This is a genomic window from Lacinutrix mariniflava (assembly GCF_001418015.1).
In the GTDB taxonomy this organism is placed as follows: domain Bacteria; phylum Bacteroidota; class Bacteroidia; order Flavobacteriales; family Flavobacteriaceae; genus Lacinutrix; species Lacinutrix mariniflava.
In genome coordinates, this window is sequence record NZ_LIQG01000025.1 from 1 (window position 1) to 49,045 (window position 49,045).

General features: G+C 33.3%; 37 protein-coding genes. 3 read left to right on the forward strand and 34 right to left on the reverse strand.

All coding sequences use genetic code 11. The features are described from left to right. On the reverse strand, positions 1-4,147 hold a 4,147-nt coding region (locus ASC44_RS06925), incomplete at its 3' end, for a choice-of-anchor L domain-containing protein (protein ID WP_055446887.1). Positions 4,148-4,463: 316 nt separating this feature from the next. On the opposite strand from ASC44_RS06925, the gene ASC44_RS06930 reads away from it, so the two are divergent. Next, positions 4,464-4,838 (forward strand): DUF1304 domain-containing protein, encoded by a 375-nt coding sequence (locus ASC44_RS06930; protein ID WP_055446888.1) that lies wholly within the window; start codon positions 4,464-4,466, stop codon positions 4,836-4,838. A 122-nt stretch (positions 4,839-4,960) separates the two neighbouring features. After that, a complete protein-coding gene (locus ASC44_RS06935; RefSeq protein ID WP_055446889.1) occupies positions 4,961-5,773 on the forward strand; it encodes a mechanosensitive ion channel family protein in 813 nt (270 codons plus the stop codon). Here ASC44_RS06935 and tsaB read toward each other — a convergent pair whose 3' ends face one another. The 33 genes from tsaB to ASC44_RS07100 form a co-directional block, all read right to left on the reverse strand. Then, the gene (gene tsaB / locus ASC44_RS06940) at positions 5,774-6,451 is read right to left on the reverse strand and encodes a tRNA (adenosine(37)-N6)-threonylcarbamoyltransferase complex dimerization subunit type 1 TsaB (RefSeq protein WP_152973291.1); all 678 of its coding nucleotides are present in this window, start codon (positions 6,449-6,451) and stop codon (positions 5,774-5,776) included. It lies immediately after the preceding gene. A 108-nt stretch (positions 6,452-6,559) separates the two neighbouring features. Continuing rightward, positions 6,560-7,894 carry a TolC family protein gene (locus ASC44_RS06945; protein ID WP_055446891.1) on the reverse strand — a complete coding sequence of 445 codons (1,335 nt, stop codon included), beginning with the start codon at positions 7,892-7,894 and terminating at the stop codon, positions 6,560-6,562. Continuing rightward, positions 7,884-8,999 carry an efflux RND transporter periplasmic adaptor subunit gene (locus ASC44_RS06950; RefSeq protein WP_055435907.1) on the reverse strand — a complete coding sequence of 372 codons (1,116 nt, stop codon included), beginning with the start codon at positions 8,997-8,999 and terminating at the stop codon, positions 7,884-7,886. The genes ASC44_RS06945 and ASC44_RS06950 overlap by 11 nt, the downstream gene beginning before the upstream one ends. Positions 9,000-9,068: 69 nt before the next feature. Continuing rightward, positions 9,069-10,310 (reverse strand): ABC transporter permease, encoded by a 1,242-nt coding sequence (locus ASC44_RS06955; protein WP_055446892.1) that lies wholly within the window; start codon positions 10,308-10,310, stop codon positions 9,069-9,071. Positions 10,311-10,368: 58 nt separating this feature from the next. Then, a complete protein-coding gene (locus tag ASC44_RS06960) occupies positions 10,369-11,598 on the reverse strand; it encodes an ABC transporter permease (RefSeq protein WP_055446893.1) in 1,230 nt (409 codons plus the stop codon). Beyond that, complete coding sequence (locus tag ASC44_RS06965) at positions 11,591-12,292, reverse strand: ABC transporter ATP-binding protein (protein WP_055435910.1); 702 nt, start codon at positions 12,290-12,292, stop codon at positions 11,591-11,593. The genes ASC44_RS06960 and ASC44_RS06965 overlap by 8 nt, the downstream gene beginning before the upstream one ends. A gap of 146 nt (positions 12,293-12,438) precedes the next feature. After that, positions 12,439-12,663, reverse strand: coding sequence for a hypothetical protein (locus tag ASC44_RS06970; RefSeq protein ID WP_055446894.1), 225 nt, complete (start codon positions 12,661-12,663; stop codon positions 12,439-12,441). Between the two features lie 68 nt (positions 12,664-12,731). Further along, positions 12,732-13,280 (reverse strand): DUF420 domain-containing protein, encoded by a 549-nt coding sequence (locus ASC44_RS06975; protein ID WP_055446895.1) that lies wholly within the window; start codon positions 13,278-13,280, stop codon positions 12,732-12,734. 52 nt (positions 13,281-13,332) lie between these two features. Continuing rightward, positions 13,333-14,076 carry an SCO family protein gene (locus tag ASC44_RS06980; RefSeq protein WP_055446896.1) on the reverse strand — a complete coding sequence of 248 codons (744 nt, stop codon included), beginning with the start codon at positions 14,074-14,076 and terminating at the stop codon, positions 13,333-13,335. Continuing rightward, on the reverse strand, positions 14,063-14,797 hold the full coding sequence (locus ASC44_RS06985; RefSeq protein WP_055446897.1) for a hypothetical protein: 735 nt from the start codon (positions 14,795-14,797) through the stop codon (positions 14,063-14,065). Before ASC44_RS06985 ends, ASC44_RS06980 begins: the two co-directional genes overlap by 14 nt. Positions 14,798-14,882: 85 nt before the next feature. Beyond that, entirely contained in the window at positions 14,883-15,263 is a 381-nt protein-coding gene (locus tag ASC44_RS06990; protein ID WP_055446898.1) for a cytochrome C oxidase subunit IV family protein, read from the reverse strand. A gap of 52 nt (positions 15,264-15,315) precedes the next feature. Beyond that, positions 15,316-16,314: a cytochrome c oxidase subunit 3 gene (locus ASC44_RS06995; protein WP_055446899.1), complete on the reverse strand. Its 999-nt coding sequence runs from the start codon at positions 16,312-16,314 to the stop codon at positions 15,316-15,318. 140 nt (positions 16,315-16,454) lie between these two features. Next, complete coding sequence (locus tag ASC44_RS07000) at positions 16,455-17,036, reverse strand: cytochrome c oxidase subunit 3 (protein WP_055446900.1); 582 nt, start codon at positions 17,034-17,036, stop codon at positions 16,455-16,457. 2 nt (positions 17,037-17,038) lie between these two features. Continuing rightward, positions 17,039-17,929, reverse strand: coding sequence for a heme o synthase (cyoE, locus tag ASC44_RS07005; protein ID WP_275044202.1), 891 nt, complete (start codon positions 17,927-17,929; stop codon positions 17,039-17,041). Between the two features lie 640 nt (positions 17,930-18,569). Further along, positions 18,570-20,678 (reverse strand): hypothetical protein, encoded by a 2,109-nt coding sequence (locus ASC44_RS07010; protein ID WP_055446901.1) that lies wholly within the window; start codon positions 20,676-20,678, stop codon positions 18,570-18,572. A 140-nt stretch (positions 20,679-20,818) separates the two neighbouring features. Then, positions 20,819-21,616 carry an energy transducer TonB gene (locus tag ASC44_RS07015; protein WP_055446902.1) on the reverse strand — a complete coding sequence of 266 codons (798 nt, stop codon included), beginning with the start codon at positions 21,614-21,616 and terminating at the stop codon, positions 20,819-20,821. Positions 21,617-21,731: 115 nt separating this feature from the next. Next, on the reverse strand, positions 21,732-22,457 hold the full coding sequence (locus ASC44_RS07020; protein WP_055446903.1) for an energy transducer TonB: 726 nt from the start codon (positions 22,455-22,457) through the stop codon (positions 21,732-21,734). A 42-nt stretch (positions 22,458-22,499) separates the two neighbouring features. Beyond that, entirely contained in the window at positions 22,500-22,892 is a 393-nt protein-coding gene (locus tag ASC44_RS07025; RefSeq protein ID WP_055446904.1) for a VanZ family protein, read from the reverse strand. After that, positions 22,885-23,265: a glycine cleavage system protein GcvH gene (gcvH, locus tag ASC44_RS07030; protein WP_055446905.1), complete on the reverse strand. Its 381-nt coding sequence runs from the start codon at positions 23,263-23,265 to the stop codon at positions 22,885-22,887. Before gcvH ends, ASC44_RS07025 begins: the two co-directional genes overlap by 8 nt. Before the next feature lie 74 nt (positions 23,266-23,339). Beyond that, positions 23,340-30,584 (reverse strand): T9SS outer membrane translocon Sov/SprA, encoded by a 7,245-nt coding sequence (gene sov / locus ASC44_RS07035; RefSeq protein ID WP_055446906.1) that lies wholly within the window; start codon positions 30,582-30,584, stop codon positions 23,340-23,342. Positions 30,585-30,590: 6 nt separating this feature from the next. Further along, on the reverse strand, positions 30,591-31,172 hold the full coding sequence (gene ruvA / locus ASC44_RS07040) for a Holliday junction branch migration protein RuvA (RefSeq protein ID WP_055446907.1): 582 nt from the start codon (positions 31,170-31,172) through the stop codon (positions 30,591-30,593). 52 nt (positions 31,173-31,224) lie between these two features. Then, positions 31,225-33,522, reverse strand: a complete 2,298-nt coding sequence (locus ASC44_RS07045) for an NADP-dependent malic enzyme (protein ID WP_055446908.1) — start codon at positions 33,520-33,522, stop codon at positions 31,225-31,227. A gap of 245 nt (positions 33,523-33,767) precedes the next feature. Next, positions 33,768-34,670: a hypothetical protein gene (locus tag ASC44_RS07050; RefSeq protein WP_055446909.1), complete on the reverse strand. Its 903-nt coding sequence runs from the start codon at positions 34,668-34,670 to the stop codon at positions 33,768-33,770. A 70-nt stretch (positions 34,671-34,740) separates the two neighbouring features. Further along, entirely contained in the window at positions 34,741-35,667 is a 927-nt protein-coding gene (queG, locus tag ASC44_RS07055) for a tRNA epoxyqueuosine(34) reductase QueG (RefSeq protein ID WP_055446910.1), read from the reverse strand. 32 nt (positions 35,668-35,699) lie between these two features. Continuing rightward, a complete protein-coding gene (gene ruvB, locus ASC44_RS07060) occupies positions 35,700-36,722 on the reverse strand; it encodes a Holliday junction branch migration DNA helicase RuvB (RefSeq protein ID WP_055446911.1) in 1,023 nt (340 codons plus the stop codon). A 193-nt stretch (positions 36,723-36,915) separates the two neighbouring features. Beyond that, positions 36,916-38,703 carry a cytochrome c oxidase subunit I gene (locus ASC44_RS07065; protein WP_055446912.1) on the reverse strand — a complete coding sequence of 596 codons (1,788 nt, stop codon included), beginning with the start codon at positions 38,701-38,703 and terminating at the stop codon, positions 36,916-36,918. 26 nt (positions 38,704-38,729) lie between these two features. After that, positions 38,730-39,806, reverse strand: coding sequence for a cytochrome c oxidase subunit II (locus ASC44_RS07070; RefSeq protein ID WP_055446913.1), 1,077 nt, complete (start codon positions 39,804-39,806; stop codon positions 38,730-38,732). Positions 39,807-39,837: 31 nt separating this feature from the next. Continuing rightward, on the reverse strand, positions 39,838-41,229 hold the full coding sequence (locus ASC44_RS07075; RefSeq protein ID WP_055446914.1) for a hypothetical protein: 1,392 nt from the start codon (positions 41,227-41,229) through the stop codon (positions 39,838-39,840). A gap of 21 nt (positions 41,230-41,250) precedes the next feature. Further along, positions 41,251-41,808, reverse strand: coding sequence for a c-type cytochrome (locus ASC44_RS07080; RefSeq protein WP_055446915.1), 558 nt, complete (start codon positions 41,806-41,808; stop codon positions 41,251-41,253). Positions 41,809-41,817: 9 nt separating this feature from the next. Further along, a complete protein-coding gene (locus ASC44_RS07085; protein WP_055446916.1) occupies positions 41,818-42,348 on the reverse strand; it encodes a DUF3341 domain-containing protein in 531 nt (176 codons plus the stop codon). A gap of 3 nt (positions 42,349-42,351) precedes the next feature. Beyond that, the gene (gene nrfD / locus ASC44_RS07090) at positions 42,352-43,821 is read right to left on the reverse strand and encodes an NrfD/PsrC family molybdoenzyme membrane anchor subunit (protein ID WP_055446917.1); all 1,470 of its coding nucleotides are present in this window, start codon (positions 43,819-43,821) and stop codon (positions 42,352-42,354) included. A gap of 33 nt (positions 43,822-43,854) precedes the next feature. Continuing rightward, positions 43,855-46,956, reverse strand: coding sequence for a TAT-variant-translocated molybdopterin oxidoreductase (locus ASC44_RS07095; protein WP_055446918.1), 3,102 nt, complete (start codon positions 46,954-46,956; stop codon positions 43,855-43,857). 87 nt (positions 46,957-47,043) lie between these two features. Continuing rightward, positions 47,044-48,339, reverse strand: a complete 1,296-nt coding sequence (locus ASC44_RS07100) for a c-type cytochrome (RefSeq protein WP_055446921.1) — start codon at positions 48,337-48,339, stop codon at positions 47,044-47,046. Between the two features lie 212 nt (positions 48,340-48,551). On the opposite strand from ASC44_RS07100, the gene ASC44_RS07105 reads away from it, so the two are divergent. Further along, positions 48,552-48,947: an SPOR domain-containing protein gene (locus ASC44_RS07105; protein WP_055446919.1), complete on the forward strand. Its 396-nt coding sequence runs from the start codon at positions 48,552-48,554 to the stop codon at positions 48,945-48,947. Positions 48,948-49,045: the final 98 nt, after the last annotated feature.

Sequence of the window (49,045 nt, forward strand, 5' to 3'; positions counted from 1 at the left end):
CTACAGTTGTGTTTACATAAGCGTTTGGCGTTGCTATTGCATTGATTGGCGCTTCGGCATTAGCCTCTGACGTGTAATATGTAATAGTATATAATGTAGAATCTAAATCGTTAGTTGCATCTGCATCTAATAAGTTTAGGATCTCTGGTTCTTTTGTTGGTAGATTAAAACTTGCAAAACCGTCTGCATTGTCATCACAAACTTCTAGCGGTGTTAATACTGCCGCTGTTGTTATTTGTGGTGTTGGGTTGACAGTAAGTATTAAGTCTACAAATGTTGCACAATCTGTTGCTATTGTAGAACTTTCTACACGTATATAAATGGTTTGTGTGTTTACTACAATGTTGTTGTACGGACTTGCTAAAGCGTTGACATTGTTATCTGCATCCGCCATAGTTTCATGGTAAGTTACAGTAAGTCCTGGTGCACCTCCAGTGATTTCTGCTTCGGTATCCGATAGCATGAACTCTCCAAAGCCATCACTGTCTGGATCGCAATACTCTAAATCGGCCGGTGTGAAAGCCACTGGTGCTTGTTCTACTACTAAATCTAACGAAGTTGTATCGTAACAACCTGTGTTTGTGTCTTGCACACCTACATAAATAGTTTGCATGTTTGGTACAACGTTAGTATATGGACTCACTAATGGGTTTACTTGTCCATCAGCATCGGCTTGCGTAAAGTAATACGTTACAGCGTATGCTGGATTACCACCTGAAATTTCGTTGTTTTTTAGGGTTAAATCTATTTCTGTTATTCCATCTGGTGTACCATCGTCACAGACTTCTAATGGCGTAGGGTCGATTATGGTTGGTAATGGGTTTGCCGTAACAACCAAAGTACTAGATGCTGGACATATTCCATTTGTAAGGTAATCTACTGTATAGTCTGCTCCTGGCGTTCCACCAGAAATAGTACCTGTAGCAGAATCTAAAGTCGCTCCATCTGTTGGTGTAATATTAAAACTATAAGTTCCTCCAGGTGTTTCAACTGTATTTATAATTGCACCATCACAAGTTGGTGTATAAGTAAATAGAGCATCGTCTGTTGGGTTTACAATTAAATCAACTGTAGTAGATGAAGGACAGTCTCCTCCAAATGAGTATTCAACAATGTATAATGCTGAAGAAGTACCACCAGTTACTGTTCCCGTTACTGGATCTATACTCGCTCCATCTGTTGGTAGTGGATTAAAAGCATAAGTTCCTCCTGGAGTTGTTTCTGTTACTACAGTTCCACCGTCACAACTTGCCGTCATAGTAAATGTAGCATCAAGAGTTTCATCAACCATTACTGTAAATGAGCTTGTTGATGGACAAGTACCATTTGTTGTATACTCTACGGTGTAACTTGTTAATGAAGTTCCTCCAGTAATTGTTCCTATTGCAGCATCTATTGTTGCTCCATCTGTTGGCATTGGATTTAACACATAAGTACCTCCTGAAAGAACTACCGTATCTACTATTGCACCATCACAAGTAGGTTGCATAGTGAAAGTAGAGTTATCGAAAGCATTAACAGTAATAGTAAAACTAGTTTCACCAAAACAAGTTGGATTCAAATTATCGTCTACTCTAACGTAAATCGTTTGCGTAGGAGTATCTGTATTAGAATAAGTTGCTGGATTAGTTATTGGGTTTGTAGATGTCTCTACATCTGTTTGTAGAGTATAAAAACTAACTGTATAATCAGTTGGATCTTGACCATCTAGAATTTCTGTTTCTAAAGCTGTTAAATCGAAAACCTCAACGCCATCATTTGTTGGGTCATCACAAATTTCAACATTTATAGGTTGAGTAGCAATTGCTAATGGATTAACAACTAAATTAAATACCGCTGTCGCAGAAGCTATATAACATACTGGATCTTCTATACTTTCAATTCTTACAAATATAGGCTGAGGACTTCCAGTATTTAAATATGGACTTGTTAAAGCATTTGTACCTGCATCTGCATTTGCAAAATCTGTATAATAAGTTACATTAAAATCTGTTGCTGCTTGGGTTCCTAGAATCTCTCCATCCTTACTTGTTAAGTTAAAAGATTCTACTCCATCATTAGAAACATCATCACAAACCTCTATATCTGTTGCAGCATTTAAAACTATATTTAGGTATAACAATTGAAACTCTTCAGTTGCATAACATGTTCCAGACTCCACATCGTCTACTCTTATATAAATAGCTTCTCCATCTGTTCCTGTGTAAGTAGATGGGTTCGTAATTGGGTTTACATCTGCATCTGCATCTGCTTGAGAATTGTGAAAAGTAACAACAATAGTAGCAGGATCTTGCGTACCAACTGCAGTAGTTTCATTTTCGGTTAAATCGAAAATAACAGGTCCTCCACTATCACATTCGGTAATATCATCAACTGCCTCGACAGTAGGACCAGGAATAAATTCTATAAAAATAGAATCTGAAGTTTGACAAGTAGCAGAAAAAACAATATCTACAGAATACGTTCCTTCTACTAATGCATCTAAAGTAGAACCAGTTTCTCCTGAAATTACGGCACCATCTAAATACCAAGTATGAGTTGCGGTTGGCAATCCTGTATCTAAAGTTATTGATGTCCCTTGACATTCTGCAGTACCTGCTGTAATAGTTAAATCATCTCCTAAATCTCCACCTAAATCAAATGTCCCTGCTCCTAAAAATACAGCTGAATTATATGACGTATCTCTAGCATCTGCAACAACTAATTTAATAGTATAAGAATTATTAGGCGTAACATTTGAAAAGGCAGTCATTGCTACAGTATAACCACGATAATCTATTGGACTATTTGCAAGAGGCTGTCCACCTGCGCCATAGTACGAATCGAAATAAGTAATGTTTTCTGAAGAACATCCTCCATCAAATGCATTATCTCTTACTGTAAATACAGAAACAACATCTGTAGTACCAGGAACTAATGCTAAATTATTAGTAACACCTGTAACATTATCTGTTAATAAAAAAGCAAAAGCATCAGAAAAAGAACATTGAAAATTTCCGTATTCCTCTGAAGCAAATAAGAAATCAAAACTTATACTATTTGCTATAGGCACAAAATCGAATTCAATAAATGATGCATTTCTAGAACCACCTGCTGGTAAATCGTCACCAGCAATATTATCCAAATCTGTATTAATAGCAGCTTCTAAATCGGCATCGCCAGGCCATCCTGGTCCTCCGCTACTTTGAATACCTGACTCAGGACCTTCCGCTTCCATTGCATTTCCAGAATTTAAAACAATTCCTGCTTCGAAAGCAAAAGCTCCAGTAATTGCTGAAAAATAACCAATACCGTTTACGTCTCCAAAATTAGTACCTGTACTCCAATTAATGTTTGAGACTGCCGCACATGGGCTATCTATTAACACATCCTCTACCAATTCTGGCACAGTGTAAGTTGTTTGGTCTACTTGAATATAAGGCGATAAAACTTCAATCGTAATTGTTACAGATTCTGAACATCCCGTAGGATTTGCATCAGTAACGGTAAATGTAGTTGTAAACGTTCCAATATTATTAAATTGATGGTTAACCGACTCTCCATCAACAGCAGCAGTTCCATCTCCATAATTCCATGTATAAACAGCACCTGTTCCGTCGTCTGAAAATGTAGCACTACCAGTAAAATCTATAGAATCTCCTACAGGTATTTGAATTATTCCTCCTCCATTTGCTACTGGATTTGTAGTATCTATTGTTGGTGTTATTGTTTGGCAAGATTGTAAACAACTAATATCTGCTGCCCATCCTGTAGTATTACCACCTGCATCACTAACAAACTCTAAAGTAATACAACCTGTTGCACTAGTTGTTGCAGCTGATATAGTGCCAGGATTATTAGCAGCACCAGCTCCTGAATAAACACCTAAAACTGCACCTGTAGTATCATCTCCATCATAAATTGTAAGCTCATCGAAGCCTATTTGAGTTCCAAAAGTAGTAAAAGCTAGTTGGATAAACTGATCTGGGCCATCTGGACAGATTGTTAACACAAGACTCTCATTATCTGCATAGGTACCATCAACGCCTCCAGAATCATATAAGGTACCCGAACATTGATTAAAAGTCCCATTCTGCATTAACACATCTTGTGCGAAAAGAACAGAGGAACAAAAAAATAAAACTACTATTAGCGTAAATTGCTTCATTATGGATGGTTTTTGTTTTATATTTAGGTTATGTACAATATTACTAATAAATACTGAATTTATATAGCCTCTAGGTTGTCAAACAACCATGAAATTGTACTTTTATCTATATACTGCATTTAAATACAGTTTGATTGTTATATTTATATAACAATCATTATCGTATTATTCCTACCTATTATAAAAACAAAATAACTGCTACTTATAAAAAAGACAGTAATTTAGCTTTACATAGAATAAATGCGTTTTGTACTAAACAGTTCTCAAAACACAAATCTAGAGCGTTAAAACCACTAATAAATAAATAAACAAACTAATGATTTCAACCATTATCACCACTTTTAGTATTATTGTAATTGTACTACATTTCTACTTTTTAATATTAGAAATGTTTTTATGGACACGTCCAAGAACAAGAAAAGCCTTTGGAATTAAAGATGAAGCTTTCGCTGAAGAAACAAAAGTACTGGCTGCTAACCAAGGTTTATATAATGGCTTTCTGGCAGCAGGTTTACTATTTTTCTCATTTATAGAAAAGAACGTATTTGTGGTACAGTTTTTCTTAATATGTGTAATAATTGCGGGTATTTATGGCGCTTACTCTACAAAAAAAATAAAATTATTTATAGTACAAGCAGGACCGGCAATTATATGTTTAATATTCATTAGAATATTACTTGGTACGATATAATTCGGTTTACCGATAAAATTAGACGTTAGTAGATTAAGTTAAAAATAACATAGGTTTAAGCAAATCTCCTTATAAAATTTCTAATTTTGCATTAATAAATTTTAACAAATTAAATTTAAAGAATGGAATTACAAAAGTGGATTGACAAAGGCTATGAATTAATGCTAGAATATACACCTAAAATATTGCTAGCAATAGTAATATGGATAATTGGTGCTTTTATTATTAAATACCTCAGAAAAGGAGTTAGCAAAACAATGGAAAAGGCTAATTACGATGCAAGTCTAAAAAAATTCCTTCTTAATTTAATTGGATGGGTTTTAAAAATAGTATTAATAATTATTGTCTTAGGAACATTAGGTATTCAAACGGCATCGTTTGCAGCAATAATTGCAGCTGCTGGTTTAGCTATTGGACTAGCATTACAAGGTTCTTTAGGTAATTTTGCTGGAGGTGTTTTACTAATGATTTTTAAACCTATAAAAATAGGAGATTTAATCGAAGCGCAAGGAGAAGTAGGTGTTGTTAAAGAAATCGAAATCTTCACAACTAAACTTACCGGCTTATCTAATCGTGAAATTATTATTCCTAATGGAGCATTATCCAATGGTAATATTATTAATTTCACTACTGAAGGCACTCGAAGAGTAGACCTTGTTTTTGGTGTAGGTTACGAGTCTGACATTAAGCAAACAAAAGCGGTTTTACTTAACGTAATAGCAAATCATCCAAAAGTATTAAAAGATCCAGCACCTACAGTAAACGTTCTAGAATTAGCAGATAGTTCTATAAACTTTGCTGTGAGACCTTGGTGTAAAGCTGAAGACTACTGGGCAGTTTATTTTGAAGTAACAGAACAAACTAAAGAAGCTCTAGATACTGCAGGAATAGAAATACCTTATCCACATCAAGTAGAGATCCATAAAGAAGGATAATTATTTTTTAGGTTTAGGCTTTAAAGCCACAAAATCTTTTAGATAATAAGGTTCAAAATAAGCGACATCTTCGGTGTCGCTTTTTTTATGCTTTAAAAAAGCCAAAGCGCTCATCTGGTCTGCAGATGGTAATTTATCTTCTATAAAAATGGCATTTTCATGATTTAAAAGTGCTTTTGTTTTTTCTACTCCATTTCCAACAAAATACACTTTGCCTTTAGATAATTCTTTAGCAAAAGAAGTTTCGTCTAAAATTTGGGCTTCAATCTTTCTTATTTCTATAAATTCTGAAGAAAAAATAGCTGAGTACACTTCCATACGTCTAGCATCTAACATTGGCACAATTACACCACTTTCTGGTTTAACTTGATGCGCTAAAGCTTCTAGAGTAGAGATTGAAATTAACGGAATATCTAAAGCATAACACAAGCCTTTTGCTGCCGAAACACCAATACGCAATCCTGTATAAGACCCAGGTCCTTTACTAACTGCTATTGCATCTAATTGCGAGCGCTCGATTTTTGCTTCGCGAAGCGTTTCATCTATAAAAACATGTAACCTTTCTGCGTGAGAATAGTTATTGCTGTAATCTTCTTTTAAAAGCAAAGTCTCACCATTCTTAGATAGTGAGACTGAACAATTTGTTGTTGACGTTTCTATACTTAATATGTACATCAATTTATTTTTTTAGAATTCATAAAACCTAAAGTAAATTAGTGCTTTTACTTTAGGTTTAATTTACTCTTTATAATTTATATAAAACAGTTTGCTAATATATCTTATATTTTACTGTGTTATTGGTTTTCCAAGATAGAAATCTAAAACTTTTGTTTTGAAAACAAAATCATATTTAGCATTAATTAATGACGCTTCAGCATTTACAAGTCTTAATCTTGACTGCTCTAAATCGAATGCATTCATAACTCCAATATTGTAACGTTCTTCAGAATTACTAAAGGCTAACTCTTGAGATTCTAAAGACACTTTTGCAGCTTCATAAGCTCTTAATGCAGACTTTGCATCTGTAAAAGCACGCTGTACATTTGCTTCTAAAGTTAATTTAGCTTGCTCTAAACCTAACAATGCATTCTGTTCCTGAATTTGTGATTTTGCAACTGCAGTTTTATTCTGGTACCCAGAAAATATTGGAACATTAACACTCAATCTAAAACTATGTGCTTTTTGATCGTTAAGCTGTTGAAAGAACCTATCTTCTGTATCTGTTAAATTAGTAAAGAAAACATTAGATCCAAAACTATAGCCTGCAGAAACAGTTGGGTAAAATCCGCTTTTAGATATTTCTGTACTTATTTTTGAGTTTTCAATATTTTTTTCAGCTACTTTAATTTCACTTCTATTCTCAATAGCGTAATCTAATATTGGAGTAACATCATCGTACATTAACTCTGCCGATGGATCAACCACATCAATAACTTCTACATCGAAACCAGCAAAATCTACTTGTAACAATTGAGATAATGATAATAATGATAATTCGTAATTGTTCTCTGCAACTGTAACACTTTGCACGTCTCTACTTAATGTTGCTTGTGCATCATAAATATTAGCTTTTGGCTGTACACCAGCATCAACTAATTCTTGAACTTGGTTAAGTTGTTTTTTTGAAAATTCGTATTGCGCTTTTGCAGACTCTAAATTCTCTTTGTTAAATAAAATATTTAAATATGAATTTACCACATTAAGAGAAATATCATCCTTAATACGCTGCAACTCTAGTTTGTTAGTTTCTAAACTTAACTGAGACTGCTTGTAAATATTAGTTAACCTAAAACCATTAAAAATAGTTTGGTTTGCACCAACATTAAAATTAGTACTATTAGATGTTCTATCTGCAAATTGACCTGGAAACAATTCTGTATTACCTACCGATACACTGTGTCCGGCACTACCACTTACAGAAGGCAAAAAAGAACCTTTAGAAGCAATAATATCTTGCTCGTTTAACAATAATGTATTTTGAGCCTGTACAATAGAAATGTTATTTTCTAAAGCGTGTTTTACACTTTCTTCTAATGTCCATACTTTATCTTGAGCATAAGCCGAAAAGCCTACACATACAAAACACGCACTTGTTAAAATACTTTTTATATTAATCTTCATCATCGTTATCTTCTTTAGAGGCTTTGTTCCACACCTTGATTTTATCACCTTCTTTAACACCATCCGTAATTTCTACATTAATACCATCAGAAAGACCTAATTCAACATTTACTTTTTCAAATTTACCTTCACCTTTTTCTATTTCAACAAAAGGCTTTTCTGTAATTCTATTAAATTGAAGTAAAGACTCTTTAATAACCATAATGCTATCTCTCGATTCCATTTCAATTTCTGCATTAGCACTATAACCAGCTCTAATTTTTGTTGAAGACTCTACTTCTACATCTGCTTTAATTGTAAACTGTACTGCTCCGTTCTCTTCGTTACCTTTAGGCGCAACAAAAGTAAGTTTTGCAGGAAATTCTTTTTCCCCAATAGCACCTAATACAACTTTAATATCTTTTCCTTCTTCAAGTTTACCAACTTCTGCTTCGTCTACTTTACCTTCAAAAATCATTTTGCTCATATCTGCAATTGTAGCAATTGTAGTACCTGCATTAAAGTTATTACTTTCTATTACCTGATCTCCTTCACGTACAGGGATTTCTAAAATAGTACCAGGAATTAATGCAACAATATTTGTATTTGCAGAGCCTCCTCCAGAAAGTGAACCTCTTTTAATAATTTGGTAATTATTTTGAGCTTGACGTAACGTTTCGTTAGATTGGTTTAAAGCTAACTCACTGTTTTCAAAATCTTGTCTTGAAATTACTCCTTTATCGAACAACGATTTATTTCTATCGTAAATAGTTTTAGAGTTATTGTAAGCCAATTTTGCAGACGATATTTGTCCATTTGCACCAACTAAACTTTGTTCGTTTGGTACTACTCTAATCTTAGCGATTACATCTCCTTTTTTAACAATATCTCCTTCTTCTACTAGAATTTTATCTATAATTCCAGCAATTTGAGGCTTAAGTTCAATTTCTTCTTCTGGATTTAACTTACCAGTAGCTACAATTTTAGTATTAATTGAATCGTAAAAAGGCTCTGCTGTTTTAAAATCTTCTACAGATTTAGAGTTAGAATCTTTAAAGTACTTTAACACGAATACGAGTGCAATAAGCAATCCTAATCCTACTATAATTTTTAATGCTTTTTTCATTATTTATTAATTTAATTTCTCGGTTGATTTTAAAGCTATAAGCTCTATTTTATTATTTTGATTGGTTTATTATTCTTCTCTTAAAGCATCAATTGGCTTTATACTCGTTGCTTTAAATGCAGGTATTAATCCTATTAATGTTCCTAAAACTATTAAAATTATTAGTGCAACAAAAACGATACTAATAGAAACTGATGCATTTACCAACATTGCCTCATCGCCTTGACCATACAAAGAATCTAATAACATTAGTATGGATCCTCCACTTATTATACCTAATAATCCTGCGATTAAAGTAATAAAGACAGCTTCTAAAACTACTTGTCTTTTAATCTCGAATGGTGTTGCACCAAGTGCACGACGCACTCCTATTTCTTTAGTTCTTTCTTTTACAGTAATAAGTAAAATGTTACCAATAGCAAATACACCTGCAATAAGTGTAGCAATACCAACAAACCAAGTTAGAAACTGCATACCAGTTAAAAAACCTGTGATTTTTGCAAATTCCTTTCCTAAGTTAAAACTGCCAAAGGCACGGTTATCTTCAGGATGTACTTTATTTAAGTTTTTTAGAATAAGTTTAGCATCGGTTTCTATTTGCGAAATATCGTATTCTGGTTTTCCGGTAATCATCATCCAACCAATATTTTCGCCCATATTATATATTTGCTGAAAGGTTGTAAATGGAATATGAATATCGCTTGAAGGTCCCATATTTGCATTTCCAGTTTCAAACATACCAACGACTTTAAAATTCATTCCGTTTAACTGAATGTACTCACCTATCATTTCGGCATCTTTTTCAAAAAGTTGTTTATATATTTCTTCTGAAATAACAACTACTTTCCTATTCTCATCAATATCTGTCTGATTAATAAAACGTCCTTGAATCATTTTCTTTTTCTGAACCTGATCTAGCAAAGGATAATCACCATTTACTCCAAAATTTCCAGATAAAAAATTATGAACTACCAAAGCTTGACTTTGGTTTCTTGGCACAACAAACTCTATACCTTCTACATTTTCCTCTATCTTTTTAGCATCGCTTATTTTAAGCTGTACTTGTCTACCTTCTTGAAACCCTTTAAATGGCTTACTTGTACTTTGTGCCCATACAAATACACTATTTGTCGCAAAGCTTCCAAACAACCTATTAAATGAGTTTTCGATACCACGTGCCGAACCTAATAGTCCAATAAGTAATAAAATTCCCCACCAAACACCAACCATAGTTAATGCTGTACGTAGTTTATTTTTGGTTAAACTATCGTAGACTTCTTGCCACGTATCTCTTTCAAATAAAAATTTCATTCGTTAATTTTTATTAATTCAAATTGGAAACCTATTAAAATTACTTTGTTAATCATAATTAATCGTCTCTAAGTGCTACAATAGGTTTAATTCTTGAAGCCTTTTTTGCTGGTAAATATCCTGCTATCGCACCTGCCAAAATAAGTGTAATGGCTGCACCAACTACAATACTTAAACTTACCGATGGATCTTTAATAAAATATTTCTCTAAAAACGGACCTGCAAATTCTACCACGCCCATACCAATTACTAAACCTACGAAACCAGCAATAATAGTTACCAATATAGATTCTAGTAAAATAATAGATACAATAGATTTTGGAGAAGCACCTAAGGCTTTACGAATACCTATTTCTTTAGTACGCTCTTTAACAATAAAAATCATCATGTTACTAATACCAACAATTCCTGCTATTAAGGTTCCAAAACCAATAACTAAAACTAGAAAGCCTAGAATAAATGTAAACTGGTTAATTGCTTTCGATTCGTTAGCTAGATTTCGAACACGAATGGCACGTTGATCGTTTTGAGAAACCGTAAATCTATCTTTAAGTTTTTTTGTTAGCAGATTACTAAAACCAATAGCTGCATCAAAATTCATATCAGGATTATAGGTTAAATTTATTTGATCGACATAATCGTTATTCCCATAAATTTGTTGTGCTGTACTTATTGGCATGTAGATTAAACGTTCTTCATTATCTCCACCATCGTCACTAAACACACCTACTACCTTATATTGAATACCGTTTAGGTTTATATACTTTCCAATAGCTGTTGTTTTTAAAAACAGATCTTCTTCTACCAAACGCCCAATAACGACTACTTTGGTTTTGTTTTTAATATCAGACTCATTTACATAACGCCCATAAGTTACTTTTGTATTCTCTAAATATTGATGATCCGGGTTAACCGCACGAATGCTATAATTACTTTTTTCGTTTCTAAAAGTAGCAACAACATTTAAGTACACTCTTGAAGTAATGTATTGTACTTTGTCTCCAAATTCTTCTTTAATCCAAGCTTGATCTTCATTTTTAAATTGAATACGTCTTCCTGCTTGTAAGCCATTACTAGCTTTAGATGTCATACCAGATTGTACAAATATTGAATTTGAAGCATCGTCTGCAAATGCAGAATCAAATGTATTTACCAATCCATTTACAATACCAAATAATATTGCAAATAGAGAAATAGCAAATGCTACCGTAAAACCAGATAATAAAGATCGGGTTCTATTCATATTTATACTTTGGAAAATTTCTCTCCAGAGGTCTCTATCAAACATATTGTGATGCTCTTACTTGTTCTACAAACGTATCTTCTATAATAACACCATCTTTAAGTCTAACTATTCGCTTACACATGCTTGCAATATCCTCTTCGTGTGTTACCATTAATATGGTTTTACCTTCATCGTTAAGCGATTGAATAAAATCCATAATTTCGTGAGAAGTCTTGGTATCCAATGCTCCTGTTGGCTCATCGGCTAATAATAACTTTGGATCTGCCGCTAATGCTCGTGCAATAGCAACACGCTGTTTTTGTCCACCAGATAACTCATTTGGTAAATGGTGCGCCCAATCTTTAAGTCCTACTTTTTCTAAGTGAAATAGCCCTTTTTCTATACGTTCTTTACGTTTTAAGCCTTGATAGTATAAAGGTAGAGCGACGTTATCTAAAGCGTTTTTATAATTTATTAAGTTGAAAGACTGAAAAATAAACCCTAAAAATTTATTTCTATAAATAGCTGCCTTTTTTTCGGTAAGATTTTTAATAGGAACATTGTCTAAAATGTATTCACCTTCATCTGCTTCGTCCAGCATTCCTATTATATTAAGTAAAGTAGATTTTCCTGATCCCGAAGAACCCATAATAGCTACCATTTCTCCTGCTTCTACAGATAGGTCTATTCCTTTTAATACATGTAAACTAGAATCTCCAATTGGATAAGACTTGTGTAGCTTATTTATTTTGAGCATAATGGTTGGTTTTTTGATTAGATGTTAACTACATCATATCCATTAGACTACAAAGGACTTTATTTGTTACAGGAATTTTGCTAATAAAATGTTAAAACCTGCATATTTACATTAAACAGATTAATAAAACTCTAGTAAACAAAATATTATTTCTCCTTTTTAACTCTAAAATACTTCCAATAAATAGCAAAGCCAACACCAAAAATTAAAATATATGGTATTGCCATTAAATAGATAATACCATCGTTTATACCTTTTGCTACACCTTGACCTTCTTCATTTTCTAAAACCGCACGACACATTGCGCATTGTGCATTTGTCTCAATAAAAGTGAGGAGAGATAAAAATAATACGATTGCTTTGTTTTTCATTTTTATAAAATTACTTCTCGATACAATTTCTCATGCTTCGAAATCACTCGAAGTGACAATAGATTAAATTACACGTAGTAAGGAGATATCATTAAATACACAATAACACCCGTTACAGCAACATATAACCATAATGGAAATGTAATACGTGCTATTTTTTTATGCCTTTCGAAGTTATTAGAAATTGCTCTTACGTAAGTAATCAATACAAAAGGAATGACTACAACAGATAATAAAATATGTGTTATTAGAATGAAGTAATACACATAAGCAATAGCGCCTTCACCTCCAAATTTGGTAGAATCGCTAGTCATGTGATATCCGATATATAGCAATAAGAATATTACTGATAGAGAGATCGCAAACTTCATTAATCGCTCATGAAGTACTTTATTACCTTTCTTTATTGCCGACACAGCTAAGAGTAAAACAACAGCAGTTATTCCATTTATAGTGGCATAAACTGGAGGTAAGAATGTTAATGGCTCTACATTAAAACCAAAATCTTTAAGTTTAACACGAAATAAGATAGCTACAGCAATAGGAATAATAACAGAAAGTGCAACAATCCATTTATTATATTTCTTTTCGTTTTGTATGTTTTCTGGTGTATTCATTTGTATTATACTGTTTTGCTTTCTAAAGTAAATAGAAATAATAATCTAAGACTTACTCGTTTAAAAGCTTCTTAATATCCTCTTTTAGCATTGTTATTTCTTGTTCATTACCGTCTTCGTCCATTTTCTCTTGCTCGCTAATAACACCTTTATAGAAAATTTTCGGATTACCAAAGTCATCTAATCTAGAACGTATAAATCCATTCTTATCTATTAAAGCAAAATCTCCAGAATGCTCGAAACCAATTTCATCATCTTCAACTTTACCAACAAATATATTAAAGCCAACGTTAGCTAGTTTGTATATTTCAGACTCATCTCCTGTCATTAAATTCCAATTAGGATTGGTAATACCATACTTTTCAGCATAAGCTTTTAAAATTTCTGGAGTATCAAATTCTGGAGTAATTGAAAAAGAAGCCACACCAAAATCCTTATCCATTTTGTATGTTTCCTGAATCTCTACTAAGTTTCTATTCATTCTTGGACAAATAGTTGGGCATGTTGTAAAAAAGAACTCTACAATATATACTTTGCCTTTGTAATCGTCTTGTGTGATGGTTTTACCGTCTTGATTAATAAAGTTAAAAGCAGGTACTTTTTTAGGTTTTCCATTTATTTCTATAAATGCTAAATCTCCTTTATCTTCAAAATTATTGTCTTGCCCAACACTAATTCTATCATTTCTAGTGATGTCGTTATTTTTTATTCTATCTACTATTTTTGGAACGAATATAATTCCGAATAATAAAATAATAAAAGCGATACTTATGTATGAGTAGTTATTCTTTTTCATCTGTTTCTTTATCAGGATTAAGATCTTTGGCTCTTCGGTTTGAAGAATCAATTTTATTTCTTCCAGATTTTCTGTATTCCTCCAATAACACACGCATATCTTCTGCCGCTAACTTATTTTTGATAATAGAAACTTGAGAACAATCGTATGCGGTAAGTGGATAAACCTGTGCTTCTTTTTCAATTTCCTTTTTAGACCTATCGTCCAGTCGCCCACGTTGGCTTAATTCTTTATCAATAACAAAAACACTATTTGTAGCTAATGTGTTATCAAGTTGCTCGCTTGTTCTAAGGCTGTTAAATAGTTTATTAATATCGCTATCACTAGCATATACAAAATGCCAATACTTGTGTACGCTATACCTAGTTAATTCTTGAGTTAACCTCGTCGTCCTGTCTTGGGACTCTTTAGTCACCATCATTACAATTTGGAACTTTTTAAAGCCTTTAAACTTATTATAAACAAGTTCTTTAAGATTGGAAGCTTCTACGACTCTAGATTCGGGATCACTTCCTAAAAAGCCTAAAACAGTAATGTGATCTTTTAATAGCACATCTGAATTTGTAACTGAAGATAAATTTGAAATATCTAGCACTTCATCTTTTACAACATCTAGAACATTGTAGTTATTAGTAGCCGGATATAACATAAGTAAAAATACAACTGGAAGAAAAAACAAAATTCCTAAAATGGAGTATTTTTTTATGGCCTTTTTATTCATCTTCATCACATTTATTTGAGTTACAAAAATAAAAAAGGTGGTTTTAAAAAACCACCTTTTTTTATCTTTTAACTTATATTTTTAACTAAAAATCTCTTTTCACAAATCCGTTAGAATAAACGCCTTCAATATAGCCTCCTTCTTGCAATAGAATGAACACTAAGTAGCATATTAAAAATACGGCTGTCCATATTACCATGCGTCTTAATGCTTTTACTTCGTCACGCATGTGCATAAAATCCCAAGTAATATAATATGCTTTTACTATTGTAAGGATAATAAATATCCAGTTAAGTGCTTTCATGCCCAAAACTTTACCCATAAACATTTCTGGTTTGTAAATACCTAAAACTACTTCAACCGCAGTTACAAATGTTAAGAATGCTAATACACCCCAAATTTTTTGAGTGTTAGACTTAAATTTCCATAACCCTCTAAATATTTCTAATTTATGCTCGTGTGCCATTTTAATATGCTTTATATAAATCCCTTTTATAGGGAATGATACTATTTTTTAATTATACCAAGTAGAAGAATGTGAATACAAATACCCAAACTAAATCTACAAAGTGCCAATACAATCCTACTTTCTCTACCATTTCGTAGCTTTTACGTCTTTCGTAAGTACCAATAATAACATTAAAGAAAACAATAATATTTAGAACAACTCCTGATAATACGTGGAAACCGTGGAATCCTGTGATAAAGAAAAAGAAATCTGCAAATAATGGAGACCCATATTCATTTACTTTTAAATTAGCACCATGTATTACTGCTTTACCATCAGACTTTAATTGTTTTAAAGATTCTTCGCGAGATAAAACTGTTTTATGACCGTGCTCGTTAATAATTTGATTTCTAATCAATATATTTTCGTTAGCAACTAAACCTTTATAAACTTCGTCTATAGAGTATTCCGGCAGTGTACCTTCACTAACAAACCATAGCCCAGACTTGCTTTCGTGTTGTGTTCTCTCAGTATGTGACGCTTTTGCAAAGTCTGCAATAGCTACACGCTCGAATTTTTGTTCTCCCTCTACGGTTTTGTATTCCCCAAACTGAAGAATATTTCCTCCGTTAGTTTGTATAGCACCATATTCTCCTTTAATAAAAGTGTTCCATTCCCAAGCTTGAGAACCAACAAATATAACACCACCAATAACTGTTAAGAACATGTACCATGTTACTTTCTTCTTATTTAAGTGATGACCTGCATCTACAGCTAACACCATAGTTACAGAAGACATAATTAATATAAACGTCATAAACGCCACATAAATCATTGGATAATTACCATGAAAGAAAGGTACGTGCGTAAAAACCTCGTCTGCAATTGGCCAAGATTCAATAAATTTAAATCTAGAAAAACCGTAAGCAGCTAAAAATGCTGAAAATGTTAAGGCATCGGAAACGATAAAAAACCACATCATCATTTTACCATAACTGGCTTTTAGAGGATCATTTCCGCCTCCCCAAGTTTTACCTTCTGTTCCAGTAGTTGCAACTGTAGTATTCATATAGTTGAGTTCGTTAATTTTAAATATTGCACAAAAATAATCATTTTCTTCTACTAAAGAAATGTTAAACTATAATTTTTGAGCCTTGTTTTATCTGATTAGTAAATTCTGTTTCTTGACCGCCCTTATATTGTAAAAATCTAACCTACAAAATACATTAGTAAATACAAGAATACCCACAGTATATCAATAAAGTGCCAGAATGTTCCGGCCAATTCCATACCTAACATATTATCCGCAGAATACTTTTGTTTAAAATGATTATAAATTACAACCAACAAGCAAATTAGTCCAACTGCAACGTGTAGTATATGAAAAAAGGCAATTAAAAATATAAATGACGCCTTAGGATCACTAGTCTCACCCGTAAAATAATACCCAGCCTCTATTAGCGCTCTAAAACCTTGAAATTGAAGTATAATAAACAGTACTCCTAGCACAAAAGTAGTCAACAATAATAGCATTGTTAGTTGTCTATTGTTATTTCTTAAAGCGCGTTGTGCAAAAACATAGGCAATACTACTACCTATTATTACAAAAACACTCACTAAAAATACTTGTGGCAAATCTAACGCTTTCGACCAATCTGGACGTGTACGACTAATTATTACTGCACTTGTTAAACCTGCAAACGACATAAATAATGCGATAAGGCCAAACCAAAGCATCATTTTTTTTGCACGTTCGTTCTTTTCCTTTAAGGTTCCTTGAGTTAAATCCATAATTATCTAATAAACTTATCTACTACGTAAATAATTTGTAATAATGTAATATAAGAGACACTCGCTAGCATGAGTTGTTTAGCCGCTTTTTCAGTCATTTTTTTAAATAATTGAATCGCGTAATATAACATAAACAAACCTAAACCAAAGACGATGGTTGCTGCAACATAAGACAATTTTAATTTCCCTGTTACACCAAAAACTGGCACAATTGAAATTAATATAGTCCAAATAGTGTACATAATTGTTTGTACTGCCGTGCCTTTATCTTGTTTTTTAGTTGGCAACATAAAGAAGCCTCCTTTTTTATAATCGTTAAATAGAAACCATCCAATGGCCCAAAAATGTGGGAATTGCCAGAAAAACTGCAATGCGAATAAAGTTCCTGGTTCAATACCAAAATCGTTAGTCGCTGCTACCCAACCTAACATAAAAGGGATTGCACCTGGAATAGCACCAACAAATACAGCTATAGGTGTTTTTGTTTTTAGAGGTGTGTAAGCGCAAGTATATAGAAAGATAGAAATCGCACCAAACATAGCTGTTTGAGGATTTATATAATATAAAATAGAGAGCCCTAAAATTGTAAAAACCGTTGCTATTACAAATGCCGTTTTCACAGTCATACGGCCAGCAGGAATAGGACGATTTTTAGTCCTGTCCATTAAAGCATCTAAATCTTTTTCTATAATTTGGTTGTAAGCGTTAGAAGCTCCAACCATAAAATAACCACCTAATGCGAGAAGTAATAATGTTGTATAATTAACCTCGTCTACACCAAGCAAATAACCTGCAACTGAAGAAAACACGACACTTAATGCTAAACGCATTTTAGTGATTTCTTTAAAATCTGAAATTAATGAAGGTTGTGCTATTGTAGTTTTAGTACTCAATGTATTGCTTTGCTTTTAGAGCTTTTGATAGCCCTTAAAAATTTGAGGCAAAGATACGTTGTAAAAGTAGATTTATAAAAGAAAACTTAGAGGATTTTATAGTTAGCAGTAGACTTAGAAAATTCTATTACTAAAATCTGCAACAAAAGCGGTCACATCTAAATTCCTAAAAGTTATTATTCCACTTCCGTTCTCTGCTTCATCTATAATGTATACATTTTTACATGTTTTAATTAATCTGAAAAGTGAAAGTCTTAAATACTCTAAATCACAATCTATAGATTTTGTAACACTAGAACTAAATAATATATAGTTTTAAACAACGCTCTCTTCTCTTTTTCTTTATAAAAGTTGTTGAATCCATTTCCATTTCCTTAAAATCGTAATATCATGTAGAGTTTATTTTAGGCATCCTAAAATTATAATCCGCTATTACATTTAAAAAACTCGTAATATCAAATATGTTATACTACTTAAATGCCTTAAAATATCATGTAACTGTTTCTTTGTGTAAATTTTCTATCGCATATTCATAACGAAGACGCTATTTTATTGCATCAATAGCGGTTTCTACGTCATTTTCTTTTGAGAAACTGAAATTAAAAACAAAGAAGATTATTAAAACATTTTAAATGTGCATCTACAAATCAAAATACCAATTAAATAAGTCAGTTCTAATTCCAAAATTAAACCAAACGGTACTATTATTTAAAACCGTCATTGATTCAGCTTCTGGGTTAAAATTACGGTAACTAATATTTGCAAAGACTTTTAAATTTGAAGCTGGGTTTATTAAATAACCACCTTGAACACTCGCATTAATGGTATTATTTCTTATGCCTTGTCCTATTTCTACTCCAGAATCGAAAGGCCTATCTACTTCGCTTTCGAATATATCGCCTCCATAATTAAAATTATCGACACCATTATTTACATCGAATCCACGAACACCTGCAATAAGCTTAGCCTCACCCAACCAGCGCTTGTATTTATAACGCCCAATTAATACCACCTCTCTAAAGTTCGCTCCCCAAAGGTGTGCCATTGGTTGGTTATTATGTGCATAATTTAAAGTAATTGTATTATGAGAATAGGTATAAGGGCGTACTGCATTATACTCCGCCTGCAACATTAAGTCCTTAACTTTAAAAGCATTGTAATACTTTGCTCCTAATTGTATTCCAAATTTATTTTTCCAACTTCCTTCTCCTCCTTTTGCATCATTCAAAGAGAATTCATCTAAAACAAATTGAGAATACACATTAACATTATCGTTAATCTTATATTTTCCTGAAGCTCCAACAATAGCGTTACCCGCATCTTGACCAGTTTCAAATTCGATAGCACGATAAAAAATAATAGGATTTAGATAATTAATATCAAACCCTCTATCGTTAGTGTTTGCCCAAATTACAGATTCAAATAATCCTATATTTAAACGCTTATTAACATTCCAACTTAAGTAATGGTTGGCAATATACTTAGTAAGAAAGGCTCCATCTTCGGTAACTTCAGCCCTAACATCTTTTAACCATGTATAGGTATTTGTATATTTTATTTTCCAAAATTTAGTATTAAGTTTTAGATAAGGATAAGAACTTGCTACATCACTTTGAAATAACGAACGGTAACCATCACCTATAAAATTCTTTCCATGTCCAAATTGTACATTTATAAATTTTGATGGTGTATAAGACAAATAAGCTTCGGCAACTGGATAATCGTATGCATCTTCTTTAAAACTTTTAGCAATACCTCGTCCAGGAATTAGTGCTGGACCATTAGAAGGCTTGATACTTTCTGCGTAGTCATTAAAATATTGAGCAAACCGACCTTGACTTTCGTAAATAGAAGCCGAGAAATTAAACTTTTTTCCCAAACCACCTTGAATAAAAACACCTCTTGTATTATTATATGTGTAACTAAAATCGGCATCTGTATCTTTCCCAATTTGTAAATCAAAAATAGGATCTACAGTAAACCAATAGTCTTTACCTTGTAATTGTACTAAATGCTCATTCCATAGCTTTTTTCCAACCCAAGATTGAGTTTCTTTTCTTAAGGCTTCATTTTCTGCATTGAAATCGTGATAAGTAGAAACGTCATCATAAATAAATGGCTTTGACGCCGTGTGACTATTAGTCCCTATTAAATTTGTTGCACGATCAAATTGAGAATAACTTTCATGTGAAAACGGGATATTTAATTGACTAGAATATTCACTATTATCGTATTTTTTATGATTTGCCTTAACATTATCCAACTCATTTTTGGCCGCTAATTCTAAAGCATTTAACTCCTGTCCTGTTTGTTTTTCATTTTGAAGAGCTAAATCTTCAGTAATCGCAGTTTGGTCTTCTAATGGAATTTTTAATGTTATTGAATATTGTTTATACGTTGCATTGCTATTATAAGTTGCAGGTTCTACTTTTGGAAATTCTTCGATAACCCTAATAGCTTCTGATTTTAACTCTGGATAGATAGCATCAACATACATTGTTCTAAAACCACCTTCTTTATCTACTTCAAATAAAATAACAACCTCTCCTTTATAAGCAGCTTCGCTAATATGTTCTGGTACTTTGAAATTTTCAAATAGTAAATTAAAAACTTTAGTATCGAAACATTTTTGCATGTTAGCCACCGGTTCTTCTTTACAAGAATCAAAAACTGGAGGTTTTTCATTATTATCTTGAGCCATTGCAAAAGACTGAAAACATAGTATTAAAATAAAAGCATAAAACTTCATAGTCTATTTTACATTTAATTTCGTCGAAAGATAGCATTTTTAAATTTTTTAATGCTGAAGTTCCCATACTTGATTAAAAATTAAAAACCGTTACTACCAAAGGTAATAACGGTTTAAAAGTAATTAAAACAGTCGTAAATTTATTGAATATTGAATTTAATTGGAAGCATATAAGACACTTCAACTGGTTCATTATCATTTTTACCTGGCTGCATGGTTGGTATCTTACCAACCACTCTATTAGCTTCTTTTCCTAAAGCCGCATGATTGGCTTTAGTATCTATAATCTCAACTTCACCCTGTTTATTAATTTTAAACGACACATAAATTTTCTGTTTCCCAGTTATACCTAAATCAGTAGCGACATCGGTGTCAAACTTCCTCTGTACAAACTTTGATAATTTATCCGACAAACATTGTCGTCTACCATTATTAGTCGTTTCTTTTTCGCATCCTGGAAATATTGGAACTTGTTGCACAGCCAAAATATTTATTACAGGCTCTATATCATCAATTTTTAAACTAGGGTCATCTGCAGAAATAATTGGAGTAGCCTCCTTTGGCACCACAACATCAACAATATTTTCTACAGGCTCTTTTACTGTTTTATCATTATCTACGATTTCTATTTTTGGTTCTTTTGGTTTGGGCTGTTTCGTTTCTTGTTTTTCTTTTGCCTCTACCTCCTTAACAATTTTAAAATTTGGCATTACATAAACAAATTCCTCTGTGACTTCTTTTTTTGTTGGCTCATAAAGGTTTTCATTGGATGCAAAAGACATCTCTAAAGCTCCATAACTGGCCAATAAACATAAAATTAACCCAACCTGAAAGTACAGCGTGGAGTTTTTTTGTAAATTTGCATCATGCTTTTGTGATTTCTGCACGTTTTTCTCGTTTTGACGAACGAGATCGTGACTTTTCTTTGAATTGTTCATAATTATTAAAGTTTAGATGTTAATATTATGAATAATTAACAATAAGCATACCAAAAACAAAAAACCCGATACAATTTTGTATCGGGTTTTTAATTTATATGTTTTAAACTAATTATTAGTCTTGTACATTAAATGTTATAGGCAAATCGAAAGTTACTTTAACAGGCTTCCCTCTTTGCTTACCAGGTTTCATTTTAGGTATTAAACCTACAACTCGTCTAGCTTCTTTTTCTAATCCAGGATGTGGACCACGTGTTTTAACATTAACAATGTTTCCAGCTTTATCTATGGTAAAACGTGCATAAATACGTTGCTTCCCACTTAAACCTAATTCTTGACCTAAATCTAAATCAAATTTTCTTGAAACAATTTTGTTGATTGCGTCAGACATACATTTACGCTTCTCGTTATTGTTTCCCTTTTCACAACCAGGATATACAGGAACACTTTCGATAACTGCAAAAGATACTTCTACATCTTCTTCTATTTCTTCTACTTCAATTTCTTCAACTTCAACAATTTCTTCTTCTTGAGTTGTTTCTGTAGATTCGATAACCGTTTCCTCTATTTCAGCTTCATCTTCAACAACATCAATAACTTCTGGTGCTGGTGGCGGCGGTGGCGGTGGCGGTGGTGGCGGTGGTGGTGCTTGATTTGTAATTGGAATTTCTTCATCCAATTCATCATCAACATCAATAGACCTATTATCTACAACACGCTCGTCGTATGTTTTGTAATTGATAGCTGTATATGTTAAACCTAACATTAACAACATACCAACCGCAAAATAGAGAGAGCTGTTTCTGCCTACGTTTGCTTTAGGGTTTTTCTTTGTTTCCATTAATTTATTTATTTATGCTTTGCTAAAATAACTATTTATTTATCAAAAAAGCAAGCTATTATTCTTTTTTATCAAGTGTTTCTTTACACATAACAAAAGTAATGAAGCAAATACCATTCCTAAAACATTTGCTAACACGTCTTTAAAGTCACTTTCTCTACTTATTGTCACCCAACCTTGAAGGAGTTCTATAGAGACACCATATACCAATGAAAAAAGTGCCGCATAAGCCAAAGCTTTATTGTATTTAAAGTTTAATTTATAATAAAATACTACAAACCAAAGTACAACAAAAATAAAATGTGCTATAGCATGCCCAACTTTATCGTTAAATGAAGGCATCTCTTTTACAATACCGTTTATCTTTATTAAGCATAAAGCAGATAACGTTAGCGTGTAAAAAATACTTACCAAAAGACTAAATTTCTTAAGCACTAATTAGTGCTTTATAAGCATCGGCAGATAACAAAGAATTTAATTGGGAAGCATCAGTTACTTTAACTTTAACCATCCAACCATCTCCATAAGGATCTGAATTTACTTTTTCTGGCTCGTCTTCAAGAGATTCGTTAAATTCTATAATCTCTCCTGCAACTGGTAAAAATAAATCTGAAACGGTTTTAACAGCTTCAACTGTACCAAATACTTCTTCAGCATCTAAAGTTTCATCAACAGTTTCTACTTCAACATAGACAATATCACCTAATTCGCTTTGTGCAAAATCTGTAATGCCTATTGTAATTACGTCTCCTTCTACCTTAACCCATTCGTGGTCTTTAGTATATTTTAATTCTGATGGAATATTCATTGTATTTATTTTATGATTTTTTACAAATGTATTTAAATGCTTTGGGTTTTCAAATAGAAAAATTAAACCATTTTTTAGTTACCAAAATTATATCTTAAAGTAAACCCAGAACGTATTGTTGTTTGTGGGAATGCGGTAGATATAGCATATTCTGAAAACGTGTAATCGAAGTAGAAAATACCTGTTAAGTTTTTACTAAACGCGTAGTTAGCATTATACTTTAAACCGTAAATGGTTTGTCCGCTTGTTATTTGATTATTCTCTAAATCTAAGTATCTAATAATTGTTTTATTGTCTCTAACCGAAAGGTTAGCCTCCATTAATAAATCGCTTACAATTGATTTTTTAGGTCCTGCTAATTTAGATTTTATACGTACATCTTTAAATCTATAACCTAACTTCAGCGAATATTCTTTACCCTGAATTTCGGTCATTAAATTATTATCGAAACTTAAAGATAATAATCTATCCTTTCTAACCTCTACTCCAACAACTACAGAGTTTTTCATTTCCATATCTACCTTAATTAACGGACTAAATAGCTCGGTTAAGTTGATATTACTATATAGCTCAGCATTTTTAAAGTTACCAGCTTGGTCTAAGTCATCTGATGGTTGAGACGCATAAGGCTCACTGTAATCTATACCGTTAAAATCTAGATTTGTTCTAAACTGATTAATAGTATAACTTGATCGGTAACCATGTGATAATGATAAACGTTTAAAACGTTTTTTAAACCAATTAAATTTCATTAGTCCTGTGTACTTAAGATCCCAGTTTGGGATTGGTACATTTCTAAAGGCTCCTAATTTTGTCTTCTCTGCATTTTGACCTGTATAAGCACTTAAGAATGCTGGTAATAATACTGCTTGGCTTGTTTTACCAAAACCTAAAGGATATCCTTCTGCATCCACATCTCCAACATTAGCTCCTTTTTCTGCTGCTAATCGTCTAGCAATTGTTAGTCTATTCTCTCTAAACGCATCAAAAGCTTCTGAGCTAATTTCATCGCTCTTGCCAAAGGCAGTAGGTAATGTAAATGTTGATATATTAAAGTTACCAAAAACATTAGGTGTTAGAGAAGTGTATTCGTTATTATCTATTCTATAATTCTCGGTATAATTTTCAGCATACGTTCTTGTTCCAACTAAATCTATTTTTAAGTCGTTAAATGGCTCTAAGTTTGCCGAAAGATCTAACTGCTTAGTATGGTTTTTGGTGTATTGCTGATTAAAATCTGGAAACACAGTTAACCAACCATTTCTAGCTGCTAAATCTCTAATATCACTTTGACTTCCTAAAGTATAACCAAATGTTGGTTTTGACGCACTAATAAAACCTGGAGTATCCAAAAACCCAGGTAAAAATGTTCCATTGTTTTCAGAATAATTAGCTTGAATACGCTTTACAGAAGTTAAAATTCCAATACCAAAGTTTGTGATTCCTGTTCCCAAACCACTCTTCTTTTTGGCTGCTGCCTTTTTATCATCTTCTTTGCTAACTGTTCCCGGAGGAGTAGCCGATCTTGATAGTCTACTAACTTTTCCGTTACTTTTTATTACGCGTTTTTTCTTAATACCTAAGTATTTATAAAACTTACGCATATCTAACGTAGAGTTAATATTATGTGTGTTTCCATTAGAAATAGAATTCCCTAAATCGTATGTTAGACCATCATCTGCCACAAGCTCTCCAAATAAATCTGATCCTTTTTGCCACTGATATAAACCTTGATAAGAATATGTCGCTTTAAGAAAATCAAGTGCAGGAAATTTACTAAAAGGCAACTCGTAGTTTATACCTAAAGTTTGTGAGCGCATATTTGCGTCTCCAATATCAAAATACCCATTCCAAACATCTTGACTCGAATCTTGCTCTCCATTAATAATATTGTCTTTAAAATAATTTCTAACAATATTATTATTTGCGACTGCAAAATTAAATGATAATGATTTTGTTAAATTCCAATTTACTGTCGATTGGAAATCGAAGTTATAGTTTCTTCTAAATAATTCTTCTAAACCAATATTATTTCCGCCCAGCTCTACTTCTCTAAAGCGCTGTCTATTAAATTGTCTTTTTATATCAGAATTAACCGTAAAACTTGAAGGCAATAAATTAAGATTAAAATCTTTTAAAAGCTTCCAGTATTTACCAGTAAAAAGAGAATCATTCTTTTTAAACGGCTCGAATACTTTTGGTTCAAAATTATAGGCATAACTCGCACCCGTTCTTGCTTGCTTATCTATAGAACGTTCTATTTCGAAATCGCGATGTTCTACTTTGTTATATGAATGGTTAAATGTTAGGTTCTCTACATCGTAAAAACGAGGCTTAGACTCTCCTGTCCTAACCTTTCTAACACCAATAAAATTGATACTTCTACGTTTTGTATATTCCTCAGATTGTTCTCTGATAGTTTTCTTTTCATCAGCACTTCCAGCAGCATCAATTCTGTCCTGAAGCCTTAAATCTTCGTACTGCGCATCGTATTCTGGTGTAATTAATTCTACACCTTGACCATAATTAAAAGGTAATTGAACGCCCCATTTTTTAGGTAATAATTGCCCAATATTTATATTAGTAACAACATCGTACTGTTTAACCTCTTCCATACTGCGCTCTTGTGGACCTTGATCTACAGAGCCAAAACCAGCGGTACTCATTCTACCTGTTGCACTTATGTTTGCAAAATCAGCAAAATTAGTATCTACATTCATTATTGCAGCCCAACCACCTTCATTATCCATATCTGATAATCGAAGTTCATTAAACCAAACCTCTCCACATTGCGTATTAGGTGAGCCATTTTTAACACCAACCATTAAAGTTCTTACTGCTCCAAAATTTGGATTCCCTTTTATTGCTAATCTCGTTTGACCTAGCTCATAATTCTCATATTGGGTAGCTGTTGGGATTTGTATTAATTCTCCATTTACAACATCGTAAAAAGTAGCATCAGGATTTGCTAAAGTACCATTTGCAATTCCTAGAGATTTTATTTGTTCTAAAAGTTCTAATGGTAAATTTATTTCATTTGCGGTTGGCCACAAGGCAGCACTAGTTGTTCCTGTTGAAACTTGTAATGGAACTTCAATTTGATAATAGTTTTCGGTTAAATCATTACCCATTCTAATAAAACCAACTAATTCTTTGTCTCCTAATCCAGGAAGATCTCCTTCTTCGGCATGCATAAACATTCTAAGACGTTTGTACTGTCTCATGTCTACGCTAATATTTTTATAGACTGCTCTAGAATCTTTAGCACCTAAATCACACACGTTTACTACTAAAGATTGCTCGTTCTGATCTATAATAGAATTATTATTATTTAATCTTTCTGGTTCAATTCCCGGAGGAGATTCATAACTACCATCATTTTCTTGTGTACTTACCACTCCAACGGTAAACTCTGTGTCATCAAAATTTGGAGATGTTGGGCCTCCATCTAATGCTAATTGATATCGTCTCCAGTCGCTACGAACTAAATCTAAGGTACCAAAACGGAAAGTTGTTTGTTCTGAAAACCCATTTAAGTACATTCTTGCAAAACGAATGGAACGCAAATCTGTTATACCGTTTACAGCTTCAACATGATCTCCTTGAACTGGCACTCTAAATTGGTACCAACGCACCTGTTCTGTGTTTCCGTTAGGTAAATCTCTTGAGCGTAATTTTACATCTTTAATAAAGTCACCAATTGGATTCCCTGGTGTAATTTCATTTGTACTATTTAGAGGTAAGTTTGGTCGTGTTAATTCTAATTCATATTCAAAATAACTATCGATAGTATTCATCGTGTTATCTCTATTAATATCTTCAACATCTGGTTGTGTTGTAGAGCCTCTATCGGTATCGCTAAATGTATCTGGCGAGTTACCTTGCACATTATTGTAACGCTTGTAACGATCTAAAACGTCTCCTTCTGCACTAAGATAATATTGGTAGTTATCTGCTGATGGGTCAGTTAAACCACTAAAATCTGGAAAATTAACACCTTCTTCGGCATCGTTATAACCATCGAATCCAACATCTTGATTCGTACGCTCCTCTCCTGTAGAGTCGAATGCGTAAATTAACGCTTGATTTAATGGTACTACAGTGTTGTAACTAGTTGTTGGCAACAAATCAATATTACCATCTGCTGGCAATCCATTTTCGTATTGCTTTCGTCCATCACGAAGGACGTCTTCTGAAATACTACCAAGGTTAAATACAAGCTTTCCTCCTGGATTTGTTGGATTATCTTGAAAAGGATCTTGCATCCAAAATTCAATATATTCTACATTAGATTGCTCGAAATCCGTAGATGTTAATGGTCTTGTTATACCTGCCCAACTATTGGTTGGTATTCCAAGAGTATTACCATCTGTATTTAACGTTTTAAAGTTATAAGGCCCTCTTTCTGTTGGGTAATAAGTTAAATCTAAAGTATTTAAAACAGATGTTTGACCTTGTGCAATATCTTGTTCTGGAAATAACTCTTGCACAAATACACGAGAGGTGTACAAATTTGACACGTCGTCGTCGTCAATTCCAGATGGTCTTTGTCCTCCGTAGAAAATAGGATCGATAGTATACCAGTTTAATAATGCCCTATCGTAACCATTCTCAATACCGTCTACATCATTAACTGCCGTTTCATTTAATAATATAGGTCTACTTGACAATCTCCATGATTGAGTCGATTTTAAATCAATACCATTTTGGCTACCTTCAAAATCATCTATATAAGCTGTAGCTTCTCCATTAAAGTCTGTTCCTTTTGGTGCTCCTGGTAATAAATAAGCAAATTCTCCACTAACCGATAAGTTTGATGGCGCATCTGTATCTATATTTGGTAATTTATTTGCTAACCTTGTAAAGAAAGGTACTTCTGTAGAATAGTTACCATTAAAGCCAAGTATAGTGTTATTTATTGGCTCACTATTATAGTTTGCTTTCTGGGTAATTGGCCTTTCGTTTAAATTAACGTAAGTAGCACCAATTAAGAATTTCTCGTTAAATTGGTGTTCTACGTTTATACCTGTATAACGCTTTGTTTGCTGACCAAAAATCGAATTGTTTTCTGTAGTAACTTGAATTGGTGTGTTTGATGCTTTTAAAGCTTCATCTAAAATTTGTACACGACCTAATTGATAATTTACAGTATAATCTACACCTTCTACAAGTACACGACCACCAGCAGTAACTTTTACAGAACCTCTAGGCACGTTAAAACCTCCAATGGCAATACCATCTCCTCCTTGAGATTTATAACTCCCTTTTATTTGAAATTTATTTTTCTGAACCTCGTCTAAAGCTGCCGTTTTTGTTGCTTTATAAAGTATATCGTAAACATATTTTTCTTGATTAGCATTCGTGTATGTATCCGATTCATAATCGAAACCATTGTTTCCTGCATTACCATCATTATCTAGAACATCGAATAAATAACGTCCAAACGGTTCTACTTTAGTAAAAACAATTTTTCCATTTTCGGGAATTACAGTTATTCCAGGTTCAAAATCGAAAAACCCATCACCATTAGCTTGTGGATCTCCATTATAATTTAATTTATCTAAATTGAATAAACGTAATAACGTAGTTTGTTCAATTGGTTCACCTTCAAAATCGGTTCCAAAAGGAGATCCATCTACTGCTGTAATAAAATTTAAAGGTGCAGATTCGTTGTAGAAAATATTTAATTTAAAATCCTCTTGACTTAACTGGTAAGCTCCAGTATCGTAAATATTCTTCATCATTAAATCCCAAATAGGTTGAGATACAGATGTAATACTACTTTTAAGTAATTTTAATATTAAGTTGTTATTAGTTACGTTAGTTACTTCACCTGCGCTATTGGTTTCTACATCTGTCGCACCAATACCATCGTTTGCGAATTCACCAACTTGAAAAACTTGACCTCCAACCGTAAACTGGAAAGCTGCCGCTAATACCTCGTCATTATTTAAGCGTTGATTTAATGAAATATAACCTAATTGCGTATTAATAACATACTCTTGACCTTCTTGTAATTTTCTAGTATTTTCTAATTTGGCATAATCGAAACCTTCATTATATCCAGGAATTAGAATACCAGATTGAACTGTTGCAATATCTCTAATTCCATCTGTAATTTGCGAACCTGGCCCACCAATATTTGTTGGATCTAAACGGTTGTTACCATTATCTGGATAAGCTCCAGGTCCAGCAGTAACAACAACACCAGTGTTACCAATAACAGCAGATTCTCCAAGATCTTGAAGTGCAACAATGTTTCTAACATTCTCGGTACTATTACTTCTATTAGTTACCCAAACTTCTGCTCTCGTAATTTGAATATTAGTATTAATATACGGATAATTAGCTAAAGCTTTGTCGTAGTTTTCGCGAAAGTATTGTGCTAAGAAAAAGTGACGGTTTTCATCGTAATCACGAATAAAGAAATCGAATTCATCTAATGTACCACCACCTTGTGCGATTACAGAACGTGTGTCGGATTTTTGTTCAGAAAACACAGCGGTAACTGTTGTCTTTCCAAACTGTAATTTTGTTTTTACACCAAATAGACTTTGCGCTCCCGAAATTAGAGAACTGTTTAATGGCATACTTACATTACCAACTTCTAATTTTTGAAGTATTGAATCTTCACCTCCACCAAAAGTAGGATCGTATTCTAACTTTACTAATTGCTGGAAATCGAAACTCGCTTCGGTATCATAATTAGCTGTAACTTGTAGTCTTTCACCAACTTTACCTAATAAACTTAAGCTAATTCTCTGGTCGAAATCAAATGTAAAATTACTTCTATTTCTAGGCGAAAAAGATGGATTATCTTGTTTTGTAAATAAAACTCCCAAATCCATTTCTAAAGAACCTTGCGGAACAACCTCAATAGTATTACCTCCAAAAATAGTTTCAAAAAAACCTGAGTTGACATAAAATTCTGGCAACAAATTCTTTTTTGCTTCTTCGGAAGTCTCCTTTTTTCCATCGAAAGCATCTATCTTATCTTGGTAATACCCTTTTAAGTTTTCTTTAAACACCAAATCTTGATATTCTTTTGGTGTTAATATTATTGGATAATTAATATTAAAATTACCAACAGATTCTGTATAGACATAACGATTTGATTCAGGATCGTAAGTATACTTTGCAGTTATACTATTAGGGTTTGGCATTACAATATTACCAAAACTAAATCCCGTCTTTGTAGAATCGTTTTCTACTGATGGATCTGGATCTTGAGCAAAAGCGGTAAGCGATAACAAAAATGCAAATACTGTTAATGCACTCTGCTTAATCGATTTATAAAAGTATAGGTTAGGTGTATTCAAAATCTACTATAATTTTTTTAAAGCTTGTTTAATTATGGACTCTACGCTTGCCTCAGGTTCAGATACAACAATTTTATCCACCACGCGTTCAGCTTGCTTTTTCGCAAAACCTAGAACTTCTAAAGCAGATAACGCTTCATCTTTGTTGGTATTGCTTCTATTAACAGAAACTTCATCAATATCATAAATTTTAATGATTTTATCTTTTAAATCTATAATTACACGCTGAGCAGTTTTTACACCAATTCCTTTTATAGATTGAATAAGTGCAACATCCTCTGTAGCAATACCTTCCCTTATTTGTTTTGGTGTTAAAGACGATAGCATTGTTCGTGCTGTATTAGTACCTATACCACTTACCGAAATAAGTAATCTAAATACCTCGCGCTCACCTTTAGTTACAAAACCATAAAGGCTATGCGAATCTTCTTTAACCTGAAGGTGTGTAAATAACTGTATATTTTCCTGTTCCGGGATTTGAGAAAAAGTATTTAAAGAAATATTTAATAAATAACCAACACCGTTACAGTCTATAACAACATCTGTTGGATTTTTTTCAACTAATTTTCCCTTAATATGTGTAATCATTTACTTTTTCTTGTTAAGATTTCAAATGTAATAAAATTCTTGGACTAAAAAATTACTCACTTTTTTGACTCATTACTGCTTCTTTTCCTTTCTGTTGTGCATCTATTACTGCAATTGCAGTCATATTTACAATTTCGTCTACACTTGCATCTAATTGTAAAATATGAACAGGTTTGCGTAAGCCCATCATAATTGGACCAATAGATTCTGCTTTATTCAATTCTTTAAGCAATTTGTAAGTAATATTTGCTGACTCTAAATTTGGAAAAATAAGTGTATTCACCTTATGTCCTGCTAATTTTGAAAACGGAAACTTATCCTGAAGCATTTTGTTATTAAGTGCAAAATCTGTTTGCAATTCTCCATCTACTATTAAATCTGGATGTCTTTTATGCAAATAAGAAACTGCTTCACGCACTTTAGTTGCTGTTTGATCTTTTGAAGAGCCAAAGTTTGAAAAACTTGTCATAGCCATTACTGGTTTTAATCCAAACATTTTAACAACACCAGAAGTCATTTGTGCTATTTTAATTAAATCTTTAGCTGAAGGATTAATATTTATAGACGTATCGCTTAAAAACATTGGCCCACGTTCCGTCATCATTACATTAGTTGTTGCAATTCTAGTAGAACCAGGTGCTAAACCAATAAGCTCTAACATTGGTTTTACAACTTGAGGATAACTACGAGAGTAACCAGATATTAAAGCATCTGCATCTCCTTCATTAATCATCATTGCAGCGTAATAATTACGTTCGCGCATTAATTTTTGAGCCTCTAATAAAGTAACTCCTCTACGTTTACGTTGCTCCCAATAGACTTGAGCGTATTTGTTCTTTTGCTCATTTTGTTCATCCGTTTTAGGGTCGATTATAAGCACATCTGCATCAAACTCGATTTCTTCCTTTAAACGCTCTATCTCATCTTTTCTTCCTAATAAAATAGGAATTGCTATGCCTTCATCATGAACTATTTGCGCAGCTTTAAGTACATCTATATGGTCTGCTTCTGCATAAACCACACGCTTAGGAGCAGATTTAGCTCTATTTAAAAGCAGTCTAATAATTTTATTATCATTACCCAAACGCTCTAACAATGAGTCTTTATACTTTTCCCAATCTTCTATTGGTTCTAATGCCACTCCACTTTCCATTGCAGCCCTTGCAACCGCTGGAGACACTTCTCCAATAAGTCTTGGATCGAATGGTTTTGGAATAATATACTCTTTACCAAAAGTTAGTCTGGTTTCATTATATGCAATATTTACTTGCTCTGGCACCGGTTCTTTTGCCAAATTAGCTAATGCTACAACGGCTGCCATTTTCATGGCTTCATTAATTTTTGTCGCGCGCACATCTAAAGCTCCTCTAAAAATAAAAGGAAAACCAAGTACGTTATTTACTTGATTAGGATGATCGCTACGTCCTGTAGCCATAATAATGTCATCTCTAGTGTCTATTGCTAATTGATATTGGATTTCTGGATCTGGATTAGCCATTGCAAAAACAATAGGATTCTTAGCCATTACCAATAACATTGCTGGAGTTACAATGTCTGAAGTAGATAATCCAACAAAAACGTCGGCATCTTTCATGGCTTCATCTAAAGTATCAATTTTTCTATGTGTTGCAAATTCTGCTTTTTGAGACGTTAAATTATCTCTATCGTCTCTAATTACACCTTTACTATCTAGCATAACAACGTTTTCACGCTTGGCACCAAATGCTAAGTATAATCGTGTACAGGAAATGGCTGCTGCTCCAGCTCCACTTACAACTATTTTTACGTCTTCAATTTTCTTTTCTGAAAGCTCTAATGCATTTAATAAGGCTGCTGCCGAAATTATAGCCGTACCATGTTGGTCGTCATGCATTACAGGAATATCTAACTCCTCCTTTAAGCGCCTTTCTATTTCGAAAGCTTCTGGAGCTTTTATATCTTCAAGGTTAATACCACCAAAAGTAGGTGCTATCATTTTCACGGTTTGTATAAACTCTTCAATATTTTCTGTATCTACTTCAATATCGAAAACATCAATATCTGCAAAGATTTTAAATAGTAAACCTTTACCTTCCATTACAGGCTTTGAAGCTTCTGGTCCAATATTTCCTAAACCTAAAACTGCTGTTCCATTAGATATTACAGCTACAAGGTTTCCTTTTGCTGTATACTTATATACATTGTTGACATCCTTTGCTATTTCTAAACAAGGCTCTGCCACACCCGGAGAGTAAGCTAAAGCCAAATCTCTTTGACTTGCATATTTCTTTGTAGGTACAACTTTTATTTTTCCTGGAGTAGGCTTAGCATGGTATACTAAGGCTTCTCTTCTTTTGCTTTGTTTGCTCATATTTTAGCTTTTACTCTGACATACAAATGTAACGTTTTTGAAAGAAAAGAAATGATGAAAAAATTTTATCTTCTTACTTCTATTTCTCATTTTAATAAATTTTTCTATCTATTTCTTACATGTTTTGTTTTACAGTTGTTTTCTACAATAAGATTTTACTAAATTACTTTTCAATTTAAAAAGAAAAAAGGCTTAACACTAATGAGTGCTAAGCCTTTTTAAATAGAATTACTTTTAATTAAATATTATTCAAGTATTATTGCTCCTTCTTGCTTAGAGAAGAATCCTTCTTCTACAGTTGGAGAGAAACTAATATCACTAACATCTATTTTGGTAATATATTCACCTAAACCATCCTTATCTTTAGTAGACCAATAGGTTTTAAAACCTTTAGCAAAAACAACTCCATCTACAACTGTTTTTTCTTGGCTCACTGTTATTTTTTCTGGAGCATGACCACCATTTGGAAAATACTCAGGATAAGAAACAATATATTTAAAAGCAGTTACTAAATTAGTTTTTGAACTAATATATAAAATATAATAATCGTCTGGTGCAGAACCAACACCTGCACTATATGTTGCTTTAATTACTTTTTGAGTCCCTCCTTGAAACTCTGTTTCTGGCAATAACTCTAAATTTACTCCTTCACCATCCAAAACAAAAGGATGACCAGAAAAGTATAATGGTGTTAAAGCCCAAAATTTAGTATCGTATTCAAAAGATGTACTATCCTTAGCTTTTATCCAAGCTTCTTTACCGTCCCATCCAAAAATAGAGCTTGGATCTTTAATACTATTATGTCTTGCTTTGTTACTCCAAGTATCTATGGTTTGGTATGAGTTTCTAATACCTTTACCATTTACTGGTTGATAATTAAACTGTAAAGAGAAATATCCATTTCCATACCATTTGTCTAAACCTCCATGAGCTTCCATTGCACTCCATAAAACTTTACCCGCGTCTGTAGCATTAAGTCTTTTATTAGCAGCATCTACTCTTTTTTGAATCCAAGAATTTGGAATATTATATTGATTTTCTGCTATTTCCACATCCTCTTTAATATTTGTTTCTTCTTTTTTTGTTTGCTTACAAGCAACAATACTTAATACTAAAAATAGACCTAGAAATTTAATTGATGTTTTCATTTTATTATTATCTTTTTAATTAATATTTAATAGTCGAGATAAATTACCTATCCTTTCAATACAGAAAGAATTATTTCAAGAAATTTATATTTCGTTGTAATCCTGAAAATTTAGTACGCTTAACTGCACTTTTTTGAAAAACGTTTTTAAACACATCTTCAGTAATTTCTTCCCAATCTTTCTTAGTCATATCTAATAACTCCGGATGCGGATTAAAAAGTGGTTCGTTATGTGGCTTAGAGAATTTATTCCACGGGCACACATCTTGGCAAACATCGCAACCAAACATCCAATTATCAAACTTACCTTTCATTGTGTTAGGTAATTGATCTTTTAGTTCTATTGTAAAATAACTTATGCACTTACTTCCGTCAACAACATAGGGCTCTGTAATTGCTTGTGTTGGACACGCGTCTATACAAGCGGTACACGTTCCGCAATGGTCTGTTGTAGCGTGATCGTATTCCAAATCTAAATCTATTATTAATTCGGCTATAAAATAAAAAGAACCTACACGCTGTGTTAATAAATTACTATGCTTGCCTATCCAACCTAAACCTGATTTTGCAGCCCAAGCTTTATCTAAAACTGGTGCAGAATCTACAAATGCTCTTCCACTTACTTCGCCTATTTCATCTTGAATAAAATGCGTAAGCTCTTTTAACTTAGACTTAATAATGTGATGATAATCGTGACCATAGGCATATTTAGAAAGTTTTGGTGCTTCGGTATCTTTTTGTGCTTCTGAAGGATAATAATTAAGTAAAAGAGAGATAACACTTTTAGAATCGTCGACTAATTTTGTTGGGTCTAAACGTTTATCGAAATGGTTTTCCATGTAACTCATTTCTCCATTCATATTCTTATTAAGCCAATTTTCTAGTCGTGGTGCTTCAACCTCTAAAAATTCAGCTTTACTAATACCACAAGACAAAAAACCGAGGCGTTTGGCTTCGGTTTTAATTAAACTTGTGTATTTAGCTTTATTGTTTATCATATATTGAAGATTCCTACATTAACAGCAATATATTAAAATAATCCTCCTTGAGTTGGACCTTTTACTCTTCCGAGATGTTTGTACGCTAACTCTGTGACTTCTCTACCTCTAGGAGTACGCATAATAAAACCTTGTTGAATTAAAAAAGGTTCGTAAACTTCTTCAATAGTTTCTGAACTTTCACTTACTGCTGTTGCAATGGTTGAAACACCTACTGGTCCTCCTTTAAATTTATCGATTATTGTCGACAGAATTTTATTATCCATCTCATCCAACCCATAAGCATCAACATTTAAAGCTTCGAGAGAAAACTTTGCAATTTTAATATCTATGCTTCCATTACCTTTTATTTGAGCAAAATCACGAACACGACGTAATAACGCATTTGCTATTCTAGGTGTTCCTCTACTTCTACCTGCAATTTCTATTGCAGCTTCCATAGCTATTGGCACATTTAATATTTGCGCACTACGTTGTATAATTGTACTTAATAATTCAGTATCGTAATATTGTAATCTACTCTGGATTCCAAAACGTGCTCGCATTGGTGCAGTAAGTAAACCAGAACGTGTGGTTGCACCAACTAAAGTGAATGGGTTTAAATTTAATTGAACCGTTCTTGCGTTTGGTCCAGACTCAATCATGATATCTATTTTAAAGTCTTCCATTGCAGAATAAAGATATTCCTCTACAATTGGACTTAATCGATGTATCTCATCAATAAAAAGCACATCTCTATCATCAAGGTTAGTTAATAAACCTGCTAAGTCACCTGGCTTGTCTAAAACTGGTCCAGAAGTAACTTTAATGCCTACATCTAACTCATTAGCAAGTATGTTTGCTAAAGTAGTTTTACCTAAGCCTGGAGGGCCATGAAATAATGTATGGTCTAAAGCTTCATTTCTTTGGTTAGCAGCTTCAACGAAAATCTTTAAATTTTCCAACACTTGGTCTTGACCAGAAAAATCTTCAAAAGATAGTGGTCTTAATGTTTTTTCGATGTCAAACTCTTCAGAAGAAAAATTATCGTTGGAAGGATCTAGGTTTTCGTTCATGGGCCTTTCCGCGAAAGCGGTATTCTTATTTAATACTATTTAAAACTCATTATTCCATGAGTTAAATTACAACCGAATAACTTCAGCTTACACAAATATAAAGAAAAAGCCTTTCAGTTTTTATTAGACTGAAAGGCTTTTTAATATGTTATGATTTCTCAGTAGTGAGAGACCCTTTTTACAAAGTCATTTTTTAATGTTGTAATTCTTCTTCTCCTTCTTTTAAAGGAACGTTTTGCATTACAAAATCAACGTCATGTCCTGGTTTACTATAATCGTAAGACCATCTGTGTACATGAGGTATTTCTCCTGGCCAGTTACCGTGAATATGTTCCACTGGTGTTGTCCACTCAAGCGTTGTAGCTCTCCATGGGTTTTGAACTGCTTTCTTACCGTAGAATATACTACTAAAGAAATTCCATAAGTATATTAATTGAGCAACTCCACCTACTAATGCGAATATTGTAATGATCTGGTTTGTATCAGCTAAATCATCGAATAATGGGAAATTAGAGTTTGTATAATAACGTCTTGGTAATCCAGCCATACCGATAAAGTGCATTGGGAAGAATACTCCATAAGCACAAATAGCTGTAATCCAGAAGTGGATATAACCAAGTTTCTTATTTAACATTCTACCAAACATTTTAGGATACCAATGGTAAATACCTGCAAACATACCATAAAGTGCAGATATACCCATTACTAAGTGGAAATGCGCGATTACGAAATAAGTATCATGAACGTTAATATCTAAAGCAGAATCTCCAAGAATAATTCCTGTTAAACCACCTGTTATGAATGTAGATACGAAACCTATAGAGAATAGCATGGCAGGATTCATTTGAATATTACCTTTCCATATAGTTGTTATCCAGTTAAATGCTTTTACTGCTGATGGTATTGCAATTAATAATGTTGTGAACGTAAACACAGAACCTAAGAATGGATTCATTCCTGAGATAAACATATGGTGTCCCCAAACTATTGTTGATAAAAATGCAATAGCTAAGATTGAAGTAATCATTGCTCGGTAACCAAAAATTGGTTTACGTGAATTAGTAGCCATAATTTCTGACACTAATCCCATTGCTGGTAAGATTACAATATATACTTCTGGGTGTCCTAAGAACCAGAATAAGTGTTCGAACAATACAGGAGAACCTCCTTGGTAATGTAATACTTCTCCTTGTATAAATATATCTGATAAGAAGAACGATGTGCCGAAACTTCTATCCATTATTAATAATAATGCTGCAGATAACAATACTGGGAAAGAAACTATACCAATTATAGCTGTTACAAAGAAAGCCCAAATTGTTAATGGAAGTCTAGTCATAGACATTCCTTTTGTTCTTAAGTTTATAACTGTTACAACATAATTTAAAGATCCTAATAATGAAGAAGCGATAAATATAGCCATAGCTACTAACCATAACGTCATTCCCATTCCAGAACCTCCTTGTGCCATTGGCAACGCACTTAATGGAGGATAAATTGTCCAACCTGCTGCTGCTGGTCCAGCTTCAACAAAGAAAGATGATACCATGATAACACTAGAGATAAAAAATAACCAGTAAGAAACCATGTTTAAGAATCCAGAGGCCATATCTCGTGCACCAATTTGCAACGGAATAAGTAAGTTACTAAACGTACCACTTAAACCTGCAGTAAGTACGAAGAATACCATTATGGTACCATGTATAGTTACTAATGCTAAATAAATATCTGCATCCATAACACCATCTGGTGCCCATTTGCCTAATAATGCTTCAAAAATTACATTAGGCTCTTCTGGCCATGCAATTTGCATACGCATCATTAAAGACATTATCACACCTATAACACCCATAATAGTACCAGTAATAAGGTACTGCTTGGCTATCATTTTGTGATCAATACTAAATATGTATTTAGTTATGAAAGTTTCTTTATGGTGGTGATCGTCGTGAGCGTCGTGAGTATCTGCTTGTGCTGACATAATCTATATATCTTTATAATCTTTTATTAATTATTTACTAGAGAATTCTTGAATTCCTTTTGAGTTCTAATCCAAGCATCATATTCTTCTTGAGTTTCAACTATTATTTTCATTTGCATATTGTAGTGAGATTTACCACAAATTTTATTACATAATAATAAATAATCGAATGTGTAAGGTTCTAAAGCCTCTTCTCCTTTAGCTACTAAAGCCTTAGATTTATCAACTCTAATTTTATTAATGTTTGTAACCTTATCTTTCATCTCTGGAGTATCACGCATGTCCACAGTAGTGACAGTTGGAGTGAAACCAAATTGGGTTATCATACCTGGAACACAGTTCATTTGCGCTCTAAAGTGAGGCATATAAGCCGAGTGTAAAACATCTTGAGAACGCATTTTAAATAAAACTGGGCGTCCTACTGGTAAATGTAATTCTGAAGTGATAATATCATCTTGAGCATAAGGATCAGCTTCATCTACTCCTAAAATATTAGCGCGATCTATATCTATTAATCTAACGTTAGCTTTACCTAAAGTATTATCTGCTCCACTATAACGTGCTTTCCAGTTAAATTGTTGAGCATATAATTCTACAACTAAAGGATCGTTATCTTCATTAACATTCATGATTGTTGTCCAAGTAAATAAACCTTGAATAATCAATACTGCTAACACTATTACTGGAATAATTGTCCAAATAGCTTCTAACTTATTGTTGTCTGCATAAAACAAAGCTTTTTTACCTTTTTCACCTCTATACTTAAAAGCAAAATAGTGTAATAAAAACTGTGTTATTGTCTGTACGATGAAAATAACTACCATTGAGATAATCATTAAACTATCTACTCCTGGACCATGTTCAGAAGCTGAGTTAGACATTAATGGTAAATCACCAAGCTCAACAAAACTCCAAATTGTGATAATATAAATGAAGGCTAAAAAACCTATCATTAAATAACCATTTAATTTATTGTCTTTGTCGTTTGCTACTTGATTATTTCCATCCACAGAATCGCTTTGGGTTAAATCGAATATCTTGACCATCTGCCAGATGGCAACTAAAATAAATACTAATACTAAAATTGATAATAAAGCCGTCATTGTTGTCGTTCTTCTTTATTTAATTGTGTTATTAATAATGAAAATGCTCACTTTCTTTAATAAATGGATTTCTTGTTTGTACTAATGGTGCTTTTGTAAGTGCAGTAAATACAATAAAGATAAATAATCCAGCAAAGAATAGTAAAGATGCAATTTCTGGAATTCCAATGTACCATTGATCACCTACTGATGCAGGCATAATCATATTGAAAATATCAATATAATGACCTCCTAATATTACAACACCCGCCATTACAACAAACCAAGGAACACGCTTGTAATCACTGTTCATTAATAATAATAATGGAAAGATAAAGTTCATAGCTAACATACCAAAGAATGGTAATTTATAATCTTCAATTCTAGTTACGAAGTATGTTACTTCTTCCGGTATGTTTGAATACCAAATTAACATGAATTGGGAGAACCATAAATAAGTCCAGAAAATACTAAAAGCAAACATAAACTTAGCTAAATCATGAATATGACTATCGTTTACATTTGGTAATAAACCTTTACTCTTTAAATATAAAGTTATAAAAGCAATTACGGTAATACCACAAACCATCATTCCTGCTAATACATACCAGCCAAATAATGTTGAGAACCAATGTGGATCTACACTCATTATCCAATCCCATGACATCATCGATTCAGTGTATAAAAAGAACACTAAGAATCCTGCAGATATACGGAAAATCTTTTTAAAGTTTTTATTATCATTTGCTTTGTCTTGGGCAATAGAAAATTTTCTTGAAAAATGTCTATATAGAGACCATCCTGCAATAAAAATTAAACCTCTAATTGCAAATGCCCATGTGTTTAACCAGCCTTTTTTACCTGCGACTAATTTATCAAAATCAGCACTACTAGGATCAACCATATCAGGATTCATCCAAACAAATATATTAAAATGACCAATTGTTCCTGAAGCAACAGCAATAGCTAAAACTATTAAAGCACCTGGTAACAAGTAAGCAGTTATACCTTCCATTACTCTTAAGATTAATGGAGACCAACCAGATTGAGAAACATATTGAAGTGCATAAAATGCTAATGCTCCTAATGCAATCATCATGAAAAAGAATGCTGCAACATAAAAAGCCGACCACGGTCTGTTATGCATTGCATGCATTACATGATTTACATGTTTTGTATGCTCATCTACTACTTCATGACCTTCATCATGCGCAGCGTCTGATCCATGATCACCATGCCTAACAGTTTCTACTTGATGTGTTTCTTCTACGTGACCTGCAGCTTCACTATGACCATCTCCATGATGTGTTTCACTTGCCAACATAGTCTCTACTTCAGCAAATGATTTATTTGAAGTTATAAAGCCATAGCCTACACCTAATAGTCCTACGACCATTAAAATGATTGCAGTTAATCTTAGTCTATTTGAAATTTTGTATTCCATTATATAATCTTTAACTATATCTTATTTTTCTAAATCTGCCTTCAATTTCATAACATATGAAACTACTTGCCAGCGCTCTTCGTAACTTAACTGATTTGCATAGGAGCCCATAGCGTTTTTACCGTAGTAGATAGTATGATAAACACTACCCTCAGTAATTGCTCTTCCAGCATCATCATAACTTGGTATACCAAGAATCTTTTCTCTTTGCACTAACTTTCCTTTACCGTCACCTTTCGTTCCGTGACAAATACCACAATAGATATCAAATAGCTCTTTACCCTTTGCGTAATCTACTTGAGTAGAATCTAAAACGTTTTTTAAACTTACTTTAGCTTCATTATAACCTTCTGTAGTGTTATCAATATCGAAAGGTGTATAACCTCTAGGTATTGTACCTTCTGCCGGTAACTGAGCTTCTACTCCGTTTGCGAAAGCACCAGATTCTTGATATGTTTCGTATGCTACTGATTCGTACATATTAGGCATGTATTCATAATTCGGTCTCGAATCTTTCTTACAAGCTACAATCGACACTAAAATCAGCGCTAATATTGTTATGTTAAAAATGCTCTTCATTGTCTATAATTAATGCGTATTATCTACTACGTTTATTTCAACTGCACCAGTTTCTAAAAGTAAATCGTGCAATTCTTTTTCGTTACCGTGAACAGCGATTTCCATTAAAAAGTGGTCGTCAGTTGTTCTAGGATCAGGATTTTCGGCTTTTTTGAATGGCCACATTCTACTTCGTAAATAAAATGTTATTACCATTAAATGTGCTGCAAAGAAAACCGTTAATTCGAACATAATAGGTACGAATGCTGGCATATTTTCTAAATAGCTAAAACTTGGTTTACCACCAATGTTTTGCGGCCAATCTTCAATCATAATGAAATTCATCATTAAAGTGGCTACTACTAAACCTACACAACCGTACATAAAAGCCGCGATTGCTATTCTTGTTGGCGCTAATCCCATTGCCTTGTCTAGTCCATGGACAGGAAATGGAGTATATATTTCATCAATGTGATGTCTTTTAGCTTTCACTGATTTAACAGCTGCCATTAAAACATCATCATCGTTATAAATAGCGTGAATTACTTTTGAAGTTTCCATATGCTACTCGTTATTATTATTTTGTTCTTTATTATCGAAATTTGTCACAACCGATGTTCTAGCATCTGCTCCAGTTCCCATTAGTGTCTTTCCAGAATCTCTTAAATTCTTGTACTTATCACCAGAAGATTTTAAGATCGTCTTAACTTCGGCTTGGGCAATTACTGGGAAAGTTCTTGAATATAATAAGAATAATACAAAGAAGAACCCTATAGTTCCAATAAAAATTCCAATATCTACAAACGTTGGAGAAAACATTGTCCATGAAGATGGTAAGTAATCTCTGTGTAATGATGTTACAATAATTACAAAACGCTCAAACCACATTCCAACGTTCACTACTAATGAGATAAAGAATGAGAACATAATGCTCGTTCTTAATTTTTTAAACCACATAAATTGTGGAGAAAATACATTACAACTCATCATTAATAAATAAGCCCACCAATATGGTCCAGTTGCCCTATTTAAGAACGCGTACTGTTCGTACTCTACACCAGAATACCATGCTACAAATAACTCAGTTATATAAGCCACACCCACAATAGAACCTGTAATCATAATTACAATGTTCATTAATTCGATATGTTGTACTGTTATATAGTCTTCTAAGCTACACACTTTTCTCATAATAATAAGTAAAGTGTTAACCATTGCGAAACCAGAAAATACTGCTCCTGCAACAAAATAAGGAGGGAATATAGTTGTATGCCAACCTGGAATAACAGATGTTGCAAAATCAAAAGATACAATCGTGTGTACAGAAAGTACTAATGGCGTTGCTAAACCAGCAAGCACTAATGACACTTCTTCAAAACGTTGCCAATCTTTAGCCCTACCTGTCCATCCAAAACTTAATAGACTGTATATTTTCTTTTGGAAAGGTCTTATTGCTCTATCACGTAACATTGCAAAATCTGGTAATAAACCTGTCCACCAGAAAACCAATGAAACAGATAAATACGTGGAGATAGCAAATACATCCCAAAGTAGAGGTGAGTTAAAGTTTACCCACAAAGATCCAAATTGATTTGGTATTGGTAATACCCAATACGCTAACCATGGTCGACCCATGTGAATAACTGGAAATAAACCTGCTTGTACAACAGAGAAAATTGTCATTGCTTCTGCAGAACGGTTAATTGCCATTCTCCATTTTTGACGGAATAATAATAGTACTGCAGAAATTAATGTTCCTGCATGACCAATACCAACCCACCAAACGAAGTTAGTAATATCCCAAGCCCAACCTACGGTCTTGTTTAATCCCCAAGTTCCAATTCCAGTAGATATTGTATAAACCATACATCCAACTCCCCAAAGGAAAGCTACTAATGCAATTGAAAATACAATCCACCAATGCTTGTTGGCTTTTCCTTCTACAGGTGCTGCTATATCTACGGTTACATCGTGATATGATTTGTTGCCTGTAACTAAAGGTCTTCTAATAGGTGCTTCGTAATGAGACGCCATAATCCTTTTAAATTGTTCGTTAATTAATTCTTTTTATGCTCTCGTGTTTCTCACTTTAGTATGATACTGAACATTAGGTTTAGTACCGACACTCTCCAATAAATGATACATACGATCATCTTCTAAAAGTTTTGCAACTTTACTTTCTTTATCGTTTATATCTCCAAATACCATCGCTCCATTGCTACAAGCAGAAGAACATGCTGTTTGGAATTCACCATCTTTAATAACACGTCCATCACGTTTTGCATCAAGAATAGTCTTTTGTGTTTTTTGAATACACATAGAACATTTTTCCATGACACCACGAGAACGTACTGTTACATCTGGATTAATAACCATTCTACCTAAATCATCATTCATAAAGTAATCGAACTCATCGTTTCCGTTATATAGGAACCAATTAAAACGACGTACTTTATAAGGACAGTTGTTAGCACAATATCTTGTACCTACACAACGGTTATAAGCCATATGGTTTTGACCTTGACGACCATGTGATGTAGCCGCTACTGGACAAACAGTCTCACAAGGAGCATGATTACAGTGTTGACACATTACTGGTTGAAAAGCTACTTGTGGATTATCCGCAGGATGTTCTAATTCACCGAATCCTCCTAAAGAACCATTATCTCCAAATAAACCTTCGAAACCTTCTTTTTTAGCATCATCAGCTTCAAAAGAATCTTCAGATGAATAGTATCTATCAATACGCAACCAGTGCATATCACGACTTCTACGTATTTCTTCTTTACCAACAACTGGTACATTATTTTCTGCGTGACAAGCTATTACACAAGCACCGCAACCTGTACAAGCATTAAGGTCGATAGATAAGTTAAAGTGATGTCCAATTGAACGATCAAATTCATCCCATAAATCTACATCAGGAGAAGTTACTTCTACTTCTTCATGATTTAAAGATACCATAGGAACAGCGTTCCAATGTTTCTTATCCTTAGTATTAAAAACCTCAAGTGTAGTTTCTTTAATAATGTCACCACGACCCATTAAAGTATTTTGCAATTGCACACAAGCAAACTCGTGCATACCAGTCGCTTTTGTTACAGTTACATTTTGTATGTTGTTGAAACCTTGATATAATGCATAAGCATTAACTCCAGTTTGCATCTCTTCTTTTAAACCTGCCTTTTTACCATAACCAAATGCTAATCCAACTGAACCTTTAGCCTGACCTGGTTGAATAATTACTGGAACAGTAATTTTAGTTCCATTTACTGTAACATCAGCATAACTACCATTTAATGCTCCTGTTGCTTCGTGCTCATTAACTAAATCTAAAGCTTTAGCATCTGCTCCTGAAACAGTTAAATAGTTATCCCAAGTTGTTCTTGTAATAGGATCTGGAAACTCTTGCAACCAAGGATTGTTTGCTTGTTGCCCATCACCCATTCCTACTTTAGTATATAAAGTAAGTTCCATTCCATTTGAAGTTGCACTAGAGGCTAATGCTCTTGCCGCGTTTCCAGATGGTGTTTCTACATTTTCTTCTGAAGTTTCAGTTGTATCTTCAACTAAATCTCCTGAGAATTTTGATATATAAGATCCATCATGTAGTGCTTGGTTGAATGATGCACCACCTAATATCTCTGAATTCCAAAGTGTTTTAATATAATCACTATACTTTTCATCTTTACCATTCCAAAGCATTAAAATGTCTTGAAATTGTTTCGTATCAAACAAAGGACGAATAGTAGGTTGAATTAAACCGAAGTGACCTTTCTTTAACTCTACATCTCCCCAACTTTCTAAGTAATGAGGTGCTGCTGCAATATATTGCGATGCTAAAGCTGTCTCATCTGCTTTCATAGAGAAAGCTATAGATAATTCAGTGTTTTTTAATCCTTCAGCAAAATCTGAAGCATTCGATAATGTATATAGTGGATTTACACCACTCATAATAACAGCACCAACTTTACCTGCCTTCATATCAGCAACTAAAGACATAACTGCCTTATCATTTCCTTGTCTTGTCTTAATAGGTTTTTTAGAATTGAAAGCCTTACTACTTAAAGCTTCGTTAATTTCTAAAACAACCGTTTGTGCATTTACATCTTGAAGACCTGTTACTACAACACCTGCACTTCCAGCTTTTATTAATTCTGAAGCTGCATCTTGTACTGCCTTTTCAATATTTGCTGGTAAACTTCCCGAAAAAGACCCACCAACTAATAAGCTATGTAATTTTGCTAAAGCTAATTTTTGCTGACTTGGTGTTAAAGGAACACGTTTATCTGCATTTGCTCCAGCTAAAGACATATTAGATTCAAACTGAATATGGCGAGACATTTTTCCATTTGTTGGAACACGTCCTTGAGAGTATGCACTATCAAATCCTCCTCCTTGCCAATCTCCTAAGAAATCCGCACCAAATGCAACTATTGTTGCAGCTAGTGAAAAATTATAATCAGCTAAACCTCTTTCGTTATATTTTGCTTGAAATGCATCTAATGCAGCAGACTCTGAAACAGCGTCATATACTACATGATTTACATTACCATATTTTTCTTTAAATTCTGCAATTAATTTAGACGTAGTTGGACTTGCATATGTCTGTGTTAATAACACAATTTGCTTTCCACCGTCTTTTAATGCATTTAATTTTTGAGTCGTCTCTGAAGTAAAAGCAGACCATGAAATAGCAGATTCGCCTTTCATTGGACTTTTAACTCTTAAACTATCATATAATCCTAAAACTGATGCATTAACCCTTGCATTTGCACCACCATCTGTAGCACCAAGATTATTGTTTTCAATTTTAATTGGACGACCTTCTCGAGTTTTTACTAAAACACTTGCAAAATCAAAACCATCTGCAATCGTTGTTGCATAGTAGTTTGCTACACCAGGAATGATAGAATCTGGCTGAACTACATAAGGTATTGATTTAATTACCGGCCCTTCACAAGCCGCTAACGAAGCTGCCGCTGTACTAAAACCGACGTACTTTAAGAAATCACGACGCGTTGTAGAAGAAGCCTCTAATGCCTCCTTGTCTCCAAGAAACTCATCTGTAGGGATTTCGTTTACAAACTCGTTTTGTTTTAGCGTCTCAACAATAGAGCTATCTTTTAGCTCCTCAACACTTTTCCAGTATTTCTTGTTTGATGACATATTATATAATTGAATTACTTCTTAATTTATTATTAATTTACTCTTATAAAATTTCCACTTTCGTAGATATTATTAAAAACGATGTCTTTAATAATGACACTTCCCACATTCTGTTCCACCCATCTGTGCAGCTGTTAATTCCTCTACACCATATTTTTTAGACAGTTGTTCATGAATTTTAGTATAGTATTCGTTATCCTTAACATTGACATTAGTCTCTCTGTGACAGTTAATACACCAACCCATTGTTAATGGAGCAAACTGATACATAACTTCCATTTCCTCTACTGGTCCATGACAAGTTTGACATTCAACACCTGCAACTGAAACGTGTTGAGAGTGATTAAAGTAAGCAAAATCAGGTAAATTATGAATTCTTGTCCATTTAACCGGCTTCGTTTCACCTGTGTATTTTTGTTCTGCATCATCCCAACCAACAGCCTTATATAGCTTTTTGATTTCAGAATTATAATCTACACCGTACTCAGCAACACCTTCAGCCTGTGTTTCTGGAGCTACTTCGTAAATAGACTTATGACAATTCATACAAACATTTAAAGAAGGGATACCAGATGTTTTACTAACCCTCGCCGAAGAGTGACAATATTTACAATCGATTCCATTATCTCCTGCATGTATTCTATGAGAATAGTGTATTTCTTGAACTGGCTCGTAACCCTGATTAACTCCAACTTGCATAAAGTAACCATAAACAAAATATGCTGAAGCTAATAAAAAGAATATAGCAGTAACTAAAACTAAAAATTGATTTTCAGCAAAAGCCTTCCATAAAGGCGTTCGTTTTGGCTTCGCTGCTAACTCAACACCTTTTTCATCTGCAAAACGACGTAAAGTTTTATTTACTAAAAACAATGCTCCTGCCAACAAGGCAAACAATAAAGCTAATGCTCCTAAAATTAATCCATTTGAAGATGTATCACCAGAAGGATTAGCATTTACAACTTGACCCGGTACGACAACTGGAGCCGGAGCCTCTGCAGCCGTATAAGCCAATATATTATCAATATCTGCATCTGCTAACTGTGGAAAGGCAGTCATAGCAGTACCATTATACTCCTTATAAATCTTGTTTGCATAAGCATCTCCAGATTTAACCATGCCTGCACTATTTTTAATCCATGCATAGATCCAAGCTCTATCCAAACCTTCGTCGTCAGATAAACGAGTTTCTACATTACGCAATGCAGGACCTGTCATTTTCTTATCTAATTTGTGGCATGAAGCACAATTAGCATTAAATAATGCTTTACCAGCTGCAACATCTCCATCTTGTGCAGAAAGAGTTGTTGAAAACGCTATTAAAAAAATTAAGCAAAAATGAAAAACATTAAGACCTAATCTGCGGTGAATCACCTGTTTCATATTGTTGATTGAATTTACTTCTAAACTTTGGTACGATTTTTTCATCTATATATAAAAATACAGTTCTAAAAAACTTAGACAAAAGTAATACTTAAAGTCCATTTTTGAAATCTTAAAGAAGTCTTAATTTACAATTTAGAAAAATTCTAAATAAGAAAAATACATTTTCTTTCGTTTAATACTTTTACATTTGCATTAAATATATATTGAACATGAACATTAAAACCCTAAAAATCCTTTGTTTATCTTTAGGATTAACACTTAGTAGTAGTTTCGTTTTGGCGCAAGAAGGCACGGTTGAAGTAAATCAAGATCCAGAAATTACAGCATTATTAAAGTTAAAAAAACAGATAAATAATGAAGATGAAGATAGTGATCGCTATAAAATCCAAATTTATTCAGGTTCTAGAAGCGGTGCTGAAAGTGCGGAAAACAAATTTGATAGCTCGTTTAATTCATGGCCTTCAAAGCTCGTTTACGAAACACCAAACTACAAAATTTGGGTTGGTAATTTTAGAACGCGATTGGAAGCTGATAAAGCATTAAAAACAATTCAGAAAAAATTCCCAATAGGTACTTTTATTTTTAAGCCGAAGAAGAAGGATTAATAATAAAATAAACCACTTAAAGTATACGTTCGTAATTTAACATTCATACTGCCAAAACTAAAAGATTGTCAGAATAAAATACGAGTACAAAAAACGCT

Bases quoted from the DNA above. Each gene is read 5' to 3' on its own strand.
- ASC44_RS06930 (WP_055446888.1), top strand. From the start codon at position 4,464: ATGATTTCAACCATTATCACCACTTTTAGTATTATTGTAATTGTACTA.
- ASC44_RS06935 (WP_055446889.1), top strand. From the start codon at position 4,961: ATGGAATTACAAAAGTGGATTGACAAAGGCTATGAATTAATGCTAGAA.
- ASC44_RS06945 (WP_055446891.1), bottom strand. From the start codon at position 7,894: ATGAAGATTAATATAAAAAGTATTTTAACAAGTGCGTGTTTTGTATGT.
- ASC44_RS06950 (WP_055435907.1), bottom strand. From the start codon at position 8,999: ATGAAAAAAGCATTAAAAATTATAGTAGGATTAGGATTGCTTATTGCA.
- ASC44_RS06955 (WP_055446892.1), bottom strand. From the start codon at position 10,310: ATGAAATTTTTATTTGAAAGAGATACGTGGCAAGAAGTCTACGATAGT.
- ASC44_RS06960 (WP_055446893.1), bottom strand. From the start codon at position 11,598: ATGTTTGATAGAGACCTCTGGAGAGAAATTTTCCAAAGTATAAATATG.
- ASC44_RS06965 (WP_055435910.1), bottom strand. From the start codon at position 12,292: ATGCTCAAAATAAATAAGCTACACAAGTCTTATCCAATTGGAGATTCT.
- ASC44_RS06970 (WP_055446894.1), bottom strand. From the start codon at position 12,663: ATGAAAAACAAAGCAATCGTATTATTTTTATCTCTCCTCACTTTTATT.
- ASC44_RS06975 (WP_055446895.1), bottom strand. From the start codon at position 13,280: ATGAATACACCAGAAAACATACAAAACGAAAAGAAATATAATAAATGG.
- ASC44_RS06980 (WP_055446896.1), bottom strand. From the start codon at position 14,076: ATGAAAAAGAATAACTACTCATACATAAGTATCGCTTTTATTATTTTA.
- ASC44_RS06985 (WP_055446897.1), bottom strand. From the start codon at position 14,797: ATGAATAAAAAGGCCATAAAAAAATACTCCATTTTAGGAATTTTGTTT.
- ASC44_RS06990 (WP_055446898.1), bottom strand. From the start codon at position 15,263: ATGGCACACGAGCATAAATTAGAAATATTTAGAGGGTTATGGAAATTT.
- ASC44_RS06995 (WP_055446899.1), bottom strand. From the start codon at position 16,314: ATGAATACTACAGTTGCAACTACTGGAACAGAAGGTAAAACTTGGGGA.
- ASC44_RS07000 (WP_055446900.1), bottom strand. From the start codon at position 17,036: ATGGATTTAACTCAAGGAACCTTAAAGGAAAAGAACGAACGTGCAAAA.
- ASC44_RS07010 (WP_055446901.1), bottom strand. From the start codon at position 20,678: ATGAAGTTTTATGCTTTTATTTTAATACTATGTTTTCAGTCTTTTGCA.
- ASC44_RS07015 (WP_055446902.1), bottom strand. From the start codon at position 21,616: ATGAACAATTCAAAGAAAAGTCACGATCTCGTTCGTCAAAACGAGAAA.
- ASC44_RS07020 (WP_055446903.1), bottom strand. From the start codon at position 22,457: ATGGAAACAAAGAAAAACCCTAAAGCAAACGTAGGCAGAAACAGCTCT.
- gcvH (WP_055446905.1), bottom strand. From the start codon at position 23,265: ATGAATATTCCATCAGAATTAAAATATACTAAAGACCACGAATGGGTT.
- ruvA (WP_055446907.1), bottom strand. From the start codon at position 31,172: ATGATTACACATATTAAGGGAAAATTAGTTGAAAAAAATCCAACAGAT.
- ASC44_RS07045 (WP_055446908.1), bottom strand. From the start codon at position 33,522: ATGAGCAAACAAAGCAAAAGAAGAGAAGCCTTAGTATACCATGCTAAG.
- ASC44_RS07050 (WP_055446909.1), bottom strand. From the start codon at position 34,670: ATGAAAACATCAATTAAATTTCTAGGTCTATTTTTAGTATTAAGTATT.
- queG (WP_055446910.1), bottom strand. From the start codon at position 35,667: ATGATAAACAATAAAGCTAAATACACAAGTTTAATTAAAACCGAAGCC.
- ruvB (WP_055446911.1), bottom strand. From the start codon at position 36,722: ATGAACGAAAACCTAGATCCTTCCAACGATAATTTTTCTTCTGAAGAG.
- ASC44_RS07065 (WP_055446912.1), bottom strand. From the start codon at position 38,703: ATGTCAGCACAAGCAGATACTCACGACGCTCACGACGATCACCACCAT.
- ASC44_RS07070 (WP_055446913.1), bottom strand. From the start codon at position 39,806: ATGACGGCTTTATTATCAATTTTAGTATTAGTATTTATTTTAGTTGCC.
- ASC44_RS07075 (WP_055446914.1), bottom strand. From the start codon at position 41,229: ATGGAATACAAAATTTCAAATAGACTAAGATTAACTGCAATCATTTTA.
- ASC44_RS07080 (WP_055446915.1), bottom strand. From the start codon at position 41,808: ATGAAGAGCATTTTTAACATAACAATATTAGCGCTGATTTTAGTGTCG.
- ASC44_RS07085 (WP_055446916.1), bottom strand. From the start codon at position 42,348: ATGGAAACTTCAAAAGTAATTCACGCTATTTATAACGATGATGATGTT.
- nrfD (WP_055446917.1), bottom strand. From the start codon at position 43,821: ATGGCGTCTCATTACGAAGCACCTATTAGAAGACCTTTAGTTACAGGC.
- ASC44_RS07095 (WP_055446918.1), bottom strand. From the start codon at position 46,956: ATGTCATCAAACAAGAAATACTGGAAAAGTGTTGAGGAGCTAAAAGAT.
- ASC44_RS07100 (WP_055446921.1), bottom strand. From the start codon at position 48,339: ATGAAACAGGTGATTCACCGCAGATTAGGTCTTAATGTTTTTCATTTT.
- ASC44_RS07105 (WP_055446919.1), top strand. From the start codon at position 48,552: ATGAACATTAAAACCCTAAAAATCCTTTGTTTATCTTTAGGATTAACA.